Annotated in this window: 43 protein-coding genes and 4 tRNA genes (2 of these 47 running past the window's edge); 17 read left to right on the forward strand and 30 right to left on the reverse strand. The window is 54.2% G+C overall.

From position 1 onward, the window contains the following. Positions 1-1,158, reverse strand: partial view of a DUF5107 domain-containing protein gene (locus OHL19_RS16600; protein ID WP_263358863.1) — the 5' portion only. The gene continues 2,244 nt to the left of window position 1, outside the view; 1,158 of the gene's 3,402 nt are visible here — the first part of the coding sequence; its start codon is at positions 1,156-1,158; its stop codon lies beyond the left edge, outside the window. A gap of 770 nt (positions 1,159-1,928) precedes the next feature. Between OHL19_RS16600 and OHL19_RS16605 the strand changes: the two genes are divergently transcribed. Together OHL19_RS16605 and OHL19_RS16610 are read left to right on the forward strand one after the other, a co-directional pair. Further along, positions 1,929-5,504, forward strand: coding sequence for a TonB-dependent receptor (locus OHL19_RS16605; RefSeq protein WP_263358864.1), 3,576 nt, complete (start codon positions 1,929-1,931; stop codon positions 5,502-5,504). A 113-nt stretch (positions 5,505-5,617) separates the two neighbouring features. Next, positions 5,618-8,245, forward strand: coding sequence for a beta-mannosidase (locus tag OHL19_RS16610; protein ID WP_263358865.1), 2,628 nt, complete (start codon positions 5,618-5,620; stop codon positions 8,243-8,245). A gap of 266 nt (positions 8,246-8,511) precedes the next feature. Here the strand turns inward: OHL19_RS16610 and OHL19_RS16615 are convergent, their stop codons facing one another. From OHL19_RS16615 to OHL19_RS16625, 3 genes are all read right to left on the reverse strand, one after another. Next, positions 8,512-9,147 carry a Crp/Fnr family transcriptional regulator gene (locus OHL19_RS16615; protein WP_263358867.1) on the reverse strand — a complete coding sequence of 212 codons (636 nt, stop codon included), beginning with the start codon at positions 9,145-9,147 and terminating at the stop codon, positions 8,512-8,514. A 295-nt stretch (positions 9,148-9,442) separates the two neighbouring features. Then, a tRNA-Pro gene (locus OHL19_RS16620) sits at positions 9,443-9,519 on the reverse strand. Positions 9,520-9,626: 107 nt separating this feature from the next. Then, complete coding sequence (locus OHL19_RS16625) at positions 9,627-10,148, reverse strand: DUF4112 domain-containing protein (protein WP_263358868.1); 522 nt, start codon at positions 10,146-10,148, stop codon at positions 9,627-9,629. 68 nt (positions 10,149-10,216) lie between these two features. Here OHL19_RS16625 and OHL19_RS16630 point away from each other — a divergent pair. The 4 genes from OHL19_RS16630 (at position 10,217) to OHL19_RS16645 (ending at position 12,089) form a co-directional block, all read left to right on the forward strand. After that, positions 10,217-10,291, forward strand: a tRNA-His gene (locus tag OHL19_RS16630). Between the two features lie 50 nt (positions 10,292-10,341). Then, positions 10,342-11,424: a YheT family hydrolase gene (locus tag OHL19_RS16635; RefSeq protein ID WP_263358869.1), complete on the forward strand. Its 1,083-nt coding sequence runs from the start codon at positions 10,342-10,344 to the stop codon at positions 11,422-11,424. Next, the gene (locus OHL19_RS16640) at positions 11,414-11,980 is read left to right on the forward strand and encodes a hypothetical protein (RefSeq protein ID WP_263358870.1); all 567 of its coding nucleotides are present in this window, start codon (positions 11,414-11,416) and stop codon (positions 11,978-11,980) included. The genes OHL19_RS16635 and OHL19_RS16640 overlap by 11 nt, the downstream gene beginning before the upstream one ends. Before the next feature lie 32 nt (positions 11,981-12,012). Then, a tRNA-Arg gene (locus tag OHL19_RS16645) sits at positions 12,013-12,089 on the forward strand. A gap of 671 nt (positions 12,090-12,760) precedes the next feature. Here OHL19_RS16645 and OHL19_RS16650 read toward each other — a convergent pair. Next, on the reverse strand, positions 12,761-13,195 hold the full coding sequence (locus OHL19_RS16650) for a hypothetical protein (RefSeq protein WP_263358871.1): 435 nt from the start codon (positions 13,193-13,195) through the stop codon (positions 12,761-12,763). A 127-nt stretch (positions 13,196-13,322) separates the two neighbouring features. On the opposite strand from OHL19_RS16650, the gene OHL19_RS16655 reads away from it, so the two are divergent. Next, positions 13,323-13,544 (forward strand): hypothetical protein, encoded by a 222-nt coding sequence (locus tag OHL19_RS16655; RefSeq protein WP_263358872.1) that lies wholly within the window; start codon positions 13,323-13,325, stop codon positions 13,542-13,544. A 95-nt stretch (positions 13,545-13,639) separates the two neighbouring features. Here the strand turns inward: OHL19_RS16655 and OHL19_RS16660 are convergent, their stop codons facing one another. Genes OHL19_RS16660 through OHL19_RS16670 form a run of 3 tightly spaced genes read right to left on the reverse strand, consistent with a single transcriptional unit; the run spans position 13,640 to position 18,070 of the window. After that, positions 13,640-15,211, reverse strand: coding sequence for an aldehyde dehydrogenase family protein (locus OHL19_RS16660; protein ID WP_263358874.1), 1,572 nt, complete (start codon positions 15,209-15,211; stop codon positions 13,640-13,642). 28 nt (positions 15,212-15,239) lie between these two features. Then, complete coding sequence (locus OHL19_RS16665; RefSeq protein ID WP_263358875.1) at positions 15,240-16,067, reverse strand: fumarylacetoacetate hydrolase family protein; 828 nt, start codon at positions 16,065-16,067, stop codon at positions 15,240-15,242. Next, positions 16,064-18,070, reverse strand: a complete 2,007-nt coding sequence (locus tag OHL19_RS16670) for a YjhG/YagF family D-xylonate dehydratase (protein WP_263358876.1) — start codon at positions 18,068-18,070, stop codon at positions 16,064-16,066. Before OHL19_RS16670 ends, OHL19_RS16665 begins: the two co-directional genes overlap by 4 nt. A gap of 131 nt (positions 18,071-18,201) precedes the next feature. Here OHL19_RS16670 and OHL19_RS16675 point away from each other — a divergent pair, with 131 nt between their 5' ends. Further along, positions 18,202-18,708, forward strand: a complete 507-nt coding sequence (locus OHL19_RS16675) for a cupin domain-containing protein (protein WP_263358877.1) — start codon at positions 18,202-18,204, stop codon at positions 18,706-18,708. A 63-nt stretch (positions 18,709-18,771) separates the two neighbouring features. Here OHL19_RS16675 and otsB read toward each other — a convergent pair whose 3' ends face one another. The 3 genes from otsB to bcsA all read right to left on the reverse strand — a co-directional run bounded on the left by otsB (position 18,772) and on the right by bcsA (position 26,735). Then, positions 18,772-19,551: a trehalose-phosphatase gene (gene otsB / locus OHL19_RS16680; protein ID WP_263358879.1), complete on the reverse strand. Its 780-nt coding sequence runs from the start codon at positions 19,549-19,551 to the stop codon at positions 18,772-18,774. 133 nt (positions 19,552-19,684) lie between these two features. Next, entirely contained in the window at positions 19,685-22,096 is a 2,412-nt protein-coding gene (locus OHL19_RS16685; RefSeq protein ID WP_263358880.1) for an alpha,alpha-trehalose-phosphate synthase (UDP-forming), read from the reverse strand. A gap of 220 nt (positions 22,097-22,316) precedes the next feature. Continuing rightward, positions 22,317-26,735 carry a UDP-forming cellulose synthase catalytic subunit gene (bcsA, locus tag OHL19_RS16690; RefSeq protein ID WP_263358881.1) on the reverse strand — a complete coding sequence of 1,473 codons (4,419 nt, stop codon included), beginning with the start codon at positions 26,733-26,735 and terminating at the stop codon, positions 22,317-22,319. A gap of 412 nt (positions 26,736-27,147) precedes the next feature. Between bcsA and OHL19_RS16695 the strand changes: the two genes are divergently transcribed. Continuing rightward, positions 27,148-27,300: a DUF3309 family protein gene (locus OHL19_RS16695; protein ID WP_263358882.1), complete on the forward strand. Its 153-nt coding sequence runs from the start codon at positions 27,148-27,150 to the stop codon at positions 27,298-27,300. Positions 27,301-27,412: 112 nt separating this feature from the next. On the opposite strand, the gene OHL19_RS16700 is transcribed toward OHL19_RS16695, so the two are convergent. From OHL19_RS16700 to OHL19_RS16715, 4 genes are all read right to left on the reverse strand, one after another. Continuing rightward, positions 27,413-29,005: a YXWGXW repeat-containing protein gene (locus OHL19_RS16700; RefSeq protein WP_263358883.1), complete on the reverse strand. Its 1,593-nt coding sequence runs from the start codon at positions 29,003-29,005 to the stop codon at positions 27,413-27,415. A gap of 366 nt (positions 29,006-29,371) precedes the next feature. Further along, entirely contained in the window at positions 29,372-30,838 is a 1,467-nt protein-coding gene (locus tag OHL19_RS16705; protein ID WP_263358884.1) for an efflux transporter outer membrane subunit, read from the reverse strand. Between the two features lie 8 nt (positions 30,839-30,846). Further along, entirely contained in the window at positions 30,847-32,079 is a 1,233-nt protein-coding gene (locus OHL19_RS16710; RefSeq protein WP_263358885.1) for an efflux RND transporter periplasmic adaptor subunit, read from the reverse strand. A gap of 35 nt (positions 32,080-32,114) precedes the next feature. Then, the gene (locus OHL19_RS16715; protein WP_263358887.1) at positions 32,115-35,306 is read right to left on the reverse strand and encodes an efflux RND transporter permease subunit; all 3,192 of its coding nucleotides are present in this window, start codon (positions 35,304-35,306) and stop codon (positions 32,115-32,117) included. A 134-nt stretch (positions 35,307-35,440) separates the two neighbouring features. Between OHL19_RS16715 and OHL19_RS16720 the strand changes: the two genes are divergently transcribed. Continuing rightward, positions 35,441-36,349, forward strand: a complete 909-nt coding sequence (locus OHL19_RS16720) for a LysR family transcriptional regulator (RefSeq protein WP_263358888.1) — start codon at positions 35,441-35,443, stop codon at positions 36,347-36,349. A 453-nt stretch (positions 36,350-36,802) separates the two neighbouring features. On the opposite strand, the gene OHL19_RS16725 is transcribed toward OHL19_RS16720, so the two are convergent. Continuing rightward, positions 36,803-37,198, reverse strand: coding sequence for a cupin domain-containing protein (locus OHL19_RS16725; RefSeq protein ID WP_263358889.1), 396 nt, complete (start codon positions 37,196-37,198; stop codon positions 36,803-36,805). Next, a complete protein-coding gene (locus OHL19_RS16730; RefSeq protein WP_263358890.1) occupies positions 37,195-37,677 on the reverse strand; it encodes a carboxymuconolactone decarboxylase family protein in 483 nt (160 codons plus the stop codon). Before OHL19_RS16730 ends, OHL19_RS16725 begins: the two co-directional genes overlap by 4 nt. A 155-nt stretch (positions 37,678-37,832) precedes the next feature. Between OHL19_RS16730 and OHL19_RS16735 the strand changes: the two genes are divergently transcribed. After that, positions 37,833-38,465, forward strand: a complete 633-nt coding sequence (locus OHL19_RS16735; RefSeq protein WP_263358891.1) for an LOG family protein — start codon at positions 37,833-37,835, stop codon at positions 38,463-38,465. Between the two features lie 99 nt (positions 38,466-38,564). Here OHL19_RS16735 and pdxR read toward each other — a convergent pair whose 3' ends face one another. The 3 genes from pdxR to OHL19_RS16750 form a co-directional block, all read right to left on the reverse strand. Next, the gene (gene pdxR, locus OHL19_RS16740) at positions 38,565-40,046 is read right to left on the reverse strand and encodes a MocR-like pyridoxine biosynthesis transcription factor PdxR (RefSeq protein WP_263358892.1); all 1,482 of its coding nucleotides are present in this window, start codon (positions 40,044-40,046) and stop codon (positions 38,565-38,567) included. An 83-nt stretch (positions 40,047-40,129) separates the two neighbouring features. Continuing rightward, positions 40,130-40,624 (reverse strand): DUF302 domain-containing protein, encoded by a 495-nt coding sequence (locus OHL19_RS16745; protein ID WP_263358893.1) that lies wholly within the window; start codon positions 40,622-40,624, stop codon positions 40,130-40,132. A gap of 259 nt (positions 40,625-40,883) precedes the next feature. Further along, positions 40,884-41,321, reverse strand: a complete 438-nt coding sequence (locus OHL19_RS16750) for a nuclear transport factor 2 family protein (RefSeq protein WP_263358894.1) — start codon at positions 41,319-41,321, stop codon at positions 40,884-40,886. A 127-nt stretch (positions 41,322-41,448) separates the two neighbouring features. Here OHL19_RS16750 and OHL19_RS16755 point away from each other — a divergent pair, with 127 nt between their 5' ends. Continuing rightward, positions 41,449-42,051: a TetR/AcrR family transcriptional regulator gene (locus tag OHL19_RS16755; protein WP_263358895.1), complete on the forward strand. Its 603-nt coding sequence runs from the start codon at positions 41,449-41,451 to the stop codon at positions 42,049-42,051. A gap of 192 nt (positions 42,052-42,243) precedes the next feature. On the opposite strand, the gene OHL19_RS16760 is transcribed toward OHL19_RS16755, so the two are convergent. Further along, entirely contained in the window at positions 42,244-42,987 is a 744-nt protein-coding gene (locus OHL19_RS16760; RefSeq protein WP_263358896.1) for a 3-oxoacyl-ACP reductase family protein, read from the reverse strand. 200 nt (positions 42,988-43,187) lie between these two features. Between OHL19_RS16760 and OHL19_RS16765 the strand changes: the two genes are divergently transcribed. Next, entirely contained in the window at positions 43,188-44,102 is a 915-nt protein-coding gene (locus tag OHL19_RS16765) for a LysR family transcriptional regulator (RefSeq protein ID WP_263358897.1), read from the forward strand. Between the two features lie 50 nt (positions 44,103-44,152). Here the strand turns inward: OHL19_RS16765 and OHL19_RS16770 are convergent, their stop codons facing one another. Then, on the reverse strand, positions 44,153-44,899 hold the full coding sequence (locus OHL19_RS16770; RefSeq protein WP_263358898.1) for a YcbK family protein: 747 nt from the start codon (positions 44,897-44,899) through the stop codon (positions 44,153-44,155). A 372-nt stretch (positions 44,900-45,271) separates the two neighbouring features. Continuing rightward, positions 45,272-46,249, reverse strand: a complete 978-nt coding sequence (locus OHL19_RS16775) for an SDR family NAD(P)-dependent oxidoreductase (protein WP_263358900.1) — start codon at positions 46,247-46,249, stop codon at positions 45,272-45,274. 147 nt (positions 46,250-46,396) lie between these two features. On the opposite strand from OHL19_RS16775, the gene OHL19_RS16780 reads away from it, so the two are divergent. Then, a complete protein-coding gene (locus tag OHL19_RS16780) occupies positions 46,397-46,975 on the forward strand; it encodes a TetR/AcrR family transcriptional regulator (protein ID WP_263358901.1) in 579 nt (192 codons plus the stop codon). 82 nt (positions 46,976-47,057) lie between these two features. Here OHL19_RS16780 and OHL19_RS16785 read toward each other — a convergent pair whose 3' ends face one another. Both OHL19_RS16785 and OHL19_RS16790 read right to left on the reverse strand, forming a co-directional pair. Further along, on the reverse strand, positions 47,058-50,036 hold the full coding sequence (locus OHL19_RS16785) for a ligand-binding sensor domain-containing protein (RefSeq protein ID WP_263358902.1): 2,979 nt from the start codon (positions 50,034-50,036) through the stop codon (positions 47,058-47,060). A gap of 434 nt (positions 50,037-50,470) precedes the next feature. Further along, positions 50,471-51,106, reverse strand: a complete 636-nt coding sequence (locus tag OHL19_RS16790) for a TetR/AcrR family transcriptional regulator (protein WP_263358904.1) — start codon at positions 51,104-51,106, stop codon at positions 50,471-50,473. A gap of 60 nt (positions 51,107-51,166) precedes the next feature. Between OHL19_RS16790 and OHL19_RS16795 the strand changes: the two genes are divergently transcribed. Beyond that, positions 51,167-51,736, forward strand: coding sequence for an isochorismatase family protein (locus OHL19_RS16795; protein WP_263358905.1), 570 nt, complete (start codon positions 51,167-51,169; stop codon positions 51,734-51,736). After that, complete coding sequence (locus tag OHL19_RS16800) at positions 51,729-53,171, forward strand: DHA2 family efflux MFS transporter permease subunit (protein WP_263358906.1); 1,443 nt, start codon at positions 51,729-51,731, stop codon at positions 53,169-53,171. The genes OHL19_RS16795 and OHL19_RS16800 overlap by 8 nt, the downstream gene beginning before the upstream one ends. A gap of 84 nt (positions 53,172-53,255) precedes the next feature. Here the strand turns inward: OHL19_RS16800 and OHL19_RS16805 are convergent. The 5 genes from OHL19_RS16805 to OHL19_RS16825 all read right to left on the reverse strand — a co-directional run bounded on the left by OHL19_RS16805 (position 53,256) and on the right by OHL19_RS16825 (position 57,384). Further along, a tRNA-Pro gene (locus OHL19_RS16805) sits at positions 53,256-53,332 on the reverse strand. 428 nt (positions 53,333-53,760) lie between these two features. Next, entirely contained in the window at positions 53,761-54,246 is a 486-nt protein-coding gene (locus tag OHL19_RS16810; RefSeq protein WP_396126788.1) for a HEAT repeat domain-containing protein, read from the reverse strand. 145 nt (positions 54,247-54,391) lie between these two features. Then, the gene (locus tag OHL19_RS16815) at positions 54,392-54,805 is read right to left on the reverse strand and encodes a hypothetical protein (RefSeq protein WP_263358908.1); all 414 of its coding nucleotides are present in this window, start codon (positions 54,803-54,805) and stop codon (positions 54,392-54,394) included. A gap of 183 nt (positions 54,806-54,988) precedes the next feature. Further along, positions 54,989-55,267: a hypothetical protein gene (locus OHL19_RS16820; protein ID WP_263358909.1), complete on the reverse strand. Its 279-nt coding sequence runs from the start codon at positions 55,265-55,267 to the stop codon at positions 54,989-54,991. Between the two features lie 650 nt (positions 55,268-55,917). Beyond that, positions 55,918-57,384, reverse strand: coding sequence for an RHS repeat-associated core domain-containing protein (locus tag OHL19_RS16825; protein WP_263358910.1), 1,467 nt, complete (start codon positions 57,382-57,384; stop codon positions 55,918-55,920). A 57-nt stretch (positions 57,385-57,441) separates the two neighbouring features. On the opposite strand from OHL19_RS16825, the gene OHL19_RS16830 reads away from it, so the two are divergent. Then, positions 57,442-57,671, forward strand: the 5' end (the start) of a protein-coding gene (locus OHL19_RS16830; protein WP_263358911.1) for a serine hydrolase domain-containing protein. The gene runs 1,009 nt beyond the window's last position; only the first 230 of its 1,239 coding nucleotides appear in the window; it begins with the start codon at positions 57,442-57,444; its stop codon lies beyond the right edge, outside the window.

Below are 57,671 nucleotides of genomic sequence, written 5' to 3' on the forward strand. Positions count from 1 at the left end.
GGTTTCCCCTGGCGCCAGGAATGAGAAGTCCGGTTGATTATCTGTGTATACGCCTGCCATCAGTTCGATATAAGGCCCATCGGAATCCGTGAGGCTCCGGTCCCACGCGTATCCGAACTCATGATTGCCCCAGGTCCACTGCTTCTTACCCGGTGAAATATGATGATTCGCAAAGTGGACAAGACCCGCATTGCGTTTGTGATCATATCCGCCGGCGAAATCCCCGCGAGAACCCGCAATCATATAGCTGGTTGGAACAGGAATGTTGGCGTACCAGCTTAAGTCGTTTGGAGCATAGGAGCCATCGGGAAGAAAGTCGGATGGCTTCTCCTCGTCGGGCACTCCATGAAGAGCGCGCTCCCCATAATCAACGCCGTAATACTTTCCGTGGCTGAGAGGGAATTCAGTTACAGCTCGCTTGGCATGATCTGCGACGTAGTGAACATCTTTCGGGAAAAACGATTGGTATTCCTCATGAACGCGCGTCGCAACATTGGCCCACCAAAGAAATGTCTGTGTATCTGTGGTGCGGTTATACAGCCTCACACGTAGTTCAAGATAAGCCTTGTCCGGCCTCAGGCACAGACCATGCATGCCCTTGAGGTGTGACATCGGATCGTGGTCACTGCACCATACCGTGACGCTTCCGTCATTGCCCCGCTCAATCTCCACTTCGACCGGCATGAACGTCGCGGGTCGATGATGCTGAGGCCAATTGAATTCAACGCCTCCCGAGATCCATGGACCGGCCAGGCCGACCAGTGCAGGTTTTATCACGTTCTGTCGGTAGAAGAAGTCGTACTGATTCAACTTGTCGAGGCCCACATGAATTCGGCCGCCTATCTCAGGAAGAACCATGAAGCGGACAAATTCGTTTTCGAGATGAACCGCTTTCCACGACACATCTTTTGGTTCGGTATCGATTCTGTCGATTACGGGCAGAGGATAAACACGCCCACTGCTCCCCTGGTAAACACGTTTTTCGAGGAACAGCGGATTGCGATCGGGTTCGGCAGGACGATAGGTTCGGAGCACCACTGGCTCCTCCCAAACCTTTACAGGTCCAATCTCGTTCTCCGGTGCTTTGGGCAGTTCAAGCACCGCTCCTGCCTGTTTAGCAGACTCCGTTATCTCGGGCGTCATTTCGCTCTGTGGCATTAAGGACACTTTCTTTCGACGGTTCGTCTGTGGCCGGCTGATACCGTCCGCGCACCACAGAAATTGTAGGAAACATTTGTGCTGTGCACGTTACCGCTAACAGTATGAGCCGTGCTATCCGCCTGTCAAGCACCGTCTGGTTCTGCTGCGAAAAATCTTGAATTCTTCCAAATATGGGCATAATTCCAGCCTTCAACTCAAGGTTGGGTAAAATCTAAAGATGAAGTGCTACGTTCAATGCCCGCTAGGGATGAAGTTAAATCGCTCAATTTATGGGCTCTATAGCTGGTTTTTCTCACTACTCCTGCATGCATTCAACAGTTACCCGACGGCTGAAAAGCAGTATTCAGCGTTCGATACCGGCGCTAGGCTTACCGGTGCTATCCATCCATTGCGCTGCGCAGAAGCCAATTTTTCTGTACGTAAGATTAACTTGTTTATAAAAATTCCCTTGACAACGGTAACGTGCACGGAATAATTTGATCGGCGACACTCGGAAACGATTTCGAGCGGGTAATTAAGCCGGTTTGATAACTTCCAACGTTGGGTTTCGCTGAGATGGTTCGCCCTGGGAAGTCGGAGACGGCGCAAAAAATTAGAGAGCTGGAACTGGCGCCGAGCCCTGACAGGCTCCTTACCACTCCCTGATTGGGATTACTGTTTGTCGCTTGGAACCTGGCTTCCACGCAGGCGCGGATCTATGCCCTGCGGCTGGTCACATGTTTCCGGCAGCTTCGAGGAATGGCCATGTATGCAAGGAGTTTAAAAAGATGAGAGTTTTCAAGTCGATAGCTGGTTGCCTCTTTGGGATGGTTTTCGTTTTAGGGGTGGCGCAGGCTCAGCAGTTCACTGGTCGGGTAACCGATGCGTCGGGCGCAGTCGTGTCCAAGGCTCAGATCACAATCACGAACGTCGATACCAATGTCGCAGAGACTTCTGTGACGACCGGAACCGGAGATTACACGGTCCCGTATCTCAAGCCGGGACACTACAGCATCACCATCATGGCACCTGGTTTCGACACTCAGACCAAGACCGATCTAACCCTCCAGGTCAGCCAGACCCTGACAGTCAACTTCACATTGAAAGTCGGTACTGTCTCCGAAACGATTCAGGTCAACGAAGCGCAGTTGGACCGAGGGAAAGCCGACGTCGGAGAGGTAGTCGAGAACGAGCGCGTAAATGAACTGCCCCTCAATGGTGGCGACATGGGACAGTTGGCTCAGTTGAGCGCCGGAACCTATTACTCCGGAAGTGTTCTGTACATGCGGCCCTTTGATAACAGCGTTGCAGCCCTTTCCATCAACGGAGGCGGAGCTGCAAACAATCAACTGCTTCTGGATGGAGTCTCCAATGAAGCCGCACACGGCGATGCTTATAACGGCACCAACTCCCAGATGGGATACATCGCTCCAGTGCAGTCGGTTCAGGAGTTCAAAGTAGTCACGAACCCATACGACGCTCAGTACGGCAGAGCGCAGGGCGGCGCGATCGACATGACGCTGAAGTCCGGCACCAACGCACTTCATGGAAGCGTGTATGAGTTTGCGCGGCGCGGCTGGCTCGACTCAAACCTGTGGGTCAATGACTATAACAATCTTCCCAAACAGAATCACAAGCGCGATCAGTATGGATTCGAACTCGACGGACCTGTTGTGTTGCCCAAGGTTTATAACGGGCAAAACAAGACCTTCTTTCTTGCACAGTTTGAGAATTGGAGCGAGATCATACCCAGCGTCGCGCTGGATAGTGTCCCCGAGCAACAATGGCTGACCGGAGATTTCAGCGATCTCAGCTACTATGACGCCTCGTTGGGCAGGCGACAGCCCATCACGCTCTACGATCCGCTGACGCTGCATAACAATGGAACTGGAGCGCTGGTAAGAGATCCCTTTCCTGGGAACATCATTCCTCAAAACCGCCTGAGTCCATTCGCGGCCAAGTTGTATTCCTATTACCCGAAGCCGAACGCAACACCGGGCGCAACGCAAAACTCCTACACCGACAATTACGTTGGCAACAGCGCCGTCACGGATACGTATCGAAACGCACTCTTCAAGATCGACCAGACATTCTCCAGCAAAGACCGCGGCAGCCTGCGCTGGGGTTACTGGGAGCGCGATGAATATCAAGACCAGAACGGTATACCCGGGGTCGGCGCTAATGGCGAATTTCCTCACGGAGAACGCGTCAATACCTTTGTCCCCGATTGGATTCACACCTTCACGCCCAATCTGATTGTGGATTTCAAAGCTTCGGTGATCGTACGTGGCAACATCCTGAACTCAGGGCCTCTGAACTACGACCTGACGCAGCTGGGATTGCCAACTTCGTTCATCTCTTCGCTTGGTGTCTTTGGAAATTTTCTCCCATCCACGAACTCGGGCGAGTTTACTCAGATTGGCAACTCGGGCGGTCAATTCACGGTGGGCAACTCGTTGGCCATGTTGCCGACCCTCACGTGGGTGAAAGGCAAACATACAGTCCACGCCGGATTTGATTGGCGTCTCCTGCAATCCTCCTGGAGGACTATAACCGGTGGCACCAGCCTCAGCGTCGATCGCACCTGGACGCAGGCAAACTATCAGTCCGGAGACGCAGCAAGCGGCAATAGTATCGCTTCTCTTCTACTCGGAACAGCTTCGTCGGGATATGTGAGCATCAACCCGCTTGCTTTCTACTCCCAGCACTACTACGCACCATTTGTGCAGGACGATTGGAAGATCCTTCCTAACCTGACCTTGAACCTCGGGTTCCGTTACGACATCAACGGCGACGTAGTCGAACGGCACAACCGGATGGACTACATTTTCAACACGACTGTAACGAACCCGGTTCAATCTCAGGTGCCTGCATCCCCGTACCTGACCGGTCCTCTGATGGGCGGCCAGGAGTTCGTAGGTGTCAATGGCAATCCGCGCCCGTTCAACCAGCTTGATAAGGGCGATTGGCAGCCTCGTGCGGGTTTCTCGTGGTCTGTCCACCCGAAGACAGTGGTTCATGGCGGCTTCGGCGTGATGTTTCAAAATCCCAATCCCGGCCCAAGCCAATATGGATTTTCCTCGACCACGCAATACAACCCATCGAATGACGGTATGAAAACGCCTACACAAAATCTCGGCGTCGGTGGCACTGGTCCGAATCCCTTTCCCACGGTCATTCAACCAACGGGCTCCTCGCTCGGTTTGCTGACGGGTCTGGGACAAGGGCTCTTTTATCTGAATCCGACTTTCAAAGTTCCGAGAACCTTTACCTACTCAGCCGGAGTTCAGCAGCAGTTCGCTGCGGATGACATCGTCGAGATCAATTACGTCGGCACACGTACCAACCGCCTGGGGACGAGCGACAACATCAACCATCCAGCAGAATCAGCCTATGCGCAGTGCAATCTGGAGCTAGGCGGCAATCCAGCCGTCTGCAATAGCGACACGGGCTCTTACCTCACCAATCCGTTTCAAGGGGTCGCTCCTTTTCAGGGCTCGAACTACTATTCGCAACCGACAATCCAGGCTCTGAACTTCACCCGGCCATTCCAGGCCTTTGGCGATATCACCGAATACGACATCAACGGCGGCAAGACCTGGTATAACGCGCTGCAGGTGACGGGTTCGCATCGTGTGAGCAAATCTCTGACCGTGCACGGCACCTGGACTTGGTCAAAGACCATGGACGCAGGCGGCTTCACCGATACGATTTACCGAATCAAGTCGCGACATCTGGACTCGTCGGACTTTGCCCATCGCATCACTTTCTCAGGCTTCTGGATGATCCCAGTCGGCCGAGGCCGCACCTTCCTGGGCCACGCAAACCGGCTGGTGGATGCAGCTTTGGGCGGCTGGGAAACGTCAACCATCATCAGTTGGCAGACGGGTATGCCGTGGCAGTTGAACGGATCGACTTACATGTATGGCTCGGCCCATATTCAGCCGCAATACAGCTCCAATCTGATTCGCGGCGTTAACAACGCATGCGTCGGTCAATGGCAACAGAATTCCACCACCGGCCAATGGCGGCTCGCTTCCGTTGGTTCGAGCAATAGCTGTGGAGGCAACTACAACTTCGTCGTTGCCCCGCAGTACGGAGATGCTCCTAACATCAACTACACGGGAATTCGCAATCCGCGTACCAGTGATATGGATGCAAGCCTTGCGAAGACCTTCGGTATTGTGGATCGCCTGCATGCCCAGTTCCGTGTCGATGCATTCAACCTTCCGAACCATCCCGACTGGGCGACTGGCTATGACTACACGCCCACCGACGCTAACTTCGGAACCATCATCAAGTCCTCGGCTGGACAATCGAATCAGCCGCGCAACGTGCAGCTAACATTCAAAGTGATCTGGTAATAGGCGACGCTACGTCCAATGTTGCTTCGGTTCACTTCTTATTCTTGATGGATACGTATAGCGGCGATAAGCCGCTATACGTGTCTCTAACAACGCTGATGAAAAGGGTATCCATGATCCGTTGCCGTAGACTGCTGATTGTTCTTTTTGCCTGCACTGCCCTCGCGTTTTCCACGGGCGCTACAGCGGAGCCGCAAAGCCGCGAACGCATTTCTCTGAGCAGTCCATGGGAACTGCGTCAACTCCCTGACGATGGAATGGTTGCCTTTCAGGCCGACGTCCCGCCTACGGTTCAGGGGGAATGGCTGCCCGCTATGGTTCCAGGCGACGTTCATCTGGATTTGCTGCACGACGGAAAGATCTCCGATCCCTTTTACCGTGACAACGAAGGCAAGCTCCAGTGGATCGAAAAAGCTGGATGGGAATACAGAACCACGATTCAGGCGACGCCCGCGACACTCTCTCGCGAACATGTGGACCTGGTTTTTGAAGGATTGGATACAGCCTGCTCGATCTACCTGAACGGCAAGCGCATCGCACAGCCGAACAATATGTTTAAGGAATGGCGCATGGATGTGAAATCCATTCTTCATTCCGGCTCAAATGATCTTCAGATAGTTTTCCCCGCACCGATGAAAGCCGCTGAAGCTGTTGCTGCAAAAGACCCCTGGCATGACCGCACTCATACAGACCCAAAAGGCTACATCCGTAAAGCCGTTTATGAATTCGGATGGGACTGGGGGCCGCGCTTTGCAACGAGTGGTGTGTTCCGGCCTGCCTACCTTGAGGTTTGGGACGATGCCCGCCTCAACGATGTCTTCGTCGAACAACAAAGCGTCAGCAGCGCGGCAGCAGAACTTAATGTCCGTGTTGACATCCTCGCTTCCAAAGAAAGCAAGACCACGCTCAGCATGACCTACGGCCTTCAAGGAACCGAGCAGAAGCAGGATCGAACTGTGACCCTGGGGCCGGGCCATAACGTGATCTCGTTCCCAATCGACATCACAAAGCCTCAACTTTGGTATCCATCCGGCTACGGCGCGCAGCCGATCTATCACTTTCACATCTCGGTGAAAGAGAACGGCCGGGAGACTGATTCGAAGGATGTGAAAACCGGCCTTCGATCCGTAGTGCTACGTCGAGACCTCGATAAATGGGGACGATCGTTCGAGTTCGTAGTCAATGGCATACCCGTTTTCGCAAAGGGAGCAGCCGTCATTCCGTTCGACAGCTTTCCGACCCGCGTTACGAACGAGAAGTATCGGTACATCCTCCAGTCAGCGAAGGATGCCAATATGAATATGGTCCGTCTCTGGGGAGGCGGCTATTACGAAACGCAGGAGTTTTACGATCTCTGTGACGAACTGGGTCTGATGGTTTTCCACGACCTCATGTTTGGCAATAACTGGCAACCCGGAACCTACTCTTTCAAAGAGGACATTCAACAGGAAGCCGAGTATCAAATGACACGTCTCAGGAACCATCCCAGCATTGTTCTCTGGGCTGGAAATAATGAAACCGAGGATCTCCGCGACTGGAATGGAAACGGGCAACTGCCCGCGCCTGTCCACGAGCGAATCTGGCAGGATTACCTTACCGAGTTCAGTGGAATCCTCGCGACCACAGCGGCACGTGTCGATCCGCAAACGCCTTATTGGCCCAGCACTCCCAGCGCAGACTATGAAGAGCTCACAGACGCTTATCAAAGCGGCGACAATCACGATTGGAGCGTCTGGCACCAGGATGCTGATTTTAGCGAATACGAGAAGCGGCCGTGGCGCTTCACCTCAGAGTACGGCTTTCAATCCTTTCCGGAGATGAAGACGATAGAGTCCTTTACTCTTCCAGAAGATCGGAAGAACATCTTTACGCCTGTCATGATCGTTCACCAGAAGAATTGGGGCGGCAACAAGATTATCCAAACCTACATGTCCCGTTATTTTGGAGAGCCGAAAGACTTCGCATCTTTCCTGTATGCCAGCCAGGTGCTACAGGCAGAGGGAGTCAAGGTTGGCGCTGAGAGCTTTCGCCGTAAGAGACCAGAGAGCATGGGTTCTCTCTTCTGGCAATTGAATGATTGCTGGCCTGTTGCATCCTGGTCGAGCATCGACTACTACGGCCGATGGAAGGCGCTCCAATACTACGCACGGAAGTTCTACGCACCCGTTCTTGTATCCCCACACTTCGATAATGGAACACTCTCGCTTTACGTTGTCTCCGACAAAGTAGAAGCAGAACAAGGGCAGCTACGTCTACGCATCATGGACTTCAACGGGAAGGTCATCAAAGAGACCAAGCAGAATGTCACCATCGATCCACTGGCCTCCAAAGTCTATGAGCAAATCACAATGACTGACCTCCTCAGCCTGGGCCAATTGGATATGTCACAACTCGTGGGAGTCGCGGACCTGTCAGTGGCAGGAAAAGAGGTGTCTTCCAATCTCGTGTTCTTCGTGCCATCGAAGCAGGTCCATCTTCTTCCGGCCCCAGTCTCAACAGACATTCAGCCATCCGGCGACGGCTTCGATGTGGTGCTGAAGTCTTCCGTTTTGGCCAGGGCCGTTTACCTGTCGTTTGGCGAGACTGACGTGACATACTCGGATAACTACATCAACCTTCTACCCAGCGAACCAGCCACAATTCATGTATCAGGAAATAAGGTAACGTTGGACGAGTTGAAAAAGGGGCTCAACGTAACCTCACTCGTGGACGCGTTTATAACCACAGAGAAAGCCAACTAAGCCCGATCCGCACTTCAAATAATTCCGGGAGCTACGAAGCCAATATTCGTAGCTCCTTTTTTTGTTGTCGCAGAGAACGATCCCTTTCAACAGACCAGCTCACTCCTCGGAATTATCAGCGTGGGAGCAATTCTGTATCTACTGATCTCTGGCACTGTGAAATCTCGCAGGGCAGTAACAGACCGAAGCATTCAGTGCAGTAACAACTGCGTCGGATACTCGTAGGGTATAGTCCGAGCGGCTGAAGCGGGTTGAATTCCCCTGGATCAGGCCAGCGCTTCGAGGGCATTCTTGCGAAGGATCCGCGTCTTGATCCCGGTTATCGAGAGGATATGTTTGCGTTTGAGTTCGTTCAGGATTCGAGTGACAGACTCTCGTGTAGTGCCAAGCATGGAGGCTAGGTCCTCATGCGTCAGGGACAAAAGAATCTCCGGCTGGTCTTGCTCTAGCGTGCCCGCTTCGCTCGCAAACTGAAGGAGGAGATGCGCCATCCTGCCCACAATAGAACTCGAAAGCGCTAAACGACATGCGTCCAGTAAGGCCGCGCGATATTCGTTATTGAGACTTTCGGCCGCGTGCTGGTTGCCTTCGACATGATGCTGCAGAAAGTGGAGAAACTCGTCGCGGTGAAAGCACTTCATCTGCACAGGCTCGATTGCCTGGGCGGTGACCTCGTAAGGCGTTCCGGAGAGAACTGCGCTCAGACCCAGAACATCGCCGGGCTTCGCGATCCTTACGAGAAACGTCTTGCCGTCCTTCGAGGATTTGCTGAGCTTAACTTGTCCCGAGCAAAGCACAGAAACCCATTGAGGCGTCCGTCCTTCCGAAAAAAGGATGCCGCCGCTAGGCAACATCATGTGAACGCCCATCGAGTCGTATTCGGTCAATACATGGGTAGGCAAGTCACAAAACCAACCTGGTTTTCGGGATTTGCATGTGAGGCAGTCGCGAGGCGAAAGTGTCGCTGATGTCATAGGTACAGAGGGCCGCCTTTTGAAATAGTTTATGCGATGGATGGCGGTTCACTTTGATGCCAGCCGGAATTGGCAGTCACCGTATGGTCCGAGGTTCGCTCCATCGACACAACTGGATGTCTTCGAAGAAATCTGCGATGGCATTTCTGAGGCAGAAGAACCACGCGAGTTTCGTATCCCAAGCCGACGACTCGGTAAACCCGTTGTAAGTAAATAGGTTAGATGGTCGGGGCGGAGGGATTCGAACCCCCGGCCCTCTGCTCCCAAAGCAGATGCGCTACCAGGCTGCGCTACGCCCCGACACGAAACCCGGCAGGAGCCGGGCACTCACTCAATTTCATTGTAACGTGACTGGATTCTTCGTGCTCGCATACGGCCGTTTCTGTCTTCTAAAACAACCATAAGTCTCAACGAGTGATCTTCCACTCGGCTAGCCACACGAAAAACCAGAACAGCAGAAGAATCGGTATGGCGAAAATCACACCTATCGCCCCCGCCATCAATGCAAGAAAAACCCAATCTCGCCACGTATGCTTCCGAGGCTCATCAAGAGATCTCGTCAGCAAGCGATAATTGCGCCGGTTGGCCTTCCAGAAAACATCGAAAATATCCCCCAGTACTGGAATTGTCCCCCCCAGCACTCCAATCGCGAGGTTCACGAGCATCCGCAGAAGAGTGATGTAGGGAACACCGCGAACCCAGGCCGCCAAAGGAATCACCAGCGAAAGAATCCCGGCCAGCACATCTCCCAGCCCGGGAACCAGCCCGATTATCCCATCCAGCCCAAAGCGGATGCCCGTTCCTGGAATGACAAAGGCCTCATCGAGCATGACCTCCAGCCATCGCAGCCGTTCATCGCCGAGCCAGCGCCCGCCATTTTTCCAGCGGTTATTCGGCAAAAGCTCTCCAATCGGTTCCTTCGAAGGCATCCTGTTTCCTCGTATCGGGAAAATGGTATCTTGACCGAGCTTCAATGGTACAATCGACAAGGTAGATGGCGGCTATAGTTCAGGGGCAGAACGCCTGTCTGTGGCACAGGATGTCGTGGGTTCGATCCCCACTAGCCGCCCCAATTTTCTAATCACGTTTTGTGATCAAACCTAGGAAATTCCCCCTTCCAATATGACTATTCCGACTGCAGACCGACGTTCCGGTGCAGTCGATCGGGGCCTGTGGTTTACTCCATTCGAGCCGCTGTCATTTCTGCGCGGCAGTCACGGGCAAACGCTTGCAGGGAACTACTGGCGACGTCCTCCCTTTCAAATTCCAGTACACGCGCAGGATGTAATAGTAGATGCCGCAGATGGCAGCCGCGTTTTATGCCACTGCCACTGGCAGCCGGAGCAGGTCCGCACCAGCCGCCTTACGCTCGTCATAGTTCACGGCCTCGAAGGCTCCTCTGACTCACGTTATGTCCAGGGAATCACCGCAAGGGCCTGGAGTGAGGGCTGCAACATTATCCGCATGAATATGCGGAATTGCGGAGGCACGGAAACCTGGACGCCAACCCTCTATCACTCTGGATTGTCGAACGATGTCAACGCCGTGCTCCATCATTTCGTTGATGCCTATCAGCTCCAGCGTGTTGCCGCAATCGGTTATTCCATGGGTGGCAACCTGGTTCTCAAACTCGCTGGCGAATTAGGAAACCAGGCTCCACCCTGGCTCATCGCCGCAGTCGGAGTAAGTCCGGCGGCAGATCTCGCCTTCAGCGCCGACGCCCTGCACGAACCCTCCAACCGTTTTTATGAATGGCATTTCCTTCGCAATCTCATGCGACGTTTCCGACGCAAAACCAGCCTTTTCCCCGACATCTATACAGCGCAGGATATTGGCCCGATACGATCTATTCGCGAGTTTGATGACCGCATAACCGCTCGCTTCAGTGGTTTCACCGGGGCTGACGATTACTATTCCCAGTCTTCGGCAGCCAGGGTGGTTGCGCAAATCGCCATTCCGACCCTGGTCCTGCATGCGCTGGATGATCCATTCATCCGCATGACGCCTGGGACTCGATCCCTGCTGATGGCAAACCCCTTCGTCGATTTCGTTGAAACTACACATGGCGGCCACTGCGCCTTTCTTGCCAGAACAGTCGCGCCTCCCGATCTTCACGGCCACAGCGATCGCCACTGGGCCGAGGCCACACTCGTACGTTATTTGCTGGCTATCGCAGGCAATCACGAGCAGGTTCATGGAAGCTGACTGGGAAGTTGAAATCGGCGCCAGGGCACCCGTACTCGATCCGCTCTGGTCCGGCTTCGTTGACCTCCGCGCAACCCCGAATCGGATCAGCGAGCTTGCCGAGACTCTCCAGTTTCCACCGTTAGCTTCCGCACTCGCCTATCTCAATAGCGTGGAATCCTCGCTCTGGACAGCCAAATGCGACATCTGGACGATTGAAGATCCCTCCCAGATCGATCCCGATGAGATGGAAGCTACAATCGCAGAGGCAGCAGCAGCGCAAGCTTGTTATGTAGACGTTCTGCCTGAGCGCCAAAGCCTCTTTGTGTCCCTCGAACAGGCCGAATCTTTCGGGCGCAACGCCGTACTCAACTTGCGAACACTTGTATCTCGCTGCTCCAGGGTAGACTTGATCATCCGGCAAGCAGTCGCAGGCGAACAGCAGGGCTTTGGAATCACCGTCTATATCACCGCATGCGGTGCGAGCCCAACCGCTGCCGAAGAAACACTCGCGTCAGCCCTCGCAATCGTCGCCAACACCCTCTGCACCACAGCAGTCACTCTCATTCAGCCGTGAAGGCAAACGCAGAGGCGATACAATAAATCTGCGGGCGAGTAGCTCAACTGGATAGAGCACCGGCCTTCTAAGCCGGGGGTTGCAGGTTCAAGCCCTGCCTCGCCTACCATACATTAAAATCAACTACTTACATTAATTCCCGCTGCGTGGAAATAGTACAGGCCGGGGTAGATACACACAAGGTGCGAAGAGGAGTTTCCGGCGATGGATCTGGTGGTCAAGCATCGTAAAGAGACGACAACGCGCATTGTTCAAATACTGGGCCTGGAAGGCATCTATCGCGGTGTCAATTGGGTGAGTGAGACACGAGACGAGCTTAGTTAAGCCCGTCCTCGTCTTGATCATTTCTTCGGATTGGGTAGGTACTTGATTAGGCTATCGAGCGGCCCACTATTGACCCTGTCCTGCATTTCTTTGACGGGCTGTTTCGTCATCATTCGCGTTAAGTAATCGTGGAAATTGCTATGAGGGTCCATAATTGTTTCCTCCGAGGTGAAAAGAGTAGCCTGAAAGTGAGGAAAAGTGCAAGCAATGGCTATATGTCATTGATTATTAATGAGTTATGTGCGTTTATTGTATTCACAATGCTTGTCGATCGTGATGGACAGTATTGATTGAACGTACGGCAATAAGAACCGTAACCACTTTATAACCAACGCCATAGGGTGGGTAAATTTTACCCACTGGGCACTCAAAAAGCGCCGCAATCCATTTATTTACATAGACTGATAATTATAAAAAATTGGATATTTTTGTGGAATATGCAATTTCGTATGCTTATCAGCTAAATAACACTGTGTGAACATCGTCGAGCGATGCGTGGTGTTTGATGGCTTCCCGCCTCATTAGAGAACAGAGTTCGGCAAATGCTTGCATCCCTTCTGGTCTAATGGATTGGGTGCCAAGTCTGATGAACTTGGATAATGCGCGAAGGACATCGGGGCTGCCATAAATCGCGATTCTGGACCTGGAATCTGCTACTACGATCCGGCCCTCAAGTTCTTCTAACTTGCTGCGCTCGCCTCTGTCGCCATCTATTTGCGCCCTGCCAACTTTGGCAAACCCACGCAGAAAATCAGCATACGCAGTGGAGCGCAACTCTTGAAGGTGTTTGAATCTCTCGGTATGGCGGGTCAGGAAAGCGCCAAGAATCGCGCCTAGACCCGCTGCAATGAAAGTAACGCCGGTTTGGATGAGCAATTGGACCATGTTCATGTTGCCTGTCAGTGTCTCATGGTGCGAGCAGACTTACACGCTCATGCATAGCTTGCAGATCCACGGTAACTAGATTGGCGTATCGCCAGGGCATCTCAAGCGTTGAGTGCCCCAGGACTTTTTGCAAATGGAAGACAGATCCACCACGCCGGAGATAGTTCACTGCGAAGGTGTGGCGGAAGACGCGCAGGGTGCGACCGGGCGGGGTAAAGCCCTAATCCGTGCAAAGCTCTTTCACCGCGCAGAGGACATTCCTGAGCGCCCACATCATTTCGGTGCGATTCGCGAAGAGGAATCGTTCAGGTTTTCGGTCGGAGTCCTTGAAGTAGCGAAACAGAGTCCTTGGTAGCTCAAAAGGGAAAGAAACAACCCTCTGCTTTCTGCCCTCGCCGTCCAGCGTGACGCCCTGCCTCGCCTACCACACCCGCAAGTTTCATTTCTGGCTTAGCCCTTAACCCATTCCCCACCAATCGATCGCCACGTCTGCGGATTCTCAATCGAGTTCCGCAAAATCTCCGGCAGGCGATCCTCGCGAACTCCGTCATAGCATCGCAGTTGTGCAAAGCGCGTCAGAGAAGCGGGAATGCCCACCGACGTGAACCCCGGGTGCGAAGTAGCAGGGAACGGCCCGCCATGTTGCATCGCAGGGCTGACCGCTACGCCAGTCGGCATCTTGTCATTCAACAGGCGTCCGACTTTAGCCAGCAGCAACGGCTCGATCCGTGAGTAAATTGCGTCGTCATCGCTCGTCTTTGCCGAATAAATCGTTCCGGTAAGATTCCCTTCCAATATTTGAAGAATAGACTGCAACTGTTCTTCATTGCTCACCGTGACGACCAGCGTTGCATTTCCAAATACCTCGCGCTGCAACCCACTGGGATTCGCTAGAAACTGTGCTCCCGTCGCTCGCAGCAGCGTATTCTCAAAGCGATATCCACTCCCATTGGAGACGCTTCCACCAGCAGCCAATCGCGCTCCGGCATGGATAAGCGCAGCGACTCCCTCGCGAATATGTTCCCGTCCTGAAGAAGAAAGCAGCGGCTGTGGCGTGCGCTCAGAAAAGCCCTTCGCGACCTGGGCCACAAAGCTCTCTGCCGGCTCACCTTCCCAAAGCAAAATGAGATTGGGGCTCGTGCAAAACTGTCCTGAACCAGCCAGGCAACTGTCGATGAGCTCGCGCCCAAGTTGTTCGCCTCGCTCCGCAATCGCACCTGGCAAAAAGATCACCGGATTGAGACTGGACATCTCCAGATAAATAGCTTTCCCTGCCTCATCTGCAGCGTGCTTTAGAGCCAGCCCAGCACCGCGGCTTCCCGTAAAACCAACAGCTCCTACGCGCGGATCGCTCACCAGTTTCAGGCCATCCGCATTGCGGACGTTGTAAATCATTTGCACCGTGCCCGATGGCAGGCCCGCTGTTGACGCGGCCTTGCGCGCTTCCTCAGCTAAAAGCCGCGTGGTATTCGGATGCAGAGGATGAGCCTTCGCAATCACAGGATTTCCCGCAGCAATTGCTGCTGCAAAGTCTCCGCCGCTTATTCCGTTGAAGGCCAGTGGAAAATTATTCGGACCAAAGACCACCACCGGCCCAATCGGAACAAAACAGGAACGGATATTGCGCTCAAGATCCAGCGTCGCGCGCTTCCATGATTCTTCGCGTGCTGCTGCTGCTGCCTGTCGCAACTGGTTGGTAGTGCGCGGCAACTCCACATCCTTCAATCGTGGACTCACCGCCAGCCCGGTCTCCTCGTTAGCCGCCGCGATAATCGCAGGTGCAGCAGCTTCGATGTTCGAAGCGTACTCTTCCAAAAACGCTGCAAGCCGCTCTGGAGCAACCTCACGCAGCGTTACCGCCGCCTTCGATGCAGCGCTGAGCGCCGCATCGCAATCCGACCATCTGCTTATTGGAAACGCAGTGGCAAGCGTTTCACCGGTTGCAGGGTTTTCCGCATGAAATGTAGCATCCACATCTGCAGCCTGCCATTTACCATCAATCAAAATCTCAGCGACATCCATCCTCAGACCCTTCTCGTGTAATCCATTCTCAAGCAACGCGATTTACCAGCGTTCCAATCCCGCTGATGCTGATATGAATCTCATCTCCACTCTGCAACGTAAACGAGTCAGGCGGAACAATGCCGGTCCCCGTCAGCAGAAAACATCCATGCGGAAAGCTCTGATCGCGATACAGATATTCCACCAGTACACGCGGATCGCGCTTCATCTCCGAAAGCGGAATACTCGCAGCAAACTCCGCATGACCCGCTCGTAAAATCTCCAAAAAGATCTGCGTGTTCGGCGGCATAGGCTCCTTCTGAATCAGGATGCCAGGCCCCAGCGCGCAACTGCGGTCGTAGACCTTAGCCTGCGGTAGATACAGCGGATTAGCCCCTTCAATATCGCGTGAGCTCATATCGTTGCCGATCGTGTATCCCACAATCTCTCCGCGAGAGTTGATCACGAGAGTAAGCTCAGGCTCAGGTACCGACCACTTGGCGTCGCTGCGAATTCTCACATCGCTGTTCGGCCCAGCTACCTTGCTTGCTACTGCCTTGAAAAACAACTCCGGACGTTCAGCAGAGTAGACGCGATCGTAAAAATCTCCACCGCCCGCATCCTTTGACTCCTCAATGCGCGCGCTTCTGCTCCGGTAATAAGTAACGCCAGAGGCCCACACTTCCTGGTGCTCAATCGGAGCCGCAATCTGCCTGATGTCAAACTCTTGCGAAACCCTTCCGTTATCGATTGCCGCCGAGAGATAGCCATGTAGATCGTCATGAGAGAGCAGCGCATCCAGCGAGCGCTCCTCCAATAAGTAAACAGGCCCATCCTTCTCAAGAAATAATCCATTAGCCGTTCGATACAGAATCAATGGGAATCATCCTCTCTTCGGATACTAGTTTTCGCTTCTGCATTTCTGCCTTTTTCAAGCAAGGAAGTAATGGCCTCCATATCATAGACGCAACCACCCCATATCCCGCCGCTTGCCTGCACTAATGCCGCCCACAACCGCGTGTCGTCCGGCAAGGAGGGATGCGGCGTCAAATCCGAACGCGGTCCTCGAGCAGCCAAAATACGCAATCCTTCTTCAGGAGCAAAGAAGCGTTTCTCTTCCCCAATAAAATTCACCGAACCGATCAGCTTCGCTCGATCAATCACGATCTCAATCTGATCGCCATCTTGCAATGCGCCAATCGCACCACCGGCCAGTGCCTCTGGCGAAATATGTCCAATGCATGCACCCGTAGACACACCGCTGAATCGAGCATCCGTGAGCACAGCTACATGCTTGCCAAAAGGCAGCGCTTTCAACGCTGCAGTAATCTGATAGATCTCCTGCATCCCCGCGCCTGCGGGTCCGGAGCAAATCAGCGCCACAACATCTCCAGCAACAACGAGCCCATTCTTGATAGCGTGGATCGCTGCTGCTTCTGTAGTAAAAACTTTCGCCGGGCCAAGATGTCGATACTTGCCGTCCGCATCGATCAACGATGGATCAATCGATGTGCTCTTGATCACCGAACCCTCCGGTGCAAGATTGCCAACAGGGAAGCACACCGTGGAAGTTAGTCCGCGAGACCGAGCACGATCCGGAGCAAGAATCACATCGTCAGGATCAATCCCATCCTGTTGTAGAAGATTCTTTCGCAATGCATGCCGTCGCGGACTATCCTCCCACCAATCCAGGTTGTCCCCAAGCGTCGCGCCAGCCGCAGTCATCACGCTCGTATTGAGCAGCCCAGCGCGCCGAAGATGCAACATAACTTCAGGCGCTCCACCTGCCAGAAACACCTGCACTGTTGCGTAGTTTCCAGGTCCATTCGGAAGCGCATCCACCAGCCGAGGCACCTGGCGATTGATGTGAGCCCAGTCGTTCGCAACCGGCCTGCGCAATTTTGCAGCATGAGCAATCGCAGGCAGATGCAGCAGCAAATTCGTCGAGCCACCAAAGGCCGCGTGTACCGCCATCGCATTCTCTATCGACGCCTGCGTCAGCACATCGCGAGTACCAAGATGCAGTTGCCTGAGGCGCAATACAGCCCTCGCGGAACGTCTAGCTGCATCAAGCCAGATACTCTGCCCCGAAGGCGCCAGCGCACTATGCGGCAGCGCCAGTCCAAGCGCCTCGGCAATCACCTGCGATGTCGCAGCCGTCCCTAGAAACTGGCAGCCGCCTCCAGGAGTAGCGCACGCTCGGCAACCCATCTCCGCTGCATACTCCAGCGTGATCTGCTGCTGCGCATAGCGTGCTCCAATCGTTTGAACTTTGCCCGCATCTTCGCCATTCTCAGGCAGCAGCGTCACTCCTCCAGGAATCAAGACAGTCGGAATCTCTGCAGCAGAGGCCAGCGCCATCATCATTGCCGGTAATCCCTTGTCGCATGTAGCAACTCCCAGAACGCCTGCTCGCGTCGGCAATGATCGCATCAGCCGCCGCAACACAATCGCCGCATCATTGCGAAAGGGAAGGGAATCGAACATCCCCGTCGTTCCCTGCGTGCGTCCATCGCACGGGTCCGTGCATGCTCCAGCAAAGGGCACAGCATCGAGTTCCTTCAACTGCCGCGCAGCCTCGGCGACGAGAAGCCCAACCTCCCAATGCCCCGTATGAAATCCAAGTGCTATCGGACTTCCATCTTCTGCCCGCAGACCGCCATGCGTACTCAGGATCAGAATCTCAGGCCCCAGTACACGCGCCGGATCCCAACCCATGCCCACATTCATACTCAAGCCAAAGAGGTTTCCGGAAGGCTGTTGCAGCAACATCTCCGGAGTAATAGGTAACATGCCTGCCGCGCCCGGAGCATGAGTCGCAACGCTGCCCAGCTCAAAACCTTGTGTCTCCAATACAGACTCGATAGTAATCTCAGGCATTGTCATCCGTAGCTCAAACATCCTCTGCACGAAGCCTACACCATGCGCATAACGGTGTTCTACAGAGCGCACGTTTGACACCGCATCCATGTCAGCCGTATGGTTTTCGCAAATGTGAAAGTGAGAAGACGATGCAAAGAGCTCGGCGAAATACTGTCCGCAATATCGTTATCGTAATCAGCCTCGGTTGCTGCTTCATCCCATCCAGCAGCATTGCTCAACAGGCCGGGCAGATAGACCATTACAGCGCCCAGGATCTGAAGCATAAGGCAACGGAGTTGCAACAAAAGGCGGATAATCCAGCCGGTGCTGCCGCTGAAACATTGCAGAAATATGGCGTCGATTTCACAATGCTCAGTGTGCGCACCAAGGATGGCGGCGCAGAAGTACATGAACAGTACTCCGACCTCTTCATCGTCATTGACGGCAATGCAACACTGCTCTCAGGCGGAGAACTGGAAAACTCGACATCCGCTGCTCCGGGAGAGATGCGCGGCACCGCCGTTCTTCACGGAACAAGAACTACTCTTTCCAAGGGCGATGTGATCCACATTCCACCAGGCATTCCGCATCAGTTGCTGATTCCCAAAGGCACAGTATTCAGCTATTTCGTCGTGAAAGTGCAGGAGAAGCCATAGCGCTCAGTTGAGTGAGCAAAGCAGTTACATAAGTCGAAGCTGAAACCCCGTAGTATCTCTCCGCTAGCCGTTCATTGCCGTAAGCCATGACTTCAAAAACTTCCTCAGTTGACCCGGTGGTTTCAGCCAAACCTGTGCCGCTGTAGGCCGCGCTATCTTTCTCACCAACACCCCGAGCCCTCTGCCCGCAAGGGCGCGAAAAGCATATTCATCTGTCGTATCATCTCCGAGATAAGCTACTGGAGCGCTCTCCGAAAGCCCCGCGAGTACCTGTAAAACAGCACCGCCCTTATCGCGGCCCGTTCGCAACTCAACCCCACCATCAAATTGCAACATCTGTATTCGCTCATCCGTAGCATACGGACGCAAGAGGCTTACGACGTGTTCCCGAATCGCTGGCACTGATTGCGGAGCGATGCCTCGCCAATGCACCACAACAGCATTCCATTTATCTTCAATCAGCAGCCCGAGGTCAGCTTCATAGACAGCTTTCTTCGCCTCTCTCAGGACATAGATTTCTGATTCGGCAAGCACCTCTTGTTCAACATGTCCGTCTGCATACAGTCGCTCTGCGCCATGCAATCCCCAAACTTCAATTGGCTGCTTCATCCCCAGTAAAGATGCGGCCTCGCTGGCCGGTCTGCCTGTTACGAGAGCAAGCCGTGTGCGACCTTCTTTTTGAATCTTCTCAAGTAGCTCGGTCACACCAGCCCACGGTCGCGCCTGAAAACGATCGATGCGAAATGGCGCCAGCGTTCCATCGAAATCCAGCAGAAGCGCAGACTCCCGCGCCTTCGCTAATGTCGAAAAGAAATCATCCAGACGGGCTTCATCTCTTGGCATGGATACGTCTGTTTCATCTATCGCGCTCGTTTGCAAATCTCTCTCCCTTCGCAGATTTTCCGCAGACTTAGGACGAGGCCAATCAAGAGCGACCTATCGTCCTCAGGCTTCATTTGAGACGCAGAGTGAAAAATCAATAAGTCAACTCTGTAAGGGAATCAGGAGTATGGTTTTGCGGGGATGTCGGATAGCCTGTCGCATCTGTGGCCAGTCGAACCGCACATACATCCGTCAACACCGCTGCCGCCCAACGATAAACGTTATGTTCTTTCACCTGGTGCCGCATCCGTTCCATCCGCAGTCGCCGTTCGCCCACGCTCATCTCAAGCCCCGTGTGAATAGCCTCCGCCACCTGCACAATGTCATACGGATTTACCAGCAATGCGTCTCGCAATTCCTGCGCAGCTCCTGTGAACCGACTGAGAATCAGAACTCCATCTCCGTCCTTTCGAGCAGCAAGATACTCTTTGGCGACTAAGTTCATTCCATCGTGCAGCGATGTTACCAGGCAGATATCCGCCGCACAGTAATAGCGCCTGACTTCAGCATGACTGCATTGCCGCTCGATAAGAATAACCGGCTTCCACTGCGATGTTTCGAAGCGCCCATTGATGCGTGCCACAGTCTCCTGAACCTGTGTGCGTAATAGCGCATAACTTGGAATACGTGCGCGTGTAGGTGCAGCAATCTGCACAAACGTAAGTTTTTCGTGATACCAGGGATGGTCTTCCAGCAACTGTTCGACTGCCAGCAAACGCTCCACGATTCCCTTGGTGTAATCCATTCGATCAACGCCAAGCACCATGTGCTGCGTTTCAATCCCAAGGTCCCTCTTCAACTGATATGAGGTCGCTTGGATTTCGTCCGGGTCATCCGTCTCGAATTCCGCATAAGGTTCCTCTTCAACCGTATGCTCATCCCACGCAACGCTGATAGGGAAAGGCCGTACTTCAGAAATATGCCCATGACGACGGATCGTGAAATGTTCACGATCCGTGCGAGCTTCCAGTACACGATCGACCGTGTCCATGAAGTTGTTGCAATGAGACTGGATGTGGAATCCAATGACATCCGCGCCAAGCAGTCCCGCCAACAACTGTCCCTGCCACGGACAAATCCCAAATGCCTCCGCATTCGGCCATGGAATATGCCAGAAAATCGCGACTCTTGCATCGGGACGCGCCTTCTTGATCATCGCGGGCAGTAACGCAAAATGATAGTCCTGCACAAATACAACAGGGCGTTCCGTGCCGCGCATCTCCTCTACCAGCACTTCAGCGAACTTTGCATTGACGCGCTGATAATAGTTCCAATCACTGGCACGAAAGATCGGCCGAGTATGCGCGATATGACAGAGTGGCCACAGGCCTTCGTTGGAAAAACCTTCATAGTAACCGGCTTCTTCTTCCTCACTCAGCCATACACGTCGCAGCGTATATCGCGGTTCTTCAGGCGGAACTCTCAACCGATCGTGCTCATCCACAAAAGCCTTATCCTGGTTGCCGCTCCCATGCGCAACCCACGTACCGTCGCATGCATGCAGCACCGGCTCGATAGCCGTGACCAGACCGCTTGGTGGAACCACACACTCGGTTTCCTTTCCCTTTCGCACATGCATGTACGGCTCGCGATTTGAAACCACAAATAGCTTGCCATCACCCAATCGTTCCCGCACATGGACCGCCAGCCGATCTGCAGTCCACACATGCTCTGCCGCATCGCGCAGCCTGGCTTCTGCTTCGGCCGCTGCGCGCGCGCGCGTCAGATTCTCGGCGATTGAAGTTACCTCGTTAGCCAGGGGCAACAGAAACGCAAACTCCTTGGCTCCTTCGTCAACATCCGCCTTGCCCTGACGCAACCTGCGTAGCCACTCCGCGGCGCGCGTTGCCGGTTGAAAAAGAAACCATCGCACCATCACCAGTGTCACCACGACGATTAAAATCACCATCGCGGCAATGCGCAAGAAGCTCCTTCGCCAGACAGCAATACCATCGGCGCGAATGTACTCAGCATTTGCAACCATGACCAGTGCACCAATCGTGCGCTGACCGTTGTGCAGAGGAATCGCGGCCTCATACCAAAGCCGCGTCGGCCGCAGCAGGTTCACTCCCCGATTCATGACTGAACCCATCGCAGGAAAACTCTGTCCCTCATTTACAGGAACACGCACGAAGGCCGAAGCCTCCTTGCCATCATTCAGCGGATGTTTCAACAGGCCAAACGTACCTGCCGAAATATTCTTCAAAGGAGAAGTCTCGCCCGCAGCAGCCAGCAGCTTACCCTGCGTGTCATAGACCGCGAGCCCCGGCTGATCCGCGTACTGCCGCAGATGTTCCAAAACCCCAGGCAATTCTTCTGGAGATCCGATAGCCATCTCGCGCTCTATCTGCGCTTGAAGCCCCGCGCCAAACCACTGGCTTCGTCGCTTTAAATCCTGCTGCAGATAAAGCTTATGAGCCAGCACATCAAAGTAAGTCGATCCCAATGAGATGACCGTGATCCCAATCAATAAAGCCGCAACCAGGCGTAAGCGAAAGAAATGCATGATGTTCCCCCAGGAGAGAAGCGCAAATGCACCTCTCAATCCATTCACGAGCAAAAACAAAGTGCACGACAAGAACCATCGCTATCTTATAGACGAGTAAGCACTTGTTTCTGATTCAGAATGCTCAGATCGGTCGTTTTTACTCGGGTCGTGTAAAAAATACCCAGTGAGTCTCATCGCCTTACACGATCTATAAACACAAAATAAAGCTGACTGACATTCATACCAGCTCTTCGGCGGTAGTCTCAACGTGCAGTCTAAGCACCGCTCTTTCCTTAAGATACTCGTTTGTCCAGCGAGCGAGTATCAGGCTGCACAAGGTCACGATCACCACCAGCAACCAGAAATATTTCGTCAACCAGATACGCATCTCGGTATAAGCCGAAATGTCGCCGATGTGATATCCCGGAGTCGCAACAGCATACGAAACAAATCGAGTACCCGTCAGCATGCTGACCGTGTGTGACATATCGCTCGACTGGGATCGCTTCAGCAGTGCCGTGACAAATCCCTCTTCGGAGCTGTCATCACGCAGAGCGATAACGATCATCGAGTGTCCTGCCGCATAGGGAGACTCGATTCCCTGAACCACGGCATCCGGTACTCCATCGTCATTGTTTGGTGCTTTATTCTTTTCGTCTAAATGGAAGATTCTCTGCCACTCCCGATGAAGTTTTATAGCCGTCGTATCGATCTGTTTGACATGTACGCCATCCGTATCGAAGGAGACAGGCAATTTGCCTTGCAGTGCTGCAAACGCCGGTTGATTGCCGACAGTCCCAAGTACCAGGTAATCGTAGTCTTTATCAATCTCGTCTTGTGGGCCGGCAACCTTGACCCGCAGTGCCGGATAGCCCGTTTGTGTGCCGCAATGACTCATCATTTGCAGAAATAATGAGATCTCCTGCACCGATGGATTGTCAGGAAGCACCACGATTGTATGGCTAAGATCAGCCCACCGAGTGAATGGGAAACCTCCGTTGGCAAATAGCTCCAGGTCCGGCATCTGCACCCAGTGATCCAGTCCCCGCAGATCGATCCATGTGTTCTGCAGAATCGATCCCTGTAATGGCGCGGATAAATTCTGCGTACCGTTCGCATTGAGCTTTGGCGCGAAGTCAAAATTGAACAGAAGCGTATTGCCCACGGGACGCATATTCACTACCGGCAGCAGTGCCTGTCTCCTGCGTTCAATTGGACCTGTTCCCGTAGCGAGAGGCGCTTCATTGATCAGCGCTCCATTGATATACATTCGCAGCACAGAGCCCGCAGCCACCGCCTCGGAGTTGTACCTGTAGCTCACCTGTAGCGGAAGATTTTGAGCCTCGCCATAGTAAAGATCAGGTGCCACACGAAAGTATGCAGGTATAGGCGCCGACCCATCCCCTTGAGTCTTCGTCTCCGAACTGTACTTCCACAACGAGACAAGTCGATCGCTCGGCATCCATCGCGGAGCATCGTCCGCCTCACGCTGCGCCGGTATCGCAAAACTATTCACCTGCAGCGTGTCGCCCTGCATTGGCGCGGCTGCAGCGACAGTCGAGTCCACGTTGCTTTTCATCATTGCCAGCGTCTGTGCTACTGCCAGCAACTGATCATCGCTCTCTCCAGCCAGCACCAGCGCATTCCCCGTAGCATCCGATGGATTCGCTTCGATTGCCAGCCACCCATTCGCAGTTGAGCGTCGCAACGATAGCGGAAGCGCAGAAGACTTGTTCGAGAAGATGATCACATTGCCGGATGGAATTTCTCCAATCGAGGCAGAGAAGCGTGCGGGTTTCGCGCCCGTCAAAATTCCCAACCAAGACGCCACAATTCCCGCAGCCTGCAAAGTCTTTGTATCCGGAGTGCCTAGAAACACAAATGGTATTGTCGCCGTTGTTTGCAGAGCGGGATCATAAAAAGGAAGCGGCAGCAAACTCAGATCGTTCCTAAGCGCGAGCGGACTGCTTACGATTTCAATAACAGAAGACTCACCAATCGTCGCCGATATCTGGGCCACTGCTTTCGCGCCCGAAGGCAGAACACTGCTTCCTCTGAACTCAAAACTGAGATCGTTGTCTCTCACCAGCAACTCCGGAGAAACCTCCAGCGTAGTGAATGAAAATGATTTGTCATCCCCCGAAGTTAATGGAGCAACCACCTCTCCAAGTAAAGTATTGTTTAACCTCACCTGGATTGATCCGCCATGCGGCCCTAGCATTCGGCTGAAACGATAGCTCAACCGCAGCCGTGCCTCGCGAGGCATCAACGTATGCGGCAGCACAAAATGAACCCCAGTATACGAATGCGAACCACGCATCTCGGCTGCGCCATTTACGCCCATATCTTCCAGCGTGATCCGTGTGCCAACCTCGCCGCTTCCCGTTCCTGCAATCGAGACCGGACCAGAAGATGGTCGGTATGGATGATCGGGAATTGCGTCCCGTTGCGCAAGCCCGCGTGTACCAAGCAGCCAGAGCAATGCCAGTAAAATTGTTGAAACCGTCTGAACAGCCGCCGGAGATGAGGCACGTGCCTTACGTGGCAACAGCCCCAGCGCTACCTGCTTGAATCCCGTAAACGACAGGCGAATAATTCGCAGCAGGCTCACGAACGGTCGATCATCCTCAGTATTGGCGCGCACATTCATCCAAGAATCGGCACGAGAGTAAAGTGCTCGCGTCAGTGTCTCCTGTTCAAATAGCGTAAGTGCGACAAACTGCAATCGCAATTCATCATCCTGCATACCAATGACTGTCGCCGTAATTTGTTCGTCGCCCGTTTGCAGTGGAAAGGCAAGCCTGACCATGTCTCCATTCTGCAATCCGATATCCAGGTTAGAGAGTGCAACAGACGCACCGCCAACGGACATATCCCGTGTGATCCCCGTGATCTGACGCCTATCCGGAAGCTCTGCAACAATTGGAATCCTCGCAGGAATACGCACCGATGATCGCCGCTGCCGCTGTTCATGAGCAACCGCCGCAGCCACCCCTAGAATCACCATGTTGAAAAGAATCCAGCAGAGATTGCTGATGATGACGCCCGGGTGCATAGGATCAAGAACAAACAATCGATACGGTGCGGCCAACACTCCCACCAGGTTGGCCAATAGCATCCACGTCGTCGGCGCAGCAATCTTGCGATCGAACTGCGTCTCGCTCAGAGTCGTGCCCTTGTCCGTCACATTAAAACTACCAAGCTTCGGATTGATCAATGCAAGAATCGTCGGCAGCAGAATGTAAGGCGCCAGCACCGTCTCATAAATCTCATTCCAGAAGGAATGCCTGTGCCGCCCCTGAATACGCGAGTTCGTAAGACTTGAGATCATGAGATGCGGCAGCGCATACGCCAGAATCGCCAGCCAGTATCCAGGAATAATCGTGCGCCCAAACAGCATGTACGCCAACGGTGCCAATAGAAAAATCAGCCGTGGCACGGCATACATAAAGTGCAGCATTGCATTGAAATAACAAAGCCTCTGCGTGAACTTCATCCCCTTGCAAAGCAGCGGGTTATTTGTCCGCAGGATCTGAATCATGCCACGCGCCCAGCGCACCCGTTGCCCGACATGCGCAGCGAGAGTCTCCGTCGCAAGCCCGGCAGCCTGGGCCATGTTGATATACGCAGTATTCCACCCGCGTGACTGCATGCGAAGCGACGTATGCGCGTCCTCCGTTACGGTCTCCGTGGCAATACCGCCAACCTCATCTAATGCCTCGCGTCGCAACACAGCACACGAACCGCAGAAGAACGTAGCATTCCAGAAATCATTGCCATCCTGGATGATTCCGTAAAACAATTCACCTTCATTCGGAATGCTCTTGTACTGCAGCAGATTCCGTTCAAATGGATCAGGCGAGTAGAAGAAGTGCGGCGTCTGCAACATCGCCAGCTTCTTCTCTGCAAGAAACCAACCCACCGTGAATTGCAGAAAACTCCGCGTCGGAACATGATCGCAATCAAAGATCGCAACAAACGAAGAAGTCATCTTCGTAAGCGCATGATTGATGTTGCCTGCCTTGGCATGGTTATGTTTCTTCCGCGTCACATAGCCAATGCCTGCCTCTTCAGAAAACTTCCGGAAGTCCTCTCGTGTCCCGTCGTCCAGAATGTAGACATGCAGCTTTTCCGGCGGATAATCGATATTGATCGCAGCCAGGGCTGTATAACGCACCAACGAAAGAGGCTCGTTATAAGTCGGAATCAGCACGTCCACATGCGGCCAAAGAGCCTCATCCGCAGGAAGTGGAATCGGCTTGCGCCTTAACAGAAAGCTCGTCTGCATATACCCCAGCACCATGATGCAGAACGTGTATGCCTCCGCGGATAGCAGCACCAGCATCAGAGCGGCATCAATGCCGACTCGCTTGTTCGATTCGTCCGTGAAGTAGTTTGCCACCAGGTGAATACGCCACCAGCCATAGCGCAGCGTCGCGGCCAGAGAAAGCAACATGAGTGAAAGCGTCACCACGTGCGATTTCCCAAGCCTGTTCAATAGAATGGCGATGATGAGCGTGAACCCGCCAAGCACCACCTGCTTTGGCCAGCTCAGGTACAAGCTTATAAATTGAAATAAAAGAAACGTACAGACAACGAAGACGAGCGTTCGGAAGCCCCGCCTTGCGATGCTTCGAGAAAAAGTGTTAGTTGCCATCAGTCCACCCCTCCGTCTCATTCAAGATTGAACCGTGACAATCCCGATACGCAGCAGTGACCGATAGGCATGCCGAAAGGGCAACCAAAAGACATTTATAGGAGCAAATCAAAACAGGAATGGGGGAGTTCACTGTTAATGCCTCATGTGCGCCTAGGCTAGCACGTCATGCCCTCTGGGCAGATAGCTTATTTGGGGCCACACACCTTTCACAGTTTCTCATGTCGCCACTCCCGATTCATTTGCGGGGTGAGCAACCTTGAGCAGCGGCCTTTAGAAAAGCTTTCTAAGCTTACATATTGTCGTGAGGACAAAAGGAAAACTGGACATTCACAACTGCTGATCGGTATGCATCGCTTACCAGAAATCCAGCTCTCAGATTCTCGCAACCCAAAGAAAGGAAAGAACGCTCATGTTGATTTTGATCATCGTGTTGATATTGGTTTTAGGCGGCGGCGGTGGGTACTATGGTCATAGCCGTTGGGGATATGGTGGGGGCGCCGGTATTGGCCTTGGAACCATCCTGCTCATACTCTTGATCGCTTATCTTTTGGGCGCTCTCTAGGGTTAGCTTCTCCCTCTTCTACCCAACCTTTCTTCTACCAACAAAGAACAGCCGGTTCGAAACCAAATGCTTTGGTTTCGAACCGGCTGTTCTTCGTTGGTATGCTGCGTAGCTAAGGACGAGGATCGGGACGCTGCTCTTGCTTGGGCCTCGGCTGTGGGCGAACCGCAGGTTTGGCAGGCTGTGGCTTCGGAGCAGGCTTCGCCGCAGGACGTGCTTGTTGCCTCGGCTGCGAAGCCGGTTGTTGTTGCGTAGGCCTCTGCTGCGCAGGCCGTTGAACCTGTGGCCGCTGCGGCTGAGTCTTTGCTGGCTGTGTGGGACGCTGCGTATTGGGTTGGCGTGGATTTGGCGTCGGTTTGGTTTGAGGCGTCGGTCGTTGTGCAGGTTGATTCGGCCTTTGCTGCGGACGATTTGCCTGCGGAGTGCCCGGTCTCGCTTGTGGACGGCCAGGTTGATTTGTCGGCTTGGTTTCTTGAGGTCTGTTCGGTTGCGGCCTGTTTGCCTGCGGTCTGGTATCTTGCGGTCTGGTCGCTTGCTGCCCAGGACGATTCACCTGATTTGGCGGGTTCGCCGGCCGATTCGCCTGCTGTCCCGGACGCGCATCCTGCTTGGCAAATCTCTGTCCAGTAGCTTGAATAGACGAACGCACTGCCGCCTGCGAAGGAGCCTTGATATTGCGATCTGCAGTCAGCGGTCGCTGTGCAACTAACGTCGCCGGCCTGCCGCGATTCACCGAGGCAAATTGAGCGCGGTTCGATGACGCCAGACGTTGCTGCTCCCGTTGCTGCGCCATCGGAGGCACCCTCGGAGCACGCACCGCAGCTATCTCTGCCACCGTCGGGCGAACCCGCTGGCCACCAGGACCGTTATAGCTAACACGGTTGATAGTCGTGTTGTTGATGATGACATTGCGTTGGTAAACATTCGTTACATGAATGTTCGTAATGTTGTTGACCGAGCGATTGTAGTGAAAGGAATTATCCCTCCAGTAGCCACCCTGGTAGCCGCGCCCTGTATAGCCAAAGCCATAAGAGACGCCGCCATAAAATCCGATGTAATTACCCCAGTACCCTTGATGGAAGCCGTAACGACCTCCCGTGTATCCCCAATATCCAGGAGTCCACAGAGCTCCGGAGTAAGGCGGCGTTGTCCACGCGCCGGGAGTCCAGTAGTATCCCTGCGAAGCATAAGCCCAATAACCTGGCGTCCAGAGATATCCATCTCCGGGGCAGGGCGGTTGTTGATATTCCGGCAGCGGCGGAGGAGGCTGCGGAGCATAGGCAACTGGCTGCGGCTGATCGTCCTGATCGTAATTGCCATTATCCTGGGCGCTATTGTCCTGAGCGTAGCTGCTGTCGTCATAACCACCACCGGCAGGCTGCTGAACCGCTGGTTGCGGAGCTTGAGAAGCCTGAGGAGCTGCTGCTCGCGATGCTGAAGCAGTTGGGGCTGGCGCAGCCGCCTGCGGAGCGCTTTGTGTATTCGCTGCCGCCTGTACCACCTGTGTACCATCCGTCACAGGCGCAAGATTCGCAGATGCCGGATCATTTGCGTCCGGGGACGCAGCCTGACTATCTGCAGTCTGTGAACTGTCCGCTGTTTGTGTATTGGCTGGTTGTGTTTGATTTCCTTTGCAACCTGCTATCGTCAGGAGCGCAATAAGTGCAACCCGAACTCCGGTCTTGGGAAAATTCTCAAAAGCCATACGAACCCCTTTTCCTTCCTCAACTTACTTGGGATGGGAAATTGTGTCCGTAGGTTGTTCGCAGAAAGCCCTCGATCTCTCAGGTGAGGCGAAAGATGAGCCACATTGAGGAAAGTAGAACGGTGGGAGAACCTGCAAGCCACAATCCCCTGAGAAAAGTACAGTCCCAGCGTCACAAGATAATACTCCGCGACACCGGCTCAAGCAATGTCATTCCCAAAGACAATCTGCTTCTTCTGTCTTAGCTTTTGCCTTGCCTTTGTCGTTGCTCTTGTTTTTCTGTCTGTCATTCCCGAAGGGAATCTGCTTCACCGTTCTCCACAAAAGGTGTCCCAAACTGATCCCAACACCCAAAAGTCCCACATCCTACAACCCATGCGGCAATTGAGTAGCATCCCAGCCTCCGCCAAGAGCCTTGATCAACAGCACACTCGCTTCAAAGCGTCTCCGCGTGATGTCTATATCATTGCGCTCATTCTGCAATAAAGCCGTCTGCCACGTAATCACTTGAAGATAAGTATCGACACCACCCTCGTATCTCGTGTTGAACAGATCCAGCGATTGTTGCGCAGATGCGGTAGCCGCGCGTTGCTGCCCCGCTTCAATCTCGAGGTTATGGAGCGTGTTCAAATTATCTTCAACCTGCTGAAATGCAGTCAGCGTCGTCTGCCTGTAAGTCGCAACAGTGGCATCGTACTGTGCAATAGCGGTATCTGAAGTAGCTCGACGCCGTCCATGATCAAAGAGTGTCTGCGTCAACGTAGGGCCAACCGCGAACATGCGGCTAGGCCAGTCAAACCAGTTCAACGCGGATGTGCCCAGGAATCCAGCCGTTGCCGAGAGCGAAAGCGTCGGATAAAACGCGGTATCCGCAATCCCTATTTGCTCATTGGCAGCAGCCATGCGCCGTTCATCGCCCGCGATATCCGGCCGCCGCTCCAGCAACTGCGAAGGCAGCGCTCCAGGAATAGCCGGTATCGCCGGTGCGTTAACCGTGACAGGGCTTGGCGGTAACGTAAAGTTCGCAGGAGCCTTGCCTACCAGCACCGCGATGGCATGTTCAAACTGCGCGCGCTGAATGTCCACGTCCGTCGCTTGTACCTGCGCAGTCTGCAACTGGGTCCGTGCCTGCGCCACATCCGATAGAGGAGAAGCGCCGCCATCATATCGATCCTGTGTCAGTTGCAACGCACTTTCAAACGCTCCCACTGTGTCGTTCAACAGCTTGCGCTGCGCATCGGCCGAGCGCAGGTTAAAGTAATCGACTGCCAATTCCGCGTGCAATGAGAGTCGGGCAGTTTCAAGATCTGCCGCCGAGGCCTGCGCCTGTTCCTTGGCTTGTGTCACAGTGCGCCGCACACGTCCCCATAGATCGATCTCGTAGTTCAGATCGATAGGCAGCGAAAAGTTGCCCTCACCATTGTTCGCAAAGGATTGATTGAAATAAGGCTCGTTCGCCGAGTCGCGCACAGTGCCTATGCTGGGAGCAGCGCCGATGGTCGGGGCCTCGGAAGCACGGTTGAATTTTATCTGCGCACGTGCCGCGCGAAAGTTTGCCTCTGCCTGCTTCAACGTCTGGTTAGCCGGTTCGATCTGCGCTTCCAGCGAATTCAACTGGTCATCGTCAAACAACGTCCACCAGGTTCCCTTGAGCTGCGCATCTTTTGGCTGTGCCTGCTTCCATCCATCCTCTGACTTGAAGTTGGTAGGCGGTGCTTCCTTGAACTCCGGAGCCAATGCCGCCGCAGGCCGCGTATAGTCTGGTCCAACGTGGCAACCTGCCACCATCAGGCAAAGCCCGCCCGCAAGCGAAAGAACGACAGAATGCGTCATGCCATTCTTCATGACTTGCCTCGCGTTCCATTCGTCTCGACACGCACTTCCATCCCGGTCGTAAGTGAGTCTGGCGGATCAAGAACAACTTCGTCTCCAGTGCTGAGCCCGGAGATAATCTCCACCGTTCCACCAAAGTCATGACCGATTGTCACCGGCGTAAGCTGCACATGGCGATCGTGTAAAACACCAACCTGCATGCCTTGTGCACGGAACAGCAACGTGTTCGATGGAATCGTCACTGTATGCGTCCCAGCCGGCAATTGGAAGTGCACAAAGACATACGCTCCCGGCCGCAATACTCCCTTTGAATTGTCTACATCGACTTCGACATTCAGCGTTCTCGATGAGTGATCGATCGCATTGGCATTGCGCACAATCCTGCCCGTGATCTTCAATGTCGGATTGGAGTCCTGAGAAAGAGTTGCAGTATCTCCGTTGTGTATTGAATCGGAGTCAACCTCAGGCACGGCGACATAGACGCGAAGCCTATCCATCGAAGCAAGATGGAAAAGCTCGCGCGGATTCGTGGAGCCCGAACCGGCATCGATCAGGTCGCCGATATCCGTGTTGCGCGCCGTGATGATTCCATCGAAAGGAGCGATAATTCGCTCGTAGCTCTGCAACTGCTCAAGCCTGCGCACATTCGCTCTGCTCGCATCTGTCGCCGCCTGCGAGGCAATATAGTTGCTGCGCGTCTGGTCCGTCTCCTGCTGCGAAACCGCATGCTTGGCTAACAGGTTTTGCCATCGATTACTGGTTACGCCCGCCAGCTCCTGGTTTGCCTGCATCCTTTCAAGCTCAGCGCGAGACTGCTGCAACTGCTGATCGATCTCAGGTGTCTCAATCTCTGCCAGCAGGTCGCCCTTGTGTACGCGCGCACCGATGTCAAAATACCACTTCTTCAAGTAGCCATTTGTGCGTGAATAAATCGGTGTCTCCGTAAAAGCCTGCACGTTGCCGGGAAGCACCAGGTCCTGTGACTCCGAACCCAGTACAGGATGCGTCACGTTGACCGCAATCACCGCTGCTTCATTCGTCGCGAGGGTCAGGGTCTTCTCGCTTTTCGAGCGAAGATATAATCCGTATCCAATTGCCGCCAGAAGCGCGATTGCAAACAGAATACCCAGCATGCGTCCGCCCTTGGAAGTCTCGATCTCAGGCTCCACGTGCGCAACATCGGCGTGCGCTGCCACTACATCGTCTTGACCTTGAGCCGCGGGATGTACTTGTGTAGTCATGACTTTCTCCGAATCGTGTTCTTCAATGTTGGATCTCATGCGTGCGCCTCATTCAAGCGCTTCTGCTTGCGCGACTCTTCGTTGCGTTTGGCCCCATGGATAAGTGCGAAGACGCTAGGCACAAACACCAGGGTAGCAATCGTTGCGCAAAGCAGACCACCGATAACAGCGCGACCGAGCGGAGCATTTTGTTCTCCGCCATCCCCCATCCCAATCGCCATTGGAACCATTCCGATAATCATTGCCAGCGCAGTCATCAACACCGGGCGGAAGCGTGTCGCACCCGCTTCAATCGCAGCTTGAATCGCATTGCCATGTTCTTCAAGCCTGATCTTCGCAAAGGAGACAACGAGAATACTGTTGGCCGTCGCCACGCCCATACACATGATCGCGCCCATCAACGCAGGCACACTCAGCGTAGTCCTTGTCAGGAAGAGAAACAGCACGATTCCAGCGAGCGCAGCAGGCAATGCCGTGATGATGATGAACGGATCAACCCAGCTTTGGAAGTTCACGACAATCAACAAATAGACCAGCACGATCGAAAACACCAGGCCACCCAACAGCCCGATATACGAACTGTGCATCGTCTCCACTTGCCCCTTCAAGGTGACAAATGATCCACGCGGCAGGGAGCCACGATTGCTATCGAGAATTTTGTCGATGTCGCGGCTGACAGCACCCAGATCGCGTCCTTGTACGTTGCCGTAAATGTCGACCACGCGCCGGATGTTGAAGTGATTGATCACAGCCATCTCATGGCCGCGTTGCACTCCCGCAAGATCATTCAAAATCTCCGGAGTCGCCGTCGAAGGAGGCGCTGCCCCGCTCGTAGTGCGGTTAATCGGAATGTTCGCCAGATCCTGCATCGAGTCCATCTTGTACTGCGGAGTCTGCGCAACAATGTTGTAGTTCACATGGTTCTGCCAGTTAAGGAAGAACATCGGCGTCACCTGGAAGCTGCCGCTAAGCGTATTCAACACGCTGGTGGCCACATCTCGTTCAGTGTAGCCGCCTTGTGCTGCCTTGGTGCGTTCAACGTCCACCTGTAAGGTCGGATAGTCAAATGGTTGCTGAATGCGAAGATCGGTCAGTCCAGGAACCTTGCGCAACTCGGCAAGCATGATGTCCGCCCTCGCCTTGCTTGCGCCTACGTCGTTGCCCTGAATCTGAATATCGATAGGTGCAGGTAATCCGAAGTTGAGGATCTGCGTTGTAATGTCTGCCGGCAGCGTATAGAAGTCCGTGCTCGGGAACAAACGCGGCAGGGTTGCTCGCAACGAAGCAACATACTTCGCCGTCGGGTGATGGTTTTCCTTGAGGCTGACCAGGATGTCGCCATCGCTCACGCCAAGAGTACCATTCGTTAAATGCTGCGTGTTCAAAGTGCTGTACGGCAGCCCGATGTTATCGAGAATATTGTCGATCTCCGCCGCAGGAATCTCCTTGTGAATCTCACCCTCAACTAGGTCGAAAAGCTTCGCAGTCTCTTCAATTCTCAACCCGGTAGGCGCACGCACATGCAGGATAAATTGCCCGCTATCCGTGTCTGGAAAAAAGTCCTCACCTAAAAATGGCACCAGCAAAAATGCCAGCAGGCACACGATCAGGAAAGAGGGAATAAACAGATATCGCCGAGCAACCAGCGACCGCAGCAGGGAACTGTATCCGAGGCGAATCCGCTCAAAGCCACGTTCAAATCCCTGCTGAAACCGTGCAAAGAACCCGCGTCCCGGAGCGCCGTGTCCATGTACGCGAAGCAGGTACATCGCCATTGTTGGCACCAGCGTGCGGCTCAAGACATAGCTGGCCAGCATGGCAAAGACAACCGCCTCTGCCAATGGCACAAACAAGTAACGCGCCACGCCGCCAAGAAAGAACATAGGCAGAAACACAATACAGATACACAGCGTAGACACCAATGCAGGAACCGAAATCTGCGCAGCTCCTTCGAGAATTGCTTCACGCAGTTCAAACCCATCCTCAAGGAATCGTTCGATATTCTCAATCGTGACAGTCGCATCGTCCACGAGAATTCCGACCGCCAGGGCCAGGCCTCCCAGTGTCATAGTGTTGATCGTCTCGCCCATGAGGCTAAGCAGGATCACCGAACTTAGAATCGACAAGGGAATGGAGATTGCAATAATGATCGTCGAACGCCAACTCCCCAGAAACACCAGGATCATGATCGCCGTCAATGCCGCTGCAATAATCGCCTCGCGAATGACGCCCTGCACCGCTGCGCGAACGAACACGCTCTGATCCGATAGCGGAGACATCTTCAGTTCCGGTGGAACTTCAGTAGCAATGCGCGGCAGCAGCGCGCGAACGCCCTTCACTACATCCAGCGTCGAAGCACTACCATTCTTCAGAACAGAGATCAATACACCGCGACGGCCATCCTGCCGCACCACGTTCGTCTGTACCTGAAAACCATCGCTGACGCTTGCGACATCGCGCAGATAGATCGTGTTGCCATTGACCTGTTTCAGCGGAATGTTAGCCAGCTCTTCAACTGTTCGCGGCGTTCCATTTGTACGAACGTCATACTCATCGCGATCAATCTTGATCGTGCCTGAAGGCATGACGACATTCTGCGCCGCAACTGCATTCAGCAAATCTCCAGGAGCAACGCCCTTGGACTGCATGGCCGTCTGGTCCATGTTGATATTGATCTGGCGCTGCTTGCCTCCATAAGGCAGTGGCATCACGGACCCAGGTACAGTAACCAACTCAGTGCGGATGAAGTTCGTCGCATAGTCATTTAACTGCGATTCAGATAGACCATGGCCCGAGATTCCTAACTGCAGAATCGGTACGCTCGATACAGAAAAGTTGATGATCTGCGGAGGCAGAATACCCGGAGGCAGTTGGCGCAAAAGATATTGGGATGCCGCCGTCACCTGCGCGTTCGCAGTATCCAGCGAGGCTCCTGGCTGCAGGAAGAGCTTCACCACAACCTGGCCGTTATAAGTCGTCGACTCGATGTGCTCAATGTTATCGACCAGCGTCGTCAACGATTTCTCGTACGGACTTGTAAGGCGTCCCTCAAGCTCCTCCGGGTTCAGGCCCGTATACTGCCAGCCAATCGAGACCACCGGGATATTGATATTGGGAAAGATATCGACTGGTGTACGCAGAATCACGACTGGCGCAGCTATCAGGATCAGCAGCGCAAGCACGATGAACGTGTAAGGCCGGTTCAGTGCTAATTTAACGATCCACATGCGATTTCTTGCCCCTTCTACGCAGAACGACTGGGATGCAGCGCTTGTTCTTCTTCTATTAGATACGCAGGGCTGTCTAAGGTATCACAGTTCTTTCCGTTGGAATATATCGGTAAAACCGATAACATGCATGTATGGAACTGAGGCATTTTCGCTATTTCGTTGCAGTTGCGGAGCACGGCAGCTTTAGCGGTGCCGCTCGAACTCTCCGCGTTGCTCAATCGGCTATCAGCGAACAACTTACGAATATGGAGCGCGAAATCGGCGTAGCAATGTTCTTGCGCTCAACCAGGAGAACCGCTCTCACCTCTGCCGGCGAACTCTTTCTCATCGAGGCGCGCCGCGTCCTCGCAGCCGCCGATCATGCCATCGAAGTAGCGCAACAGACGCATCGCGGCGAGCTTGGAACTCTGCGAATCGGTTTCTTTGCCGGAGGCATGGGTGTCGATTTTCCCTCGCTCATTCAGACCTTCCGCAAAAAATATCCCGGCGTGCGGCTCTCTCTGGTTGAGATGATCTCCACCCTGCAATGGGTGGCGCTTCGGGAAGGCAAGATCGATGTCGGCTTCAGTCGGCGCCTCGAACCAGAGTTTCGCTCCGACCTGAAATCGGAGGTTATTCAGCAGGATGCGATCGTAGCCATTCTTCCGAAAAATCACCCGATTTTAAAGGGTTCCAAGCCCGGCTCGCCTTGCCGAATTGATCTGCGTGATCTTGCGAATGAACCGTTTGTGCTTTCCTCTCGCGAAACATCCCCGGCCGTCTTCGACAAGGTCATTGAGCTCTGCTCCGAGGCTGGTTTCTCTCCTCGCATCGCCAGTATCTCTTCGGTCTGGTCCAGCGTCGTTCTCATGGTTCAGGCTGGAGAAGGCATCTCACTCCTGCCCCTTAATCAGCAGCAGTTTCGCACTCCAGATCTTGCCTTCTGCCCACTCAAAGCCAAAAACGCTTTTGTTGAATTCGTCATGACATGGCACACCAAACGCGACAGCAACCTGATTCGCAGCTTCCGGGAGCTGGTGCGTCAACGAAGCGTCCGATAGTTTTAATACCCGTAGTTCCAATACCTTGATAGTTCACTTGCTCAGCCACTTCAGTCTCCGCGGAGTGAAGCCAAGCTCTCCTTCGCCTTTGCATTCGAGGCTCCACTCAACTTCGTCTGGTAGTACACTGCATCTTCTCCAGCGATCTGTGGTGCTTCTTCCTCAGTGATGTGCGGCGGAGGCGGAGTACCCACCAAGCTCGCAAACTTGGGCAGCCAGACACTGACCGTCGAAGGGTCGTCATCGACGACAACATACTTACCCGGATCCGCCGTGAGAGCTGCGACCGTTACGTGCGCCGCGTCCTCAATATGTACGAACGACCACTTCGCTTATCCACCTTCAATCACTTGAGACTGCAGCCTGAGAACGTCATCCGCTGCGCCGCCATCCGGGTTATACCAGGTGCTCGGCCCATAGAAGAATCTGTAAACGTTCATCGCAATTTCCTCTTTATTTCGCCGGAACAAGAACCGGTGCTCCCTTATCCTTCACAAAAAATACGAGAAACTTCGCAGGCCTGGTCGCACTTGCATTGCGGCCTACTGTATGAACATCCTCAGGTCCCTCGTAGAATGTTCCACCGGGCCCAAGCGTTACCTCTTTCCCGCCACGCACCTGCATCACGATAGAGCCCTCAAGCACATACACAAACACATGCGCGTTATGCCTGTGAATAGCATCCTTCGCTCCCGGAGCATAGTCGACCGTGATCATCGTGGCCTCTTTGCCAGGAATGCCCGCAAGATCCTTTGCCATTAGCGGAGTGACCCTGGTCTCCTGCGCACGCGTTTCCTGCGCACACAATGTTCCCGCCACAAGAAACAGCAGGACCAAGAGTCGGCTCATGCCTTGCCTCCTTCTGCTTTATGCGTTACCGGTTGGTATTCCCCTGGCACCATGCGAAATGTAATCGCCAGCCGGTTCCATCCATTGATGGTGATGACCGCCAGCGTCAGATTCACCAGCTCTTCTTCAGAAAAGCTCTCCTTAGCCTTCTCATACACAGAGTCAGGAACATGGTCTTCGCTGACCAGGGTAATCGCCTCTGCCAGCGCTAGTGCAGCGCGCTCACGGTCAGTAAAGAACGGTGTCTCCTCCCATGCAGAAAGCGCATAGAGCCGCTGCTCCGTCTCACCACCTGCCCGAGCATCCTTCGAATGCATGTCGATGCAGTAAGAGCATCCATTGATCTGTGACACGCGCACCTTTATCAGTTCAATAAGAGCAGGCTCCAGCTTGGATTGTTTACGTACAAACATCTCCAGCCCAATCATGGCCTGATACGCCGCCGGGGATACTTTATGTGCTTCCAGTCTTGCTTGCATTGGTCTATCTCCTTGAAACCAACCCTAGGCTTTATGCGGATTGGAGAAAAGGTCCATAATGCAAAGATCGACTGGTCCACTTCGTAAATTGCGAACGCGATAGATTCACACGCAGAGACCGCACATCGCGACGCCGTGCAGGGTATGCTTTTTTCATGAGTGATTTACTGAGCGGAGAGCCAGGCAGTGCGAGACGGATCTGCGTGTTTTGCGGATCGAGCGTCGGAGCAAATCCAAAGTATATTGCCGAAGCGAAATCGCTTGGGCAGCAGATGGCCATCGGCGGCTGGGGCCTGGTATATGGGGGAACCTCAGTTGGATTGATGGGCGCGACTGCCGACGCTGCCTTCTCTGGCGGTGCAGAGGTGATCGGGGTACTACCCCAGGCCTTGCAGGATCGCGAGATTGCTCATCGAGGTCTGACGAAGTTGCACATGGTCGGGAGTATGCACGAACGCAAAGCGCTCATGGCGTCTTTGTCAGATGCTTTCATCGCATTGCCCGGCGGCTACGGAACCCTTGATGAATTCTTTGAGATCGTGACCTGGGCGCAACTCAACATTCATTCCAAGCCATGCATCCTGATCAATACGAATGGCTACTATGATTTCCTATTGCGATTTCTCGACCATGCTGTAACTTCGGCATTCGTGAAGTCCGATAACAGGAAATTAGTGCAGGTAGCAAGAGACTCAGCAGAGGCTCTGCAGTTGATTGCACAGCACAGGGATAAGGCTTCGCTCGATCAAAATGTAGGAGTGCAAAGCAGTGGCGAACTCAAGCCTTAGTCGCCATCCAAGCCAGAAATCTGAGATGGGAATCGCTCAGCTCCTCCGCGCAGGCATGGTGAAGTAAGTAGTCAGGCATGGCGAAGTAAGCTGTGTGGCCTAGCGAGCACGTAAAGCCGTCGCAAGAATAGAAACGCCGCGTCGCAACTCAGCCGGGTTGCAGCCTGCGAAGCCAAGCATGAGTGCTGGCGGCTGTTCATATTTCACTGTGAACATCGACAGCGGAGATACTTCGAGCCCGAGCTTCCGTACTTTCTGCGTAGCGTCGCGGTCCGACTTCCATGTTTTGAGCCAGCCAAGTGTGCGTATGCCCGCGCCTGTGTGCACGACGTCGAGTAGTCCGTTGAGATGTTCGTCCGCTGCAGTTTTGAGAACGTCAATGCGCTCCGCGTAGATCTGGCGCATGCGCCGGAGATGGTGCCCGAAGTGACCTTCGGTGATGAACTCCGCGAGGATGGCCTGATCGAGCGTCGGCGGATGGAGATCGATGATGCTGCGGGCAGATCTGAACGCATCCACGAGGCGCTCAGGCAAGACCATGAAGCCGAGACGCAGTGCATTGAAGAGCATCTTCGTGAAAGTGCCGACGTAGATAACGCAACCGGAACTATCCAGCGTTTGCAGAGCAGCAACGGGGCGACCGGCGTAACGATACTCCGCATCGTATTCGTCTTCGATGATCCATGCATTCGCACTTGCCGCCCAGCGAAGCAGTTCCAGTCGGCGGTCCGCAGACATGGTAACACCCATTGGAAATTGATTCGCCGGCGTGACATAAGCGAGCTTCGCCTTGGGCGCAAGCTTGCGGCCTGCCTTCACGATGAGACCATCTTCATCCACAGGCACCGGAACAATACGCGCACCTGTATTGCGGAGTGCTTGAAGAGCGCGTAAATAGCCGGGATCCTCCATCCATACATGATCGCCCATGGTGACAAGGAGACGGCTTATGAGGTCGAGGGCCTGTTGCGTACCCGAAGTGATGATGATCTGTTCAGCAGAGCAGCGCACTCCGGGTGACGCACCGACATACTCCGCGATCGCGCGACGTAGAGGTTGGTAGCCGGCAGCATCGCCGTGACCGTAAAGCGAACGCGGAGCTCTGCGTAAGACACGCGAAGCAACGCGCGCCCAAAGATCCACGGGAAAAAGATCAATGGCAGGTTCGTAAGAGCGGAAAGCCTTGCCGACGGAGTGAGGCGCCGGCATCACTTCAACATCTTTTAGAAATTGCTGTGCGTGTTTGGAAATTGCTGCCTTCGATGCTGTACCAACTGGAGTCGCAGGCTTGCGCGTTGCGGACAAAAAACCTTCAGGAATACCCGAGGCAACATAAGTTCCTGATCCAACTTCAGTGCGCGTATACCCCTCTGCCTGTAGCTGCTCGAAGGCCGCAACCACGGTTCCGCGCGAGAGCGAATACTGAGCACTGAGGCTGCGCGTTGAGGGCATACGAGCGCCAGGCTTCAAACGCCTGTCGAGAATGGCCGCGCGCAGCTCAGTGTAAAGCCATCGCCAGAGATCCTGCTGGCCAGAGGGCGAGTTGAGTGAGAGATCTTGAAATGTCTCTTCTTTAGACATGGTTTATTCGTGACCACCCTGAAGCCCGGTGTCTGCGAGGCAGATGGCGTTTAGATGGAACTCCAAAATGGCAGAACGCGAACTTATTTTGCCGCCGCAGTCAGAATCTTCTCGACCTTTGCGTCAAGCTCTCGCGCTACTTTGAGAGCATCGCTGTTCCCATAGGGCGCAAGATAGGAGGCCATTCTGTCATACGAGATGCGGACGCTATCCGGGCGCTCCTCAATGAGGATGGTTACTGGCGCGTACGAACCTGCGTCAACAACATGCTTCACCATTTCCTTCATGATCAGTGGATTCCCTGCGACAATGCGGAGAATTCTTGGCTTGTCTGTTCCATTCTCTTTCCGGAGAACTTCCCCCAGGTCAAGCCGCATGAACTCCATAAGACCGTTCGGTTGCGTGACAGGATCGACGATTTTCTCCATCTCGGCTTGATTGCGCGCAGCCGAAAAACTCTTATGAAATGCAACTATATCCGGATGGCCGATCGCCGCGTCGATTCGTGCAACCACTGTGTCAAAGGGTTCGGTGGTAATGATATTAACTCGCTGTACGTGAACCTCTTGAATACTCATATGTGCTGCCTTTCCTTTTGTTGTAGCTGTTTGAGCCGACATTTGGACACACGCGGCTAAGCCGAGAGTAAGGCCGGAAGCTATCCAAAATACTCGCGAAATTTTCATGTTCCTCTCCTGTCTATAAGTCAGCATAATTTTCCGGCCACCGAAGTCGCTCTGCGAGAGCCGAGTGATTTGAGCTTGCATGTCCATACTTTTGTTCCCAAAGAATTGTTGCTAAAAAATGTTCGATAAAAAGAATATGGTACACGCCCGGTCACCCGAGCTGCAGATGCCCATCCAGGTTGCCCTGCAAATCAAACAATGTGTAATCACGATACACAAAACGCCAGCTATCGTCGATGCGTTCAAATCTGTCATGGTAGCGGCCCGCCGCAACTATCTGCAGCGGAATCGTATCGGTAGCCTGCAGGACAGTGTAGTAAGAACGGCACGTTGCTTTACCTGCCGCTTCATCGACATCGATGATCGGATTGGTAACCACATGTTTCGTTCGCGGCGTACCGCACGGATAGATTTTTACGACACTCTTCAGCATTGCCAGAGTCGTCTCACTATCTTGTGGTTCATCGTGTCCATGTAGCTTCATCCTCGCATCCTTGAACAGAACTTCAACTCCGTGAAAATCCCCGTTGTCGACGAACTCCGCGTAGCGGTAAAGGAGATTTGCAATTTCGATAGCGCCGTTACTCATTCAGCCCTCTTTTTGTTTTGTGTTAGAAAGAACAATGTGCGTCCGTAATTAGCAGTCAACAGCCGTTGACATTTCCAGCATGAACGGATTGCGGCTTGCTGTCAACCGCCGTTGATATGATGAAGAAATGGCGAATGCAAAATCAGCGATGAAACGCACAGTGAAACCCCATGCTCCAAAGAATGCAGAGTCGACCCAGGATCGTATATTCAATGCAGCGAAAGCGCGATTTTCACAAGCTTCATTCGAGAGCGTCGGGCTTCGCGACATAGCTGGAGATGCAGGCGTAGATGCTGCTCTGGTGATCCGCTATTTTGGCTCAAAGGAAAAACTCTTCCGTCAAATTGCGAATCAGGCATTTGAAACGGACGTACTTCTGCAGAACGGCGTAGAGTCTCTTCCGGAGAACACCGTACATCATCTTCTATCTACGATGGATCATGGAGTGCGACGCAATGGATATGATCCATTTCGTTTCTTGCTCTGTTCAATCAGCAGTCCTACGGCCGGGCCAATCCTCTCTGAATCATTCGAGAGGTGCTTCGCAAAGCCACTGGCCAACGCGCTGACCGGCAGATTAAAAAATACACGTGCCGCGCTGATTAGCGCCTATATCCTGGGATTTGCCCTGGCACGAGTGGCACTTCCCATGCAGGAAATTGACGCCCGCAAGCGCCATCGCATCGGTTCTCTGTTAGGTGAGGCGCTGAAGAATTGCGTGGAAGAGTAAGAGCATCTAAAGTTTCAGATTGTCTGGCGATAGGAACTCTAAAATTGTCGAAACATACAACGGCTACTTCAAGGACTTGAAGTAGCCGTTGTATGTTGCTTCACGAAGCGATATCGCACTTATAAACGAAATGACGGCATTTATTAGTCCATCGTAGAGCGTCCCTCAATAGCGAGCGATGCATTCTTCGATTTAGGCATTCGTTCCGCCATCAACAGTCAGATTTGCACCGGTGATATAGGAAGATTCTGGACTGGCGACAAACGCAACCAGCGCTGCGACCTCATCGACATGTCCGTAACGATTGAGTGCTGTCACTGCTTTTTGAGGTGTTGCCCAATCGCCCCCAGCGGGATTCAGATCCGTATCGATCGGACCAGGCTGCACATTGTTCACCGTGATGCCTCGCGCTCCGACCTCTCTGGATAAGCTCTGCGCAAACATCTTAACAGCACCCTTCGTCGCCGCATAAGCTGCCAGCCCTGGCGTCAGATTGCGCTCGCCGACGCACGAACCGATCATGATAATGCGGCCGTTATCATTCATGTGCTTCAACGCTGCCTGCGTCGTGACGAATACGCCCCGCACGTTGAGGTTAATTACGTGATCCATCTCTTCCAGGGTCGTGTCTTCAAACAGCTTCGGAATGGCCGTGCCGGCATTGTTCACCAGAATGTCCAGTTTGCCCAGGCCAGCAACGACTTTCTCAACGGCCTCGCGGATTGCGTCGATGTTGACGGCGTCGGCTTGTATGGCGAGAGCCTTTCCGCCTGCCTCTTCAATTGCCTTGACCACAGTAGAGGCTGAGTTTGCATCCTTGGCATACGTGATAGCCACGCTGGCTCCATCTGCGGCCAGACGTTTTGCGATTGCAGCCCCGATCCCACGAGAGCCTCCGGTTACCAGCGCGACTTTTCCTTTTAACGAGTGAGACATCTGTCTCCACCTTTCTATTAAGCGAATCGTGTCCTCGATCGAGCGAAGAAAGATAGGGGCGAAAGCAATGACGACGCTATCCGTCCTATAGCGATACTTCCGCTGTGCGATGAACCGTTTTAGTGACCATAACCCCGAAACGTCATGAATAAAATTGCTTTCTAAGCTGAGGGGTTATGCTTTCTAGGCAGAGGTGGTATTTGGAACTCAGGCATCTTCGTTACTTTGTAGCAGTGGCTGAAGCGCGTAGTCTCAAACTCGCGGCAGAAGAGAAATTGCATACGACTCAGCCCTCTCTGAGTCGTCAGATGCGTGACCTTGAGGATGAAGTTGGCACGCCACTTCTCGTCAGAGGGGCAAAGGGTGTCGAGCTCACATCTGCCGGTCGAGTGTTTCTAGATCACGCACGCGTAATGCTTGCTCAGGCCGAGGCCGCTGTACAATCAGCTCGGCAAATAGCTCACTCGGCCAAGCCCTCTTTCAGTTTGGGCTTCATGATCGGCCATGATACAACCTGGCTTCCCCAGGCCCTGAAGCTTCTTCGCGACGAATTGCCCAACATCCATGTAGTGATCTCTACGCAGAACTCACCCCAGCTTGCCACCGCTCTCTTGCATGGTGGAATTGACCTCGCCTTTCTGCGCCGGGAAGATGGCGGCAATGAGCTGGAATTCAGAACTCTTGTCGAAGAATCATTCGAGGTATTCCTGCCCTCGAATCATCCCCTCGCGGCCAGGGAGGCAATCGATGTTCAGGACATTGTCGGTGAAACATTCATCAGCGTTTCTGGAACAGCTCTCAGCATCTCCGGAAAACAGCCGGCACTGCGACGGGCAATCGACAGATATCTAAAAGACAATGGCATCGAAATTAGACCAAGCCATGAGGTAGACAACCTCGGTGGCGTGATGTCGCTCATCCCTTCTACGCAAGGGATTGCTCTTCTGCCTCTGTATGCAAAGGCTTTTCTTCCGGACGCCGTTACGACTCGTCCATTGCAGGGTATCGGGCCAAAGATCGACGTATCAGTCGGCTATCGCAGGGCCAACCCATCATCCATCCTGAAGCTGTTTCTTTCGCGAATCGACGAACTCACGGCCAAAGCCTCACGATAAGGATCGCGGATGCGGGCGTGAATTCTCTCTGCCAAATCTATGCTGTGTTTTTAGATATGCCTGGATCTGGCCCGAGCGCGAGACCGGCGTGAGTGCCTGCGGACAGCGTGGGGCGTGAATGTCCATTGCCTGACCGGGCCTACATCAATATGAACGAACTGGCTTGCAGGATAGTAACCAACACCGCCAGCCCCAATTGACTTGGCCGCATCGCGCAGCAGCGGAGCAGGAACACCCGGCACGCGGAGATCGACAGCCTTGGCGAGGATGTGCTGCGAGTGCTCGGCCGCATTGGTCGTTCCACTTTCGCGCAGCATGTCATTCGTTTCCTGGGAGCGATAGCCAGAGAGCACATCGATCACGCCATTGGACTTTCCCAGCTTGGCCAGCATGGTATGCAGTACGTCAAAGGTACGCGGATCGTAGGCATTCACTTCCTGGTTGTGGCTGTCGCGCAAAAAGAGATTGAGCTTGTCCAGGGCCTCGGGAATATATGTGTTGCCGATGCGATACACCACGTCAAGAATCTCACCGGTAGGACCATGAGCAAGCTTCAACTCGTACTTCTGGCCCTCCGCAGGCGGCTCGTCATCATCCTCGGGCAGCAGGCCTGCACCCGGCAGAGTTGCGTTGACAAAAGCATGCGCCAGGGCGTGGAGCCTCGGATGCCTGTGCGTTCCGGACGTGCGAGCGCTGGCATAAGGCGCGACTGCGCTCAGCGAAATAAAGGCGAAGAGAATAGCAAGTCTGCGGGAAAAAAAGAGCGAGCGAAGAGAATTGGTTAAAGACAGTGACAAATCAGCAAATCTCCGGCTAATAGGTTTGCGCGGCACTGAAAACCAGGAGACCAGAATAGGGTTTGCCAGTCGTCATTCGCTTCGTCGAGTGTACTTCATGAGGCACGATAATGTATGAGATTCGGTAGAATTATCAGGAACTTGCGTCAGGGTGAATTATTCGGCACGCCCTCTGAAAAGCCGTTGGGCAAGTTACAGAGTCGATAAGTGTCGAGAAGTACCGCTAAGTGTCGATTAAGTTGACCTGTCAGCACCAAATAGAATCGCACAGAATCCCTATTATTGCCAGGAACTCTGTGCGGGGAAATTACGAAACCCACATGCTGCTCTTACGCTGAACATTGTGAATTAAGCAGTTTTTGTTCTGGATCGTTAGAACGATTCTCCAACCAACTCCTCACTCTTCTTCCAAAGAGCTTCAGCATTCTTTAGATCGAGCGCATACCCGCGCACTCCTTGGTCCGTTAGGATCATCGTCACATTGTCCGGTACGATATCGCTGACCTGGCAATCCTCACAATACCGGCCACTAATTTCCTCTGCCGGTGCAACGACACCAGCCCATACAGAAGTCGCAGCTCCCTGCGGAATCGTCTTGAACTGGAAGGCGCTCTTTCCCGCCGCTGCAGCCTCTTCATTTATGTGTTTGACCATTGCTTCGAGGTGACTCGCATCCATATGGCGAGCCAACTCCGTCTGGATACCGCCAGGATGGACCGCTGCAGCGACCACACCGCGCTCACGATGCCGCTGGTTAAACGCGACAGCAAAGAGCACGTTCGCTGTCTTTGATCGGCCGTAAGCAACGAACGGTTCATAGGCAGTCTTCTCGAAGTTCGGATCATCGAGATCGACGTTTGAGAAGCGGTGGCCCGCCGAGGAGAGGTTAATCAACCGCGACCCAGCTCCCAGCAGCGAAGCAATTCGGTTGACGAAGACAAAGTGGCCAAGATGATTGGTCCCGAACTGTGTCTCGAACCCATCGGCAGTGTGGCCGAAAGGCGTAGCCATGACACCGGCATTTGCGATGATTACGTCGAAGTTCTCGCCCTTTTTGACCAATCTATCGGCAGCGGCACGCACGCTTTTAAGATTGGCAAGGTCGAGCTCGATAAGCTCAAAACTTCCGCCATTAGCAGCAGCGTCCCTTCGGACCTCGGCGGTTGCCGCTTCAGCTTTTGAGAGATCGCGCGCGGCACCGACAACATGCGCGCCATGTGCGACGAGAGACCGTGCTGTTTCCACGCCGATCCCGGCAGACACTCCGGTTACGAGAATCCTTTTCCCCTTCAGATTCACGCCTTTCAACACATCTTCCGTGGTTGAGGTAATACCAAATACGTTTGCCATTCTTTTCTCCTTGAGTCTTCCATTTCCAACGTGTGTATGTAAGCAGCTCTGAACTGTCGTAGCTGTTAAAATTAAACGGAGAGCATCTCCGCAATATACAGTAGATAACCGGAGAATCTCTCCGGTTGCAAAAATGCAGGTGAAGTTTTGAAAAAAATCCAACCCGCTCCCCGGAAGCCACGCGCAGACGCTCAGCGTAATCGCGAGCGCATTCTGGAGGTTGCCAAAGAAGCGTTCACCCGTTCCGGCGCAAACATCAGCCTGGATGAGGTTTCCCGGCAGGCAGGCGTGGGTGCAGGAACTCTCTATCGGCACTTTCCTACACGCGAGGCACTCCTTGAGGAGGTCTATCGTGCCGAAGTGGAAAAACTGGCGGCAGCGGAGAAGGAGTTTGCCAGGACCAGGCCACCAATCGAGGCTCTGCGAGGCTGGATGTTGCTCTTCGTGGACTACATTGCAACCAAGCAGATCATCGCGCCAGCGCTGAACACGCTTGTTGGAGAAGACTGCAAGGTCTTTGAAACATCGGGTGCCCAGATCATCGGAGCGATCAACGCTCTTGTGGAGCGTGCAATCAAGAGCGGCGACATACGTTCCGATCTCGAACCTCTCGATCTCTTTCGGGCTCTTGTCGGCGTCTCCAACGTCGCATCCTCGCCAGACTGGCCGCAAAGTGCAAGACGGCTGGTGGAGATTCTCATTCTGGGTTCGCGGCCAGTAGCTTAGGCGGCAACACGTTCGAGCATTCTCTTATCGAGTGCAGGCAGCTCTAACGCAGCAACGAAGCGTCTGGATACATGTCCAGAACTCACATCTCATGATTGCCAATCGTCCTGCGATACAGTCTCCGAAGATTGGCAAAGATGCCTGTATCGGGATTCAGGAAGCTCACATTGCCCGGCACGATCACGGAGATATCCGTTCCGGATTCAGTGGAACTTAGGATCGTCAGCCTTCCCTGGATGCGGGCGGCACGCTCGCGCATACCCTGCAAACCATGATGGTCCTCACGTCCACTCGCGGCATACCCAGGATCGATACCGACCCCATTGTCCCCAACATGCAGCGTCAGGTTCTGGCCATACGTCAGGTCAATGCTCAGACGGCTTCCGTGCGAATGGGCTTTTGCATTTTGAATCGCCTCATATCCGATTCGATACAGTTCGTCGCGAACAATCGGATGCAACTCGCGTGCATCCCCAATGATCGAAACCGACACCGTCATTCTCTCCGGCACAACCCCGTTTTCAGCAGCCCGTCGTAGAGCAGGCCCAAGCTCGTTTTTTAATGTCGTCGAGGATCGCAGCGAGTTCAGCGTGGCACGGCCTTCCGCAATCGCCTGCTCCAGCCAGCCGGAAACCTGTTTTAAAGCACCGTGCATCTTCTCCGCGTTCAGTGGTTCCTCAAGGCCATCGTCAACGACAAATTTGCTGCCCTGAATCGTCTGCAAAAAGGTGTCGTGGAGTTCTCGTGCCATGCGCGTACGTTCCGAGAGTCGCTCATCGAAGCGAGCGCCAATAACCTTTGCCATCTGCAAAACGCGAATGCGATAGATCACCCAGATAAAACAAATCGCCGTAACTAAGCACGCGATAAAGAATATGCGCGTCTGGTACCAGGCAGGAAGCACCTCAAAAGATAAGCTCGTACCCTGCGTGTTCCATACCCCATCGCTATTGCTGGCGATCACCTGAAACCTGTATTTACCCGGCGAAAGATTGTTGTAGAACGCCTGCCTGCGTGAGCCGGCATCGTGCCACATCTTCTCTCCTCCATGCAGTATGTAGCGAAAACGTATCTTCTGCGGCATGGCAAAGCTAGGCGCGGTGTAGTCAATCTCCAGTTCGTTCTTGATCGGGGGCAGACGCAGACCATTCGTAACCGCATAAGTCTGCCGGTCAACAACCATATCCTCGACATAGACCGGCGGAACGACGTCACTCATCCGATGCGACGGGTCGACAGTCTGCAATACAACTCCGTTCACAAACCAAAGGTGGCCATCCGGACTCTTGGCAGCTCCATTAAAAGGAGCATAACCAGCCTCTGTGCCGTCCAAAGAATCCAGAAGTCGGAACTGCACTTGACTGTCAGATTTAGCCCACCATTCTTCCACCTCAACCCGCGGAATATCGATGAGCCCGCATTGAGCGTACAACCATAAGTCACCGTGATCATCCGTGATCAACGCTTGGATGTCGTCACAGGGAAGACCGTTCTTTACGGTCATCGTCAGCTGTTTCCCGTTCTTCCACGCGACAACCCCGGTCGATGTAGCTCCCATGACGGAGCCATCGGAACCGACGAATAGTTGGTTGAACCTGGATGTTTCGCCAGGCATCCCCGTGTGCCCAAAATGAAAGATGTCGAGCTTGCCATTGGCGTACCGCCCAAGGTCACCGCTGATTAGACCTAACCAGAGAGCGCCGTCGGGCGCAGCCGCGACTTTTCGTGCTGCCGGCACTTGCGTCGACAGGAATTCCTGTTGCACGGTATCGTTCTTGATCTGAACAAGTCTTCGCGGAGAGCCGCTGATTTCAGCCCAGACAGTGTGTTTCGTATCCTCCGCCAATCCCACGACGAATCCCAGTGGAGAGCCGTCGGGTTTGTTTATGCGACGGAACATGCCGTTCTCGTAAATGTTCAGGGTATTGTCGATTCCCACCCAGAGCCTGTTCCGGTCGTCTTCAAGAAGCGATGTCACCTGGTCGCCAGGCAGGCCCTTCTTAGTTTGCAGGGAGGAGATAGTCCCATTGCGAATAGAGCCCAGGTCTCCCGAGCCTCCGGCCCAGATCGTCCCATCATGTGTAGCAAGAACAGAGTCAACCTCATCCGTCCCTAATCCTCCGAGACCTGGCACGTTCGTTACGCGGAGATCACGGAAGCAATCGAGCCCCTTTGTAGTCGCCGCCCAGACATCCCCATCGTTGTCTTCGTAGAAGGCAACGATATAGTCACCCGAAAGGCCATCCGAACTACGAAATCGATCTATTTTGCCATTACGAATTCGGTAGATGCCCTGCGCCTCAGTGCCAATCCACAAGCTGCCCTGCCTATCGGACAACAGAACGGTTACATCCAGAGAGCTTCCGTCAAGACCAGGAGCAAGAAACGGCTTCAACGCCCCGTGGACCACTTGTTCAAGTCCCAGTCCTGGACCGGCAGGGCTGATTCCTGCCAGCACGGTGCCATTCCGTAGAGTGGCAATTGCCATTACCCCCTGAGACGGATTCTCTTGCAGTCCTCTTAGCCTTAAAGTACTGACTGAGCCAGGTCGCCATTGCGTGAGAGAGACAGTGTCCCCGATCCAAAGAGAGCCGGAGGCATCCTCCATGAGGGTCGCACCTCCTTGAAGAGGAACTCCATCCTTCCGGTCGTAGCATTGGGTTTTGAGGCCCACTACCTTGCAAAACGCGACATTGTCCGGATCCTGCAGTAGATGGCGTGAGAACCATACTTCTCCGTTGAGTCGCTCGATCACTGCATCGATGCGGCCCATCGAATCCGGATACTGGACGAGCTTATGACCGACCAGATGTACCAGTCCAAAGTCTGTACCGATCCAGAGACTCCCATCACGCGCCCCAAGCAGTGATAAGGTCCTGAGGGAAGATACCTGATCTCCGGGCTCTGGAACATACGGAACGAACCGTACACCATCAAAGCGTACGAGTCCGTCCATTGTTCCGATCCACAGGTATCCATCGGACGTCTGGGCAACTGCGTAGGGGCGGCTATTGAAGAATCCGTCCTGCAACTTCCAGACAGAATGGCGATACTGCGACATCTGCCGACTGGGATCGACCGCCCACGCGGTGCAAGTTACCCAGAGCAATAAGAAACATAGTCGGAGTAAACGCGAGGTCTTCAACTTGGCCACCTTGGGGATTCTAGGCACACTGTTCCTGGGTCAGGTTGCAGAGCTAAGTTGATTCCTGCGAACTAATACGTATTTCATCGTGGGCGAACCAGCAACATCCAGCATCAAGCCCATACAATCCGCATCAACAAATACTCGCCTTAGAGTTTCACCATAGCGCATTTGGGGCATTCGCGGATCCTCAGAATCTGCTACCGGCGCACTGTAGATTTCTAGAGTTCAAACTCCGAGTTCAAACCCGGATTTCAAGCCCAGACTTCAGGCCCAGACTTCGAGCACCCCGCATCGTTCTCCAACATCGTTCTCCAGCCCAATCCACCAGCGTCGGCTGGTGGATTGGCCTAGCCACGCAGGATCGTGGTGAGATAGGTCGTAAGGATAACTTTGTAGTCGGCGACGATGATCGGCTGGTCCTCTGGAGTGGACTCGGCAAAGAGGCGAGTCATGCCGCTGACAGTTTGGATGACCACATTGGCGCTGAGGAATGCGCGGCCTTCGGTCAGTGCCGGGTTTTTGGCCCGGAATGCGTTGGCGATAGCGAGGCGAAGCGCGCGTCGGCTCGCAGGGTCGCGTCGGAAGCGAACACGTGCTGTCTGCAGCGCCAGATAGCAGGGATGCTGGTGGACAACGCGGAGCATCGTTTCGATGAAAATATTTGCGAACTTCTGCGGAGTCAGGCCTGGGGCCTGATCGATGAGCGACTTCCACTCGGTTTCGATGGCATGGCCGTATTGCTTCAGCAGCGCAAGGACAACGGAGTTCTTGTCAGGGAAGTAGTGGTAAAGGCCGCCGATAGAAGTGTTGCTGCGCGCCGCGATGGCGGTCATCGTGGTTGCCTCGAAGCCGACCTCGGCAAATAGACCTGCGGCGACGTCAAGGATAGCTGCGAGAGTTCGCTCGGAGCGCTCCTGCTGCGGTGGCCGGCGAACAGCCTTGCTTGGCGTGGCTTTTTTCGGGTTTGACGAAACCGAGGGCATCCTCGTATTCTAACTCGGAAGGCAAACCGAGGGAGTCCTCGGTTTATAAAAGGAGACAGGGTGAGCGATCTGCATCTGGTTACAAAGAAAACAGCGCTGGTAGTAATCGACTTGCAAAAGGGAATTGTCGGGCGACCAATTGTTCCACACGCGGCACCCGAGATCCTGGAGCGCTCAAGCCGTCTGGCCAGGGCTATACGGGAAAAGGGCGGCACAGTGGTATATGTGCGCGTGGACTTCAACGACTTTCTGAGGCTGCCTGTCGATCAGCCGCCCGCGATTCCTGAGGGGCCGCTGCCAGCGGAGCTTTCAGAGATTGTGCCGGAAGCGGGGATGTTGCCCGGCGATGCGTTGATAACAAAGCGGCATCATGGTGCCTTCGCCCGCACCGAACTGGAGAGCCTGTTAAAGACGCATGGCGTGGAAACCGTTGTAATTTGCGGCGTTTCGACCAGCGTTGGCGTGGAGTCGACAGCGCGGCAGGGTACAGGATTGGGCTTCGCATTCGTGGTGGTGGAAGATGCGTGCGGCGCGATGACAGTTGAGGAGCATGAGTACGCGGTCAGGACAATTTTCCCGCGGCTGTCAAAGGTGCGATCGACGGATCAAGTGATCGCAGCCCTTGCTTAAAACCGCGCCCAAAAACGAACCAAAGACGAAGGCCGCAGAGCGGCTTCCGGCAGGCATCTGGAAGGTTGGGACAGTAGCGATCCTGGGATCGTTTCTGTCCCAACTGGACGCAACGGTAGTCAATGTGTCGCTGCCGACGCTGGCTGTGGAACTGCACAGTGCACTTTCGACGATCCAGTGGGTGACGAGCGGATACCTGCTGGCACTGGCGTTGATGCTGCCGATGAATAGTTGGCTGGTGGAGCGGATCGGCGCAAAGAGGCTGTACGTGTGGTGCTTCGCCACGTTTACGCTGTCGTCGGCGCTATGCGGAGCAGCATGGTCGGCGGAATCGCTGGTTGGGTTTCGTGTGCTGCAGGGCATGAGTGGCGGCTTGCTGGCCCCTATGGCGCAGATGATGATTGCTCGCGCGGCCGGTAAGCACATGGCGCGCGTAATGGGCTATGCGGCACTGCCGATTCTACTGGGTCCGATTTTGGGACCGGTGCTGGCTGGAACAATTCTGCAACATGCTTCGTGGCGTTGGCTCTTCCTGGTCAATGTGCCGGTATGCCTGGCGGGAATCGTAATGGCGGTGTTGTTTCTGCCGGATGATAGCGGCGAGCGCAGGCTGCGTGCCTTCGATGGCATGGGGTTCGCGCTGCTGTCGCCAGGGCTTGTGCTGTTTCTTTACAGTAGCGACCATTTGCAGGAGACGACTGGGCGCGTGCTGATGGGTATTGCGGCAGTGCTGCTGGGGCTGTTTGTGCGGCATGGCATGGTGAAGGGCGAAGGCGCGCTTCTGGATCTGGAGCTGTTTCAGCGGAAGGTGTTTGCTACCGCAGCCTCGACACAGTTTCTGTCGAATGGCGTTTCCTATGCCGCGCAGATGCTTGTGCCTTTCTACCTAATCCGTGTGTGCGGAAAATCGCCAAGCGAGACGGGTCTAATGCTGGCGCCGCTGGGCCTGGGAATGGTGTGCGTCTACCCGATGATGGGGAAGCTCACGCAGCGTTTTGGGATTCGGCGGGTGGCGGCGACAGGGGCCGCGCTGGCGCTGGCGGGGCTTGTGCCGATGGTATTCCTGGCGAACTACGGGTTAGTGACGGCGGTGTTTGTGGCGGCGCTGGTGGTGCGTGGTTTGGGGCAGGGCGCTGTCGGAATTCCGTCGATCACGGCGGCCTACGCTTCGGTGCCGAAACGCGAGCTGCCGATGGCGACGACTTCGCTTAATATTGTGCAGCGGCTGGGCGGACCGACGCTGACTACGGCGTGCGCGACCTTCCTGGCGTGGCGTATGAGGCTAGGCGGCGGCGATTCGGCAAAGGCATTTGTGGCAGGGTTTGCGCTGCTTTGCGGGCTACAGGCGCTGGTGCTGTTGTCGGCGCTACAGTTGCCGACGCGCGTGGAGAGCCCAGTAAACGAGAAGATGCAGTTGGATGCAGCGGCTGAGTAGCTTCTAAAGCCAATTTTCAGTGGGATGACACGCGGTAGTGCCACTGCTCGCCAACTGAATTTTGCCAAGCAAATTTTATAAGATTGGTCGGGGAGAGAGGATTCGAACCTCCGACCCCCTGGTCCCGAACCAGGTGCTCTACCAGGCTGAGCCACTCCCCGACGTGTTGGTTAATCCCCGGTAATGTTGATTTTAACGCATTCAGGCAGATGCCGCAAACTGAGCAGAATTGGGACCATTGGGACCAACTGGCAATTTGATTGACAAATCTGCCCCGGTATTCTGGCCTGCAAACAGACCCATTTCTGACGCCATCCGCTGACGGAACCCATCTTGGAAGTGCGTATAGATTGAGGTAGTTCGCAGATTTGCATGTCCCACCCATTCGGTAATCAAGTCGCCCGGAACACCACTTGCCTGCAAAACTGAGACCCGGCCATGTTCTGCGATAGAGCGAGTGTAGATGCCCTGTACGAAGCTGGTAAGGGCATCCGAGCGAACGCCTCCAAGCTCTTCACTTTTTGATCTGAGGATGTAAGAGCCCGGACAACACCCCGACGTGTCCACGCCCCGACCAGACTCAGCTTTCCTAAAGTTGTTCGCCGAGTTCCTTTTCGACGCGCTCCATAGTCAACCTGTCGGCTCTAAAGAGAGGGTTACGAGCGGCATGTGACACGGCTTCGAGAGCAGATCGTACTTGAGCAGGAGTTAGTTCAGCTACGCCCAACGCGCTGGCGGATGCAGACCTAACACGATAGTCCGAAGAAGATAACAATTTCAGCAGCTCTGAGAACTGCTTTTCGTCTCCCATTAAGAAAAGAGCATCGGCGAAGCCAACTCTCGCATTGTCATCTGTTTCTGTTTCTAGTGCGTGTTGTATCTCTGCAATATACTTCCTGCCATCCAACTGAGCGATAGCCCCCGCTGCATAGGCCCTAACTAAAGCATTTTCATCTTGAAGTTTTGCAGCGATCAGCGGGAGTGCCTTTCTATCACCGATCTGGTCTAGGCTTTCAAGTGTGACGATTCTGACCAGGAACGCGGAGTCGCCCAATAATGGATAAAGCCAAGGCACCGCTATAGATTCTTCTTCATGAAGAGAGCCGAGACACTCGACCGCTGAATATCGAACGGATCCGGTCGCCACGGATGCCAGATGGAGGCTCCAGACGCAGCGAGGCCGCCCCCAGAGGGAAGGCCTGCCGACGTAGGAGAGGGAGCTATACGATTGCGCCAGCGAACTTACGATCCAACGATTCGCGACGATGTAAAAGGTCTACAGACTCGGCTAGCAGGACGCAACTGGCCCCATAAGACGGATTGATCTCTAAAACGATGAGGTTCTGTTCTAGGGCCTTAGCCAAGAGTTTCTGCGCCTGATCCTGACCGGTTGCTCCCTCCGCCAGCCCATAGGCCCTCGTGATGTCCTGGAGAGTGAGTTCCTCCTTTTGACGCGTCACCACTTCGAAAACGATGTTTCCAGCTTTGAAGCCATCCGCTGCCAGAGCCACCACGCCATTAGCGACAACAAGAAAAGGCTGTCTCTCTTCGGTGCTCAGGAACACCTGGACGGACTTCTGATCTATCAGAAGTCCGTCCAACCAACCGTCGTGGAATTGATCGTAATTCTTCATCTTGTTCGACTCCTCATTGCGGCTTAGATCGGTGGGCTTCAAGGGCCGTCCCGATCCACGATCTTCGTGAGTCGGCGGCTACCATCTGCGGGACGCCCGATGTCATGTGCATGGGGATCGCCCTGACTGTGATCGTGCCCATGATCCACGTCGGTTTCTGGATGCCCGTCTGGTTCGTACCTTCTAGCCTGTTTGGGACTTCCATCCGGCTGTGCCGTCTGCGACTAGGAGCCAGGTTGTCCAGTCCAAGGATTCGACGTAGGCTGATTGGTCTGCGTTCCTGGTGTTGCTGCCGCAGTCGTCGGAGCTGGCGTTGCGCCGACGGGCGCTGCGGGTGGCGGAGGCGGCAGTCAGGGCCGCGAAGCGGTCGGAGCGAGAGCGCAGAGCCTTGAACGGACGCCAGAGCGCAGGGTATTTCGGCCACCAACGCCCCGGCCCTGTGTTTTCAACACGTTCACGCACAGCAACCGCCGCGTTTACGCAGAACCTCCACCGAAGCCCATTTTTTCCTCTTAGCCGCTGATTCCACACGCGTTCACCCACAGCAACCTGTAAACACCAGTGTTTTCCCATCTTGCAGCTGTAGATCGCTCATTTCATTGTGGTTCCCGCAGAGGAACCTAAAGTTCCTCCACAGCTCCCATTCGGGGGTGACGTGTCACCCCTATTCCGATGCCGGAGGCAGCGCGCTCTTTCTCCCGGTCGCCACAGGCCGCCGAATGCAGGCCAACGACACAGTAAGGCATCAGGGAAGGACCTCATTACTGGACTTCTACTCCTGTCTTGATGGCTTACGTCTGTGCTTTCGAAACCCATTTAGGCACACCTTTACTCCGATCAAGAATGGCACCGCAGAAAGGATCCCGAACGCCAACGATTGCTTTTCGTATGCGACAGCCAAGAAGCCGACCCCGCATAGGATAAAGGCAATGCCGAACATCCAAGCGCCTATCCTCTGCACAAGAGGAGCGTCGGGTGAGCCTTTCCACAAGAACACATCAACATCTCGTGTGTTTCGAAGTGGATCGGGCCAAACAGTATTACGTTGCTTCGCCTCGATCTCTTCGAGGAGCCTCTCTTGAGCGGAGATTTTGACTTTTCTCATCATTTGCCTACTTTGACAATCCACAACCAACTGAAGACACGAATTGGTCTAAGAGCAAACCAGCAGCGCTAAACTTGCTATCAGCTTCTGCGTTTCCGAATGCCCTCACTTGGCGCGAACTCCCTATTTGCATCTTAGTGCCCACACCAAATCTACCCATGGCTGATTCATCGCTAGGTGATGACCTTGGCTGCTGTTTGGTCCACATTTGCATCGCTGCTTGGTGAATGGCCATCGCATCGACTGGATCTACAAGACATTCAAACGCTCCCGGCGGCGGCGGTGGCGGAGTGCGTGGAGTCGGCCCTATTGTGGCGGGATTCTCTATATACAAACCGCCGGGGATACCGTAGCCAGTTAGGGCAATATTATTAGTCTTACCCGAAAGCCACTCGGTCGTTGAAACACCTGTAGGAGCTGACCAGTCCGAAACATTAGTTCCCAGGATCAGATTTCCGCTCGCGTCCGTGAGAGACAAAGTTCCGGTAGTCGGGTCTAGGGTGCCTCCCGTCGACTTTTCCGTACAACCATCGCAGTCTATGTAATGTCCTGCGTTGGCCTTTTCCTCTGTTGAATTGTCGCAATCCCCAGTGTTCGTGGTGAAGGTCCCATCGCCTTTATCATTAACGCAGTCCATCCCTGTTGGATCGGTATTAACCAGCGGGTTGTTCCGACCATAGCTGTACAGGTTGAGGCTTTGAGGGTTTGTTTGATCTGCATAGGCCAACTGCGATGGATCGGGGCTCATAAAGCGCCCCATTGAGCTTGCGTAATACCTGGCCCCGAAGTAGTCATTGCCACTCTCAGCGTCACGTTCATTGCCGGTGAACTTGTAGTTGTTGGGCGAAGAGGACGCAGCGAGTTCCTGTCCGAAGGGGTAGTAGGTATCTGAGGACACCGGCCAGCCTTCCGCACCGATCTCCATTCGCGTACTGCCAAGCTGATCGCTGATGTAGTAGTTCGTGGTTTCGACAGGCTTCTGGATGTAGAAGAACGTCGTCACACTGGAGTTTGCGTTTGTCACACCGGACGTCCCAGAGAAGCTCAACCCTGCGGAGGGGGATTGATTGTAGATCTGGGTCACGGTTCCATTGGTGCTCACAATTGCGGCCTTGGCAATGAACAGGAACCAGGAACCGGCAGGCGTCTCCGGCCCAGCCACAAGCGAGGCAGTCGAAACCGTCTTGCCTGCATAGCTGGCCAGATTCACCGTCCGCAACTGCCAGGTTGTTTGGCTCTGGTTGCCGTCGGCTGCCAGGGGCTGTCCGTTCTCGTCTGTGGTGCTGTCGGCGTTCGTGCCGTCGGTGAAGCCGAGATGGATACCGCCCACTACGCCTCCGGACTGCGTCTGGCGGAAGCCCAGAATATCGCCGCTTTGGATCGTGTATCCGCTCAAAGGAAGCGTCCATGAGGCAGACTGGCCTGTCCCGCTGAAGGTCGCCTGTACTCCGAGACCTTTGTCCGAGTTCGCCAAATGTGTCGGTGAACCGGCTTACGGAACCAACTTATGCCCGAACGCGTATGACCCTGCATGAAACGACTCCTGCCTTTTGTCGCTGTTGTGTCTGTCTTATCGTCTTTTGCTTCTTTCTTTGCGCTGGCGGAAGATAACCATGCTGCTCCGGCGACAATCCGCCGTCTGGACGGATCGACGATATCCGGCTCTGACGCAGAATCTTTTGCAAAAAAGACGCTCGAAGCAGCCCATGTTACTGGTGCCCAGATCGCCGTTCTCAACTCCGGCCATCTGGTTTGGAGCGC

It is taken from the genome of Acidicapsa ligni (genome assembly GCF_025685655.1).
Classification (GTDB): Bacteria; Acidobacteriota; Terriglobia; order Terriglobales; family Acidobacteriaceae; genus Acidicapsa; species Acidicapsa ligni.

What these genes read in the sequence shown, in the direction of transcription:
- OHL19_RS16760 (WP_263358896.1), bottom strand. Translation starts at nt 42,987, where the DNA reads ATGTCTCACTCGTTAAAAGGAAAAGTCGCGCTGGTAACCGGAGGCTCT.
- OHL19_RS16635 (WP_263358869.1), top strand. Translation starts at nt 10,342, where the DNA reads ATGACTATTCCGACTGCAGACCGACGTTCCGGTGCAGTCGATCGGGGC.
- pdxR (WP_263358892.1), bottom strand. Translation starts at nt 40,046, where the DNA reads ATGTCTAAAGAAGAGACATTTCAAGATCTCTCACTCAACTCGCCCTCT.
- OHL19_RS16670 (WP_263358876.1), bottom strand. Translation starts at nt 18,070, where the DNA reads ATGCCTGAGATTACTATCGAGTCTGTATTGGAGACACAAGGTTTTGAG.
- OHL19_RS16730 (WP_263358890.1), bottom strand. Translation starts at nt 37,677, where the DNA reads ATGCAAGCAAGACTGGAAGCACATAAAGTATCCCCGGCGGCGTATCAG.
- OHL19_RS16685 (WP_263358880.1), bottom strand. Translation starts at nt 22,096, where the DNA reads ATGCATTTCTTTCGCTTACGCCTGGTTGCGGCTTTATTGATTGGGATC.
- OHL19_RS16745 (WP_263358893.1), bottom strand. Translation starts at nt 40,624, where the DNA reads ATGAGTATTCAAGAGGTTCACGTACAGCGAGTTAATATCATTACCACC.
- OHL19_RS16750 (WP_263358894.1), bottom strand. Translation starts at nt 41,321, where the DNA reads ATGAGTAACGGCGCTATCGAAATTGCAAATCTCCTTTACCGCTACGCG.
- OHL19_RS16675 (WP_263358877.1), top strand. Translation starts at nt 18,202, where the DNA reads ATGCAAAGAGCTCGGCGAAATACTGTCCGCAATATCGTTATCGTAATC.
- OHL19_RS16695 (WP_263358882.1), top strand. Translation starts at nt 27,148, where the DNA reads ATGTTGATTTTGATCATCGTGTTGATATTGGTTTTAGGCGGCGGCGGT.
- OHL19_RS16735 (WP_263358891.1), top strand. Translation starts at nt 37,833, where the DNA reads ATGAGTGATTTACTGAGCGGAGAGCCAGGCAGTGCGAGACGGATCTGC.
- OHL19_RS16710 (WP_263358885.1), bottom strand. Translation starts at nt 32,079, where the DNA reads ATGACTACACAAGTACATCCCGCGGCTCAAGGTCAAGACGATGTAGTG.
- OHL19_RS16700 (WP_263358883.1), bottom strand. Translation starts at nt 29,005, where the DNA reads ATGGCTTTTGAGAATTTTCCCAAGACCGGAGTTCGGGTTGCACTTATT.
- OHL19_RS16660 (WP_263358874.1), bottom strand. Translation starts at nt 15,211, where the DNA reads ATGGATGTCGCTGAGATTTTGATTGATGGTAAATGGCAGGCTGCAGAT.
- OHL19_RS16610 (WP_263358865.1), top strand. Translation starts at nt 5,618, where the DNA reads ATGATCCGTTGCCGTAGACTGCTGATTGTTCTTTTTGCCTGCACTGCC.
- OHL19_RS16625 (WP_263358868.1), bottom strand. Translation starts at nt 10,148, where the DNA reads ATGCCTTCGAAGGAACCGATTGGAGAGCTTTTGCCGAATAACCGCTGG.
- OHL19_RS16705 (WP_263358884.1), bottom strand. Translation starts at nt 30,838, where the DNA reads ATGACGCATTCTGTCGTTCTTTCGCTTGCGGGCGGGCTTTGCCTGATG.
- OHL19_RS16605 (WP_263358864.1), top strand. Translation starts at nt 1,929, where the DNA reads ATGAGAGTTTTCAAGTCGATAGCTGGTTGCCTCTTTGGGATGGTTTTC.
- OHL19_RS16650 (WP_263358871.1), bottom strand. Translation starts at nt 13,195, where the DNA reads ATGAACATGGTCCAATTGCTCATCCAAACCGGCGTTACTTTCATTGCA.
- OHL19_RS16720 (WP_263358888.1), top strand. Translation starts at nt 35,441, where the DNA reads ATGGAACTGAGGCATTTTCGCTATTTCGTTGCAGTTGCGGAGCACGGC.
- OHL19_RS16815 (WP_263358908.1), bottom strand. Translation starts at nt 54,805, where the DNA reads ATGAAGAATTACGATCAATTCCACGACGGTTGGTTGGACGGACTTCTG.
- OHL19_RS16655 (WP_263358872.1), top strand. Translation starts at nt 13,323, where the DNA reads ATGGAAGACAGATCCACCACGCCGGAGATAGTTCACTGCGAAGGTGTG.
- OHL19_RS16755 (WP_263358895.1), top strand. Translation starts at nt 41,449, where the DNA reads ATGGCGAATGCAAAATCAGCGATGAAACGCACAGTGAAACCCCATGCT.
- bcsA (WP_263358881.1), bottom strand. Translation starts at nt 26,735, where the DNA reads ATGGCAACTAACACTTTTTCTCGAAGCATCGCAAGGCGGGGCTTCCGA.
- OHL19_RS16725 (WP_263358889.1), bottom strand. Translation starts at nt 37,198, where the DNA reads ATGAGCCGACTCTTGGTCCTGCTGTTTCTTGTGGCGGGAACATTGTGT.
- OHL19_RS16790 (WP_263358904.1), bottom strand. Translation starts at nt 51,106, where the DNA reads ATGCCCTCGGTTTCGTCAAACCCGAAAAAAGCCACGCCAAGCAAGGCT.
- otsB (WP_263358879.1), bottom strand. Translation starts at nt 19,551, where the DNA reads ATGCCAAGAGATGAAGCCCGTCTGGATGATTTCTTTTCGACATTAGCG.
- OHL19_RS16640 (WP_263358870.1), top strand. Translation starts at nt 11,414, where the DNA reads ATGGAAGCTGACTGGGAAGTTGAAATCGGCGCCAGGGCACCCGTACTC.
- OHL19_RS16785 (WP_263358902.1), bottom strand. Translation starts at nt 50,036, where the DNA reads ATGTCGCAGTATCGCCATTCTGTCTGGAAGTTGCAGGACGGATTCTTC.
- OHL19_RS16775 (WP_263358900.1), bottom strand. Translation starts at nt 46,249, where the DNA reads ATGGCAAACGTATTTGGTATTACCTCAACCACGGAAGATGTGTTGAAA.
- OHL19_RS16715 (WP_263358887.1), bottom strand. Translation starts at nt 35,306, where the DNA reads ATGTGGATCGTTAAATTAGCACTGAACCGGCCTTACACGTTCATCGTG.